The organism is Aminobacter sp. P4_D5 (assembly GCF_056401815.1).
Map to the genome: position 1 here is coordinate 1 of NZ_JBFUIP010000030.1, position 43,826 is coordinate 43,826.

The 43,826-nt window shown below is 61.9% G+C and carries 38 protein-coding genes and 1 tRNA gene; 13 read left to right on the plus strand and 26 right to left on the minus strand.

Annotated elements, in window-relative coordinates:
• The 5 genes from AC1DWF_RS09210 to AC1DWF_RS09230 form a co-directional block, all read right to left on the minus strand.
• Positions 1-460, minus strand: a 460-nt coding sequence (locus AC1DWF_RS09210; protein WP_476841618.1) for a Na+/H+ antiporter subunit E, incomplete at its 3' end; no start/stop codon positions are given.
• Positions 457-2,019 (minus strand): Na+/H+ antiporter subunit D, encoded by a 1,563-nt coding sequence (locus AC1DWF_RS09215; protein ID WP_476787494.1) that lies wholly within the window; start codon positions 2,017-2,019, stop codon positions 457-459. The genes AC1DWF_RS09210 and AC1DWF_RS09215, both read right to left, overlap by 4 nt.
• A 4-nt stretch (positions 2,020-2,023) precedes the next feature.
• Positions 2,024-2,401, minus strand: a complete 378-nt coding sequence (locus tag AC1DWF_RS09220) for a Na+/H+ antiporter subunit C (RefSeq protein WP_476782988.1) — start codon at positions 2,399-2,401, stop codon at positions 2,024-2,026.
• Positions 2,401-2,820: a Na+/H+ antiporter subunit B gene (locus AC1DWF_RS09225; RefSeq protein WP_476787495.1), complete on the minus strand. Its 420-nt coding sequence runs from the start codon at positions 2,818-2,820 to the stop codon at positions 2,401-2,403. Before AC1DWF_RS09225 ends, AC1DWF_RS09220 begins: the two co-directional genes overlap by 1 nt.
• A gap of 1 nt (position 2,821) precedes the next feature.
• Complete coding sequence (locus AC1DWF_RS09230; protein WP_476782993.1) at positions 2,822-5,143, minus strand: putative monovalent cation/H+ antiporter subunit A; 2,322 nt, start codon at positions 5,141-5,143, stop codon at positions 2,822-2,824.
• Between the two features lie 203 nt (positions 5,144-5,346).
• Between AC1DWF_RS09230 and AC1DWF_RS09235 the strand changes: the two genes are divergently transcribed.
• Entirely contained in the window at positions 5,347-7,446 is a 2,100-nt protein-coding gene (locus tag AC1DWF_RS09235; RefSeq protein ID WP_476841619.1) for a S9 family peptidase, read from the plus strand.
• 45 nt (positions 7,447-7,491) lie between these two features.
• On the opposite strand, the gene AC1DWF_RS09240 is transcribed toward AC1DWF_RS09235, so the two are convergent.
• The 4 genes from AC1DWF_RS09240 to AC1DWF_RS09255 all read right to left on the minus strand — a co-directional run bounded on the left by AC1DWF_RS09240 (position 7,492) and on the right by AC1DWF_RS09255 (position 10,647).
• Entirely contained in the window at positions 7,492-8,445 is a 954-nt protein-coding gene (locus AC1DWF_RS09240; protein WP_476782985.1) for a cytochrome c, read from the minus strand.
• A 10-nt stretch (positions 8,446-8,455) separates the two neighbouring features.
• Positions 8,456-8,893, minus strand: a complete 438-nt coding sequence (locus AC1DWF_RS09245) for a c-type cytochrome (RefSeq protein WP_476782984.1) — start codon at positions 8,891-8,893, stop codon at positions 8,456-8,458.
• A 169-nt stretch (positions 8,894-9,062) separates the two neighbouring features.
• A complete protein-coding gene (locus AC1DWF_RS09250) occupies positions 9,063-9,659 on the minus strand; it encodes a superoxide dismutase (protein ID WP_476841620.1) in 597 nt (198 codons plus the stop codon).
• A 109-nt stretch (positions 9,660-9,768) separates the two neighbouring features.
• Complete coding sequence (locus AC1DWF_RS09255; RefSeq protein WP_476782982.1) at positions 9,769-10,647, minus strand: branched-chain amino acid aminotransferase; 879 nt, start codon at positions 10,645-10,647, stop codon at positions 9,769-9,771.
• A gap of 141 nt (positions 10,648-10,788) precedes the next feature.
• Between AC1DWF_RS09255 and AC1DWF_RS09260 the strand changes: the two genes are divergently transcribed.
• Together AC1DWF_RS09260 and AC1DWF_RS09265 are read left to right on the plus strand one after the other, a co-directional pair.
• Positions 10,789-11,451 carry a haloacid dehalogenase type II gene (locus AC1DWF_RS09260; RefSeq protein ID WP_476841621.1) on the plus strand — a complete coding sequence of 221 codons (663 nt, stop codon included), beginning with the start codon at positions 10,789-10,791 and terminating at the stop codon, positions 11,449-11,451.
• 181 nt (positions 11,452-11,632) lie between these two features.
• A complete protein-coding gene (locus AC1DWF_RS09265; RefSeq protein ID WP_476782980.1) occupies positions 11,633-12,373 on the plus strand; it encodes a L,D-transpeptidase in 741 nt (246 codons plus the stop codon).
• Between the two features lie 45 nt (positions 12,374-12,418).
• Here the strand turns inward: AC1DWF_RS09265 and AC1DWF_RS09270 are convergent, their stop codons facing one another.
• Entirely contained in the window at positions 12,419-13,975 is a 1,557-nt protein-coding gene (locus tag AC1DWF_RS09270) for a helicase HerA-like C-terminal domain-containing protein (protein ID WP_476782979.1), read from the minus strand.
• 222 nt (positions 13,976-14,197) lie between these two features.
• Here AC1DWF_RS09270 and AC1DWF_RS09275 point away from each other — a divergent pair, with 222 nt between their 5' ends.
• Positions 14,198-14,419 carry an AbrB/MazE/SpoVT family DNA-binding domain-containing protein gene (locus AC1DWF_RS09275; RefSeq protein ID WP_476782978.1) on the plus strand — a complete coding sequence of 74 codons (222 nt, stop codon included), beginning with the start codon at positions 14,198-14,200 and terminating at the stop codon, positions 14,417-14,419.
• Positions 14,416-14,805, plus strand: a complete 390-nt coding sequence (locus AC1DWF_RS09280) for a type II toxin-antitoxin system death-on-curing family toxin (protein ID WP_476787497.1) — start codon at positions 14,416-14,418, stop codon at positions 14,803-14,805. Before AC1DWF_RS09275 ends, AC1DWF_RS09280 begins: the two co-directional genes overlap by 4 nt.
• On the opposite strand, the gene AC1DWF_RS09285 is transcribed toward AC1DWF_RS09280, so the two are convergent.
• The 4 genes from AC1DWF_RS09285 to AC1DWF_RS09300 form a co-directional block, all read right to left on the minus strand.
• On the minus strand, positions 14,802-15,272 hold the full coding sequence (locus tag AC1DWF_RS09285) for a GreA/GreB family elongation factor (protein ID WP_476784074.1): 471 nt from the start codon (positions 15,270-15,272) through the stop codon (positions 14,802-14,804). The genes AC1DWF_RS09280 and AC1DWF_RS09285 overlap by 4 nt on opposite strands.
• Before the next feature lie 57 nt (positions 15,273-15,329).
• Positions 15,330-16,343 (minus strand): asparaginase, encoded by a 1,014-nt coding sequence (locus AC1DWF_RS09290; protein ID WP_476784073.1) that lies wholly within the window; start codon positions 16,341-16,343, stop codon positions 15,330-15,332.
• Positions 16,344-16,414: 71 nt separating this feature from the next.
• Positions 16,415-17,143, minus strand: a complete 729-nt coding sequence (locus AC1DWF_RS09295) for an SDR family NAD(P)-dependent oxidoreductase (protein WP_476841622.1) — start codon at positions 17,141-17,143, stop codon at positions 16,415-16,417.
• Positions 17,140-18,303, minus strand: coding sequence for an acetyl-CoA acetyltransferase (locus AC1DWF_RS09300; protein WP_476841623.1), 1,164 nt, complete (start codon positions 18,301-18,303; stop codon positions 17,140-17,142). The genes AC1DWF_RS09295 and AC1DWF_RS09300 overlap by 4 nt, the downstream gene beginning before the upstream one ends.
• 180 nt (positions 18,304-18,483) lie before the next feature.
• On the opposite strand from AC1DWF_RS09300, the gene betI reads away from it, so the two are divergent.
• The 5 genes from betI to betB are packed head-to-tail and all read left to right on the plus strand — an operon-like array spanning position 18,484 to position 24,767.
• A complete protein-coding gene (gene betI, locus AC1DWF_RS09305; RefSeq protein ID WP_476784070.1) occupies positions 18,484-19,077 on the plus strand; it encodes a transcriptional regulator BetI in 594 nt (197 codons plus the stop codon).
• A complete protein-coding gene (gene betC / locus AC1DWF_RS09310) occupies positions 19,074-20,600 on the plus strand; it encodes a choline-sulfatase (RefSeq protein ID WP_476784069.1) in 1,527 nt (508 codons plus the stop codon). Before betI ends, betC begins: the two co-directional genes overlap by 4 nt.
• Complete coding sequence (locus AC1DWF_RS09315; protein WP_476784076.1) at positions 20,600-21,601, plus strand: threonine/serine dehydratase; 1,002 nt, start codon at positions 20,600-20,602, stop codon at positions 21,599-21,601. Before betC ends, AC1DWF_RS09315 begins: the two co-directional genes overlap by 1 nt.
• Positions 21,594-23,246: a choline dehydrogenase gene (gene betA, locus AC1DWF_RS09320; protein WP_476787498.1), complete on the plus strand. Its 1,653-nt coding sequence runs from the start codon at positions 21,594-21,596 to the stop codon at positions 23,244-23,246. The genes AC1DWF_RS09315 and betA overlap by 8 nt, the downstream gene beginning before the upstream one ends.
• Positions 23,247-23,303: 57 nt before the next feature.
• Entirely contained in the window at positions 23,304-24,767 is a 1,464-nt protein-coding gene (gene betB / locus AC1DWF_RS09325; RefSeq protein WP_476787499.1) for a betaine-aldehyde dehydrogenase, read from the plus strand.
• A 31-nt stretch (positions 24,768-24,798) separates the two neighbouring features.
• Here the strand turns inward: betB and AC1DWF_RS09330 are convergent, their stop codons facing one another.
• Positions 24,799-27,039 carry a mannose-1-phosphate guanylyltransferase/mannose-6-phosphate isomerase gene (locus tag AC1DWF_RS09330; RefSeq protein WP_476783962.1) on the minus strand — a complete coding sequence of 747 codons (2,241 nt, stop codon included), beginning with the start codon at positions 27,037-27,039 and terminating at the stop codon, positions 24,799-24,801.
• 9 nt (positions 27,040-27,048) lie between these two features.
• Positions 27,049-28,569 carry a phosphomannomutase/phosphoglucomutase gene (locus tag AC1DWF_RS09335; RefSeq protein WP_476787500.1) on the minus strand — a complete coding sequence of 507 codons (1,521 nt, stop codon included), beginning with the start codon at positions 28,567-28,569 and terminating at the stop codon, positions 27,049-27,051.
• 202 nt (positions 28,570-28,771) lie between these two features.
• Between AC1DWF_RS09335 and AC1DWF_RS09340 the strand changes: the two genes are divergently transcribed.
• Together AC1DWF_RS09340 and AC1DWF_RS09345 are read left to right on the plus strand one after the other, a co-directional pair.
• Positions 28,772-28,848: transfer RNA gene (locus AC1DWF_RS09340), tRNA-Pro, on the plus strand.
• Between the two features lie 205 nt (positions 28,849-29,053).
• Entirely contained in the window at positions 29,054-29,818 is a 765-nt protein-coding gene (locus AC1DWF_RS09345; RefSeq protein ID WP_476787501.1) for a metallophosphoesterase family protein, read from the plus strand.
• A gap of 3 nt (positions 29,819-29,821) precedes the next feature.
• Here AC1DWF_RS09345 and AC1DWF_RS09350 read toward each other — a convergent pair whose 3' ends face one another.
• The 6 genes from AC1DWF_RS09350 to AC1DWF_RS09375 form a co-directional block, all read right to left on the minus strand.
• On the minus strand, positions 29,822-32,218 hold the full coding sequence (locus AC1DWF_RS09350) for a polysaccharide biosynthesis tyrosine autokinase (RefSeq protein WP_476841624.1): 2,397 nt from the start codon (positions 32,216-32,218) through the stop codon (positions 29,822-29,824).
• Between the two features lie 169 nt (positions 32,219-32,387).
• A complete protein-coding gene (locus tag AC1DWF_RS09355) occupies positions 32,388-33,281 on the minus strand; it encodes a UTP--glucose-1-phosphate uridylyltransferase (RefSeq protein ID WP_476787536.1) in 894 nt (297 codons plus the stop codon).
• Positions 33,282-33,339: 58 nt separating this feature from the next.
• Entirely contained in the window at positions 33,340-34,290 is a 951-nt protein-coding gene (locus AC1DWF_RS09360) for a glycosyltransferase family 2 protein (RefSeq protein ID WP_476787502.1), read from the minus strand.
• The gene (locus AC1DWF_RS09365) at positions 34,280-35,206 is read right to left on the minus strand and encodes a glycosyltransferase family 2 protein (RefSeq protein ID WP_476784323.1); all 927 of its coding nucleotides are present in this window, start codon (positions 35,204-35,206) and stop codon (positions 34,280-34,282) included. Before AC1DWF_RS09365 ends, AC1DWF_RS09360 begins: the two co-directional genes overlap by 11 nt.
• Positions 35,203-36,189, minus strand: coding sequence for a glycosyltransferase family 2 protein (locus AC1DWF_RS09370; protein WP_476784322.1), 987 nt, complete (start codon positions 36,187-36,189; stop codon positions 35,203-35,205). The genes AC1DWF_RS09365 and AC1DWF_RS09370 overlap by 4 nt, the downstream gene beginning before the upstream one ends.
• 22 nt (positions 36,190-36,211) lie before the next feature.
• Complete coding sequence (locus AC1DWF_RS09375) at positions 36,212-37,369, minus strand: glycosyltransferase family protein (RefSeq protein WP_476784321.1); 1,158 nt, start codon at positions 37,367-37,369, stop codon at positions 36,212-36,214.
• Between the two features lie 170 nt (positions 37,370-37,539).
• Between AC1DWF_RS09375 and AC1DWF_RS09380 the strand changes: the two genes are divergently transcribed.
• Entirely contained in the window at positions 37,540-38,925 is a 1,386-nt protein-coding gene (locus AC1DWF_RS09380) for a polysaccharide pyruvyl transferase family protein (RefSeq protein WP_476784320.1), read from the plus strand.
• Here AC1DWF_RS09380 and AC1DWF_RS09385 read toward each other — a convergent pair.
• The 4 genes from AC1DWF_RS09385 to AC1DWF_RS09400 form a co-directional block, all read right to left on the minus strand.
• Entirely contained in the window at positions 38,827-40,287 is a 1,461-nt protein-coding gene (locus AC1DWF_RS09385) for a lipopolysaccharide biosynthesis protein (RefSeq protein WP_476787503.1), read from the minus strand. The genes AC1DWF_RS09380 and AC1DWF_RS09385 overlap by 99 nt on opposite strands.
• Positions 40,284-41,465, minus strand: coding sequence for a glycosyltransferase (locus AC1DWF_RS09390; protein ID WP_476784318.1), 1,182 nt, complete (start codon positions 41,463-41,465; stop codon positions 40,284-40,286). The genes AC1DWF_RS09385 and AC1DWF_RS09390 overlap by 4 nt, the downstream gene beginning before the upstream one ends.
• A gap of 16 nt (positions 41,466-41,481) precedes the next feature.
• Positions 41,482-42,561 carry a glycosyltransferase gene (locus tag AC1DWF_RS09395; protein ID WP_476787504.1) on the minus strand — a complete coding sequence of 360 codons (1,080 nt, stop codon included), beginning with the start codon at positions 42,559-42,561 and terminating at the stop codon, positions 41,482-41,484.
• Positions 42,558-43,826: UDP-glucose dehydrogenase family protein (locus AC1DWF_RS09400; RefSeq protein WP_476841625.1), on the minus strand; the 1,269-nt coding region annotated here is incomplete at its 5' end. The genes AC1DWF_RS09395 and AC1DWF_RS09400, both read right to left, overlap by 4 nt.

Genomic DNA, 43,826 nt, shown 5'->3' on the forward strand with positions numbered 1-43,826 from the left:
CCAGTATTCTGCTTTCGAAGCCCTCGCTGATGTCGCGCCGTGCCTGCTCGGGATCCGAGCAGTCCATGCCGTGCACGAAAAGCGTGCGCCGGTCGTCGGAGACATCGACCGACAGCGTGCCCGGCGTCAGCGTGATCAAATTGGCGAGCAAGGTGATTTCAAAATCCCGATCGACAATCAACGGATAGGCAAAGATGCCCGGCTTGATGTCCATGCGCGGCGACAGCACCAGCCTGGCCACCCGGAACGCCGACAGTAGCAGTTCCTTGATGAAGAGGCCGATAAGCAGAAGCAACGCCCAGGGCCGAATGACGGTCCTTGTCGTAAGTCGCTGCTCGCGCACCAAAAACAAGACAACCCAGCCGATCACGAAACCAAAGACCAGGTTCGGGATCGAGTAGCTGCCCGAAATGGCAACCCAGACCAGCGCCAGTATCAACTCGTTGCGGTAGGGGATCATGATCCGCCTCCCCCGGGGAAGACCGCGTGAACATAGGCCGAAGCATCGAGCAGCCCGCTCGCGGCAGTCACAGAGACACGGACGAACGGCTCGGGCACGATGCCCATCGCCAGCATCGCCAAGATAAGAACCACCACGGCACCGCAACCCAATGTCGGCATTGTTCCACCGGTTGCTGCTTGAACGCCGGGAATTTCGACGCGCCAGAACGCCAGGATGAACACACGCCCGAGCGCGACGGTGGCGAGGAAGCCACTCAACAAGATGGCCGCGGCGATCAGCCAGGCGCCGCTGTCGAGCGCGGCCCTGACCAGCATCACCTTGGGCCAAAGCCCCGACCCCGGCGGCAAGCCGGCCACCGCAAGCGAGATGATGAAGGCGAGCAAGGCGAGAAACGGGCTTGCGCCATAAAGACCGGACAGCCGGTGGAGCGAAAAGCTGCCACCGCGCTGGCGCATCAGGCCGCCAAGCAGATAGAGCGCCGACAGCGCCAGCATCGAATGCAAGGCATAGAATATCGCCCCTGAAAGCCCACCAGTCCCGCCCAGCGCGATACCCGCGAGCATGATGCCGACGCCCGAAATGACAAGGAACCCGGCGATCCTGCGAATATCGGACTGCGCCAGTGCACCGAGCGCGCCGATCAGCATCGTCGCCACCGCCACCCAGCCGATCACGCCAGCGAGCGCCACGTGCTCGACGGCAAAGATCATCACCAGCGTGCGCAGCAACGCATAGATACCGACCTTGGTCAAAAGCCCGCCGAACAGCGCGCCGGTGATGACAGGTGGGGTGTGGTAGGAGGCTGGCAGCCAAAAATTGACAGGAAAGGCCGCCGCTTTCATGCCGAAGGCGAGTAGAAAGAGCGTCGCTAGCGTCATCAGCGGGGCAGCATCGCCGATCTGCCCGGCCTTTATCGCCAGATCGGCCATGTTGAGCGTGCCGAAGGTGCCGTAGAGGTAACCTGTCGCGATCAAGAACAGCGTCGTACCAACGAGATTGAGGATCGCATATTTGGTGGCGCCGTCGATCTGCGACTTCTCGGATCCCAGGATCAGCAACCCGAAGGACGAGATCAAAAAGACCTCGAACCAGACATAGAGGTTGAACATGTCGCCAGTCAGGAAGGCGCCACTGACACCGGCCATCATCAACAACAGGAACGGATAAAAGCCGTAACGCCGGCCGGTCGCATCAACGTCGCGCACAGAGCAAGCGCAACAGAGGAGTGCAACGATCGACGCCGTCAGCGAAAACACGGCGCCTAGCGCATCGACGGTGAAGGAGATACCGAAAGGCGGCAGCCAGCTTCCCATCGTCATCGAGATGGGACCTTCGGCCAGCACACGCCGCAGCAAAAGACCATTCGTGCCGACCATGACCGCAAGCACGGCCAGCGCCAGGACCGCATGCCAGCGGATACTGTGCCGGATCATCAGCAGCACCGCTCCCGCAATGATCGGCAGCAGACCCGGCGCGATGATCAGCCAGTCGGACGCAGCCACGGGTGCCGCAATCATCGCTGCGGTCTTGTCGATGATCACACCTTGCACAGCCATAGGCTCAATACCCCATCGGCGGCAGGCCGTCGTCGACGGGCTCGGCAACACGCATGCCGTCGGTGTCGTCCATCCCGATCTCCTGGTAGGCGCGGTAGGCAAGCACCAGAAGGAAGGCAAAGAACGAAAATGAAATGACGATCGCCGTCAGGATCAGCGCTTGCGGTAAGGGATTGGCCACGGCACTTGCGGGCACGTCCAGCCCGTCGGCGATGATCGGCGGAACCTCGCGCATGACGCGGCCATTGGTGAAGATCAAAAGGTTCACCGCATTGCCGAACAGCACCACGCCAAGCAGGATGCGGATCATGTGCCGCGACAGCATGAGGTAGATGCCCGCCGTGAAGAACAGCCCGACAAGGATCGCGAATACGGCTTCCATCAGTCGGCCTCCCTGTCTTCGAGGGCGAGCGCAATCGATGTGAACGATCCCACCACGACAAGATAGACGCCAATGTCAAAGACCATGACGGTCGACAGGTCGGTGCTGATGCCGAAGAAGCTTGGCGCGCTCCACAGACCGGTCAGGAATGGCACGCCGAACAAAAGCGACGGCAGTCCGGCAGCCGCTGCGGCAAACAGCCCGAAGCCGGCAATTGCCATGGGATGGAAATAGAGCGCGCGGCGCACCGCCGGCACGCCGAAGGCAATACCATGAACACCAAAGGCCGATGCGGCGATCAGCCCCCCGGTGAACCCGCCGCCTGGGTCATTGTGGCCACGCAGCAGCACGAACACTGAAAACATCAACATGAGGCCGGTGAGATAGGGGGCTGCGGTCCTGAAGATCAGCGTCTGCATGCTACGCCTCCTCGGCCACTGTCGCGCGCGCTTCCGGCTTTTTCGAACGGATGCGCACCAAGGCCAGGATCGCGAGGCCAGTCACCATCACCACTGCGATCTCGCCCAGGGTGTCGAGGCCGCGGAAATCGACGATGATGACGTTCACAACGTTGCGGCCATGGGCGATCGTCTTGGAATAGGTGCTGAAGAACTGCGACAGCCGGTCGTCGAACGGCAATTGCGTCACCTTCAGGAGCAGTAGTGCGAAGCCCGTGCCGCACGCGGCGGCAATTGTCATGTCCAGCAGCTTCTGCCCGCGCGGCCGGTGGTCGGAGGGAGCAAGCCTGAGCCGCGTCATCACCAACGCCAGGATCACCACCGAAAGCGTCTCCACCATGAACTGGGTGAATGACAGATCCGGCGCGCCAAAGAGCATGTAGAGCAAGGCGACGGCAAAGCCCTGGATGCCGAGCGAGACGATCGCAGTCAGGCGGCTGCGCGCCTGAACAACCGCCGCCACGCCGATCACGGCAATGGCCAGAACGCCCCATTCGTAGAAACGGAATGCCGGCACGCTTGGCACATCAGGCAGTTCATCAAACAGCACCATCGGCAACAACAGCGCTGTTGCCACTGCAACGAATGTAACCGTCATGTAGATGTCGAGGCGGCCATTGTGGATGATGCGGGTCACACCCGTTGCGAGCCGCAACAGGCCGCGCAGCGCCTGGTCGAAACCTTGATCCGGTCCCCAGCCGATAGCCTTGAGTGTGGCTGCCATGGTGGCGCGCAGACTGTTCTGCGCCAGATAAGCTGCAATTCCCAACGCTATCGTTACGACGGACAGAAGCAGGGGCAGACCAAGATGCGGCACCACAGAAATCTGCACATCGATCGCCTTGCCGGCCACTGCACTCGCCGTCGGCGACGACAGCAGGCGGTGCGCCAGCGGGAACGCCAGCGACAGGCCAAGACCTGACAAGCCCAGAACCATCGGCCCCAGCCACAGCGCCAGCGGCCCCTCATGGGCCGGTTTCGGGGTCTTGATCGCAGCGCCCAGGAACGGCTTCAGTGCGACGACGAAAGCCACGGCGAACATCAGGGCGTTGCCGACAACGACCACAGGCAGAGCTATGCCATTCCAGGCATATGACGAGCCGAGTGCTGCGTAGATCTCTTCCTTGGCAAGGAACCCGAAGAACAAAGGTGCGCCGCCCATCGACAATGCAGCCATCAAGGCTGCCGCAAACGTGATGGGCATGGCGCGGCGCAGGCCGCCCAGCTTGGCTACATCGCGGGTACCCGCTTCATGGTCGATCAAGCCAGCGACCATGAAAAGCGCGCCTTTGAACATCGAATGTGCGATCAGATAGAGCGCCGCCGCCTCGACCGCCTTGTCCGACCCAAGGCCGGTCAACATGACCAGCAGGCCGAGCGAGGCTACGGTGGTGTAGGCAAGCATCAGCTTGAGATCGGTCTGYCTGACAGCGAGCAGCGTGCCTATGGCAAGCGTTGTTCCGCCAAACAGCGGCAGGATCGTTTCCCAGGCCGTGGTATCGCCCATGACCGGGTTGAGGCGCATCACCAGATAGACGCCTGCCTTCACCATCGTCGCCGAATGCAGATAGGCCGAAACCGGTGTCGGCGCCTCCATGGCGTTGGGCAGCCAGAAGTGGAATGGAAACTGCGCCGACTTGGTGAAAGCACCGCCGAGCACCAACACCAATGCGGCCAGATAAAGCGGGCTGTTGCGCAAGACGTCGCCGGAACCAAGCAGCAGCGCCGAAAGCTCATTCATGCCAGTCACTTGTCCGATCACCAGCAGGCCGGCGAGCAGCGAAAGCCCCCCCAAGCCGGTCACCAGCAGCGCCTGCAATGCCGCGCGCCGCGAGGCTTCTCGCGCGTGATCGAAACCGATCAAAAGGAACGAGGTGATCGACGTCAGTTCCCAATAGACGAACAGCATCAGGAACGAATCCGAGACCACCAGACCCAGCATCGCGCCCATGAACAACAAGATGAACGAGAAAAAACGCCCCTGCTGGGCATGCCCTTTGAGATAGCCGCCGGAATAGATGACGATCAGCGTGCCGATGCCCGAGATCAGCAGCGCAAAGGTCAAGGACAGACCGTCGAGATACCAGGAAAATCGCAGACCAAGGCTGGGCGCCCAGTCAAACCCGTTTGAAACAGCAACTCCGGAACTCACCGTTCCGAGCATCCCGGCGAAATGCACGAATACAAGCAATGGAACTGCGGCGAGCAGCCAGCCGGCATTGTGTTTCATCAAGCGGGTCAGAAGCGGAGCGAGCAGTGCACCGACAAATGGCAGCATGAGGATAAGGAAGGTCAGCGGACGGGCCCTCTTTGCGTCTCACGTTATTACCGCTAGGGGCATAAACGCCTAGCCAGGTGGGGGCAAGCCTGAACCGACCTTGTCAACGACTCGTGTCGTCGAGTTGATGAACAATGCAACTCAGCTCTTGAACCCGCCCTGATCGGCGTGTTCAGTCGCCATTCGAGATTCATCTTATGCGAGACGCAATGACCAGACCCGCCATTTTCGCCGATATCGCAGCTCCCTCGACGGAGCGACGGCCCGTTTCCGACACGCATCACGGCATCACGCGCGTCGACGAATATGCCTGGCTGCGTGCCGACAATTGGCAAGAAGTGTTCCGCGACCCGAGCCTGCTCGATCCGGCGATCCGCAGCCATCTCGAAGCGGAGAACGGCTACCAGTCCGAACTGATGGCGGACACCACTGAGCTCAGGAAGACGCTTTTCGAGGAAATGAAAGGCCGCATCAAGGAAGACGATTCCTCTGTGCCGATGAAGGATGGCCCCTTCGCCTATGGCTCGTCCTACAAGAAGGGCGGCGAGCAGCCGCGCTATTTCCGCATTCCAAGCGAAGGCGGCCCTGAGGACATCATTCTCGATGGCGACAAGGAAGCCGAAGGCCATGCCTATTTCCGCTTGGGCGGGCTCGACCACTCATCCGACCATGCCCGCCTGATCTGGGCGTTCGACGACAAAGGGTCGGAATTCTACACCCTGCGTGTTCGCGACCTGTCGGATGGCAACGACCTCGGCGACATCGTCGGTGATACCGGCGGCTCGGGTGTGTGGGATGCCGCCAATGCCGGTTTCTTTTATTCCCGTCTCGATCCTAACCATCGCCCGTCAAAGGTTTTCTACCATGCTCTAGGAACCGCACCTGGCTCGGATCGGCTGATCTATGAAGAAACCGATCCCGGCTTCTTCATGAATGTCGGCGGCACGCGCGCCAACGACTGGATCATGATTTCGATCAGCGATCATGAGACCTCGGAATACCGTCTCTTCCCGGCCACCGATCCCCTCGCCGCGCCGAAGCTGGTGGCGGCCCGCGAAATCGGACTGCAATACGATCTCGAAGAAGGCGGCGACATCTTCTTCGTGCTGACCAATGCCGAYGGCGCCAAGGATTTCAAGATCATGACCGCGCCGGTCAACGATCCGGTCCGCGCCAATTGGAAGGAACTGGTCGATCATGAGCCGGGCCGCCTCATCCTGTCGGTCATCGGCTTCAAGGATTTCATGATCCGCCTCGAGCGAAAGGAAGGCCTGCCGCGCATCGTCGTGCATGAGCGCGCCACCGGCGCCGAGCACCACATCTCTTTCCCCGAAGAGGCATTTTCGCTCGGGCTGTCGGGCTCTTATGAATACGACACCGACACGATKCGTTTTTCCTATTCGTCGATGACAACGCCAACGCAGTTGTTCGACTACAACATGCGGACGCGCGAACGGGTGCTTCTCAAGACCCAGGAAGTGCCTTCGGGCCACAATGCCGAGGACTATGTCACGCGGCGCCTGATGGCACCTGCTCCCGACGGCGAACTCGTGCCGATCTCGCTGATCCATCATCGCGACACGCCGCTCGACGGCACCGCGCCCTGCCTGCTCTATGGCTACGGCTCCTACGGCATGACGATTCCGGCATCGTTCAACACCAACTGCCTGTCGCTGGTCGACCGTGGCTTCGTTTATGCCATCGCTCATGTTCGCGGCGGCAAGGACAAGGGTTATGCCTGGTACGAAGACGGCAAGCGCGCGACCAAGGTCAACACCTTCACCGACTTCATCGCCACAGCCCATCACCTGGTCGCGGAGCGCTACACCTCGCATGACCGCATTGTCGCGCAAGGTGGCTCGGCCGGCGGCATGCTGATGGGGGCTATCGCCAACATGGCGCCGGAAGCCTTTGCCGGCATCATCGCCGAAGTGCCCTTCGTCGATGTGCTGACCACGATGCTCGACGACACCTTGCCGCTGACGCCGCCGGAATGGCCCGAATGGGGCAATCCGATCGTCTCCGAGGACGACTACAAGACCATTGCCGCCTACTCGCCCTACGACAATGTCGCTGCTCTCGACTATCCGCCGATCCTGGCGGTCGCGGGCCTGACCGATCCGCGGGTCACCTATTGGGAGCCGGCCAAATGGGCGGCGCGCCTTCGTGAGCGCAAGTCGGGCAACAGTCCGGTGCTATTCAAGATCAACATGGATTCCGGCCACGCTGGCGCCTCAGGCCGCTTCTCGCGGCTGGAGGAAGTCGCCTTCAACTACGCCTTCGCCTTGAAGGTGGCCGGGCGCGCCTGACGACTGCAAAGGGGACCGGCGGTTGCAATAACCGCCGGTCCGAGATCAACCGGCCGGCTTCGGCGGCTGCGCCGGGTAGCCGTTGGAATGTCCTGGAATTGCCTTGAGATAGACCGCGATCGCCGCGCGGTCCTCGGCGGTCAGCCTGGCCATGTTCTTTTGCACTTCGACCATCGTGCCGCCGACCGAATCGAACTCCGGCGTGAAGCCGGTTTCGAGATAGCTGGCGATATCGCTTTCCGACCAGCCGCTTATGCCGCGCCCTTCCGGCGTGATGTTGGGCACGACACCGTCACCTTCGGCGGCTTTTGCGCCCGCCAGCCATTGCGCTTTCTCAGTGCCGCCAGCAAAGCTGCGCGGCGTGTGGCATTCGCCGCAATGCCCCATCCCTTCCACCAGATCGCGCCCATGCAGGAGTTGCTCCGGTGCGCCGTCGGCAAGAGCGACCACAGGTTCGTTGCTGAGGTAGAGCATCTTCCACAGCCCTACCCCGCGACGAACATTGAACGGGAAAGCGAGGCTATGGTCAGGCGCCTGTCCGGCGACGGGTGGCAGCGTCTTCATGAAGGCATAGAGGTCGGCGACATCGGTCGGCTTCATGCGGGCGTAAGAAGTATACGGAAACGCCGGGTAAAGGTGCTGCCCCTCGCGTGCCACGCCCTTGAGCATCGCGTTGGCGAAGTCTTCTAGCGACCACGCGCCGATGCCGTCTTTGGGATCGGGAGAAATGTTCGGCGCAACAAAGGTGCCGAATTGTGTCTTGAGTTCGACGCCACCCACCAGTTGCAGGCGCGCATCGCCTTCCGATTTTGGCTTGGCATGACAGGACGCGCAGCCGCCTGCATCGAAAATGCGCTGGCCCCGGGTCGCGTCGCCGATCCCAATTGCCGCCAAGGTCTCCGGTCCCAATTTCTCGGGAACCGTCAGCCACCAAAAAACCGCGGCTCCGGCGCCGCCAAGCGCCAGAGCCGCAATTGCGAGTTTCTTGAAAACAGCCATCCGCTAGGGGTCAGCCCTTCTTCACGCGGAAAGCCTCGTGGCAGGTGCCGCAGGTCTGGCCAATCGCGCCGACCTGAGCTTTCAGCGCGTCAAGATCCTGAGCTGGATTTGCCACCGCTGCGGCAGTGACCGCCTTGAACTTGTCAACCTGAGCCTGGAAGCCAACCGGGTCCTCCCAGATTTTCGGGGAGGCTGTCGTGTCGCCCTTGTCGCTCCCGACGGGGAATGACGCGGCAACGTCGATCTTTTGAACATTGGTGTTGAGCGCCGTCAAAGCCGCCAGAACGGCGGCCGCATCGAATGGGGTTTCCCCCTTCACCATCTTCACGAGTATGCCGACATCCCTGGCATTTTCCTTCATGACCGCTTGGCGATCGGCAATCACGTCAGCGAATGCCGCAGTAGTAGCAAGCGCAAGCGCTGCAACGGCAAATACGAGCTTTCTCATTAGGTCCTCTCCGGGTTGCGATATGCTGCCTAGGGCCAACGGCGAAACTGGCCGAATTCGTCCCGATATTCTCCTCACGCTTCCGTGATCTCGGCAGTTAATTTCGCAACACCTCAACAAACGAAAAAGCCCCGGACTTGCCGGGGCTTTCCTCGTTCAATGATGGGGCTCAGGCCTTTTCGTACAGCTCGAGCACGTAGTCCCAGTTGATCAGGCTGTCGACGAACGCCTCGAGGTATTTCGGGCGAGCGTTGCGATAATCGATGTAATAGGAATGCTCCCAGACGTCGACGCCGAGGATCGGGGTCGCGCCGTGGACGAGCGGGTTCTCGCCGTTCGGGGTCTTGGAGATGGCAAGCTTGCCATCCTTGACCGACAGCCAGGCCCAGCCCGAACCGAACTGGGTCGTACCAGCGGCGATCAGATCCGCCTTGAACTTGTCGTAGCCACCGAGATCGGCATCGATCGCCTTCTGCAGCGCGCCGGGCAGTTTGGTGCCGCCGCCGCCCTTTTTCATCCACTTCCAGAAGTGGACGTGGTTGTAATGCTGGGCAGCATTGTTGAACAGGCYGGCGTTCTTGCCGAATGACTGCTTCACCACCTCTTCCAGCGACAGCTTGTCCATGCCTGCTTCCGCAGCCAGCTTGTTGCCGTTGTCGACATAAGCCTTGTGGTGCTTGTCGTGGTGATACTCGAGCGTCTCCTTCGACATGAAGGGCTGCAGCGCCTCGTAGTCGTAGGGCAATTCGGGCAATTCAAAAGCCATGGATCATACTCCCTTGCTGGCAATTTAGCGGCATGACTATGCCGTCTACAGATAGGTCGTCATCGTCTTGTGACAACAGATGAGAGGCGCTGTTTTTTCTTTGCTACACTCAGGCCTTAGCTGTCGCGTGCGCCCACTCCCAATATAGCTCGCGCGATTTTTTTGCTACCGGTCCCGGCTGCAGAATTCGATCTTCGATGCGCGTGACCGGAACAACCTTGGAATGGTTGCCGGTAGAGAAGATTTCATCGGCTTCAAGGAATTCGCGCACCGACAGCGTCTTTTCGACGACCGAAACGCCCTGCTCGGCAAGAAGCGACATGGTGCGGCTGCGCGTTATTCCGGAAAGAAAAGTTCCGTTGGGTGCTGGCGTGAACACCTGGCCGTTCTTGACCAGGAAAATGTTGGACGAACCTGTCTCGGCGACATTGCCCAGCATGTCGAGCACAAGCGCATTGTCGAAACCGCGCATCTTGGCCTCGAGGATCGCCCGGCCGTTGTTCGGATAAAGACAGCCCGCCTTGGCGTTTGTCGGCATGGTTTCCATGCTCGGGCGACGGAAGGGCGACAGGCCGATCGAAAATCCCGTGGGAGGGAGCATCGGTGATTCGTACAGGCACAGGCAGAACCGGGTCGAGGCAGGGTCAGCGGGCACGCCCATGTAGCCGCCATGCTCGGCCCAATACATCGGCCTGATATAGACCGCCGTCTTGCCGTCGAATTTCTTGAGCCCATCCCAGGTCAGCCCGACGATCTGCTCGGGGCTCATGGTCGGCTTCAAGCCGAGCGCAATGGCCGAGGAATTGACGCGGCGCGAATGCGCTTCAAGGTCCGGCGCCACACCCTCGAACCAGCGGCCGCCGTCGAACACGCTGGAACCGAGCCACATGGCATGGCTGCGTGGGCCAATGATGGCGACATTGCCCTCGTGCCAGTCACCGTCGACGAAGGTCCAGGTCGTTGATTGTGCAGCCGCCGCGAGCGTCATGGTCTGTTTCCCGTCGCATCTTGTTGATCGTCGGCATGGAAAAGCCTTTGGAACCCCTCGTCAACCAGCAAGAAGCTGAAATGTTGGAGCCAGCCGATAGTTGCGCTTGCGCTCGGCGCCAAGCCGTTGGAAAACCACGGCATGCGCCACGCTGCCTACATATTCGATGCCTACGGCACGCTGTTTGACGTGCATGCGGCCGTTCGTCGCCATGCCGCCGACATCGGTCCCGAAGGCCAGCTTCTGTCCGAGATCTGGCGGGCCAAGCAGCTCGAATATTCGTGGGTCCGTACGCTGATGGGCGTCTATCTCGACTTCTGGCAGCTCACCGAGCAGGCACTCGACTTCGCCTTCCGAAAAGTGCCCTCGGTCGACCCGGCGTTGCGCARCAAGCTGCTTGATGCCTACTGGCGCCTGGATTGCTATCCCGAGGTTCCCTCGGTTCTGCGCGGCCTGAAGGAAAATGGAGCACGGCTTGCCATCCTCTCCAACGGCTCGCCAGCCATGCTGGAAGCCGCGGTACGTTCGGCCGGGCTCGACCTGATCCTGGACGAGATATTCTCCGTCGACAGCGTGCGGCGCTTCAAGCCGGACCAGTCCGTCTACGATATCGTCGCCAGCAACTGGCGCCTCTACCCGCAAGCGATATCGTTTCAGTCGTCCAATCGCTGGGACATTGCAGGCGCCGCGAAGTTCGGTTGCCGCACCGTCTGGATCAATCGCACCGACCAGCCAGACGAGTATCGCGACTTCCCGCCCTCGCTGATCCTGCCGTCGCTGGAAGGTTTAGTTACAATTGGTTAGCTACCCATAGGTCAATATTGTTGCCATAACGCAACAGTGATTGGCCTGTCACAGCTTCGCCATGCTTTGTCCACCCTCAGGTCAGATTTTGACCCGCCTATCACCGCGAGCGTTAAGGGGGACGCAGTCAGTTTCCTTTAAATTCACCATTTCTTTCGAACTGGAATCCTAGATCGCAGCCATGCCCACATTCATTGATTCATCCCGCCCGCTCAGCCGGCGCGGCTTTCTAAACTTGGCAGCCGCAGGCGCTGCCACTGCAGCGCTTTCCGCCTGCTCGACCGTCACCGGAGGCAGCACAATCGTCGGCGCCCCGGTGATAGCACCCCCACCACCCGCTATTGACCCCGCCTTCGGCGACTATGTCAGCATGTATGGCCCAGTCAGTGACGAGGGCTATGAAGTTCCGGGCATCCCGCTCAAGAAAGTGAAGCCCCAGTTCCTTCGCCAGATCGTTCGCGACCCCACTGGCGAGCGCCCCGGCACCGTGGTCGTCGACACCTCGACGCACTTCCTCTACCTCGTTCGCGAAAACGGCGAAGCGATGCGCTATGGCGTCGGCCTCGGTCGTGCCGGCTTTGCCTGGTCTGGCCGCGCCGTCATCCAATGGAAGCGCAAGTGGCCCAAGTGGACGCCGCCGGACGAAATGATCGGCCGTCGGCCGGAGCTCGAGAAGTACAGCGTCCGCAACGGCGGCATGGCACCGGGCCTGGACAACCCGCTCGGCGCGCGCGCGCTCTACATCTTCCAGAACAACGAAGACACGCTCTACCGTGTCCACGGTTCGCCGGAATGGTGGACGATCGGCAAGTCGGTGTCGTCGGGCTGCGTGCGCCTGATGAACCAGGACATCATCGATCTCTACGATCGCGTGCCGTCCAAGACGCCGATCCTTGTCACCAGCGGCCTCGGCGTCGCCTGATCTGTGCGATGGCGGCGCGTCCATGACGCGCCGCCTCAGCCCTGATCAGAAGCCCTTTTTCAGACTTCCAAGAATGCCGCGAACCAGTGCGCGGCCAACCGACGAGCCGACCGAGCGCACGACCGACTTGAGGGCGGCTTCGGTCACAGTCTGGCGGTTTGAAGCCCGGGGTCGTGGCGCACTGCCGGTCGTACGACCTCCCGAACTGGTGCTGCCACTGTCATTGCCGAAGCCGGGAATGGTCCATCCGCCACCACCCGTATTCGCCTGCTGTGCTTGCTCCTGCGCCTTTTGCGCATCGAGTGCTTTCTTCTGCAACATTTCGAATGCCGACTCGCGGTCGACCGTCTGGTCGTATTGTCCGGCGACCGGACTTTCGTTGATCAGCTTCCGGCGCTCTTCGGGCGTGATCGGCCCAAGCCGCGACGCCGGCGGCCGGATGAGTGTCCGCTGCACCATAGACGGCACGCCCTTGGTCTCAAGCGTCGACACCAGCGCCTCGCCGGTGGCCAGTTGGGTGATTGCCTTGGCGCAATCGAAATCGGGGTTCGGACGGAAGGTGTCCGCCGCCGTCTTGACCGCCTTCTGCTCGCGCGGCGTGTAGGCGCGCAGCGCATGCTGCACGCGATTGCCCAGCTGCGCCAGCACGGTTTCGGGAACATCGAGCGGGTTCTGGGTGACGAAATAGACGCCGACGCCCTTCGAGCGGATGAGGCGCACGACCTGTTCGACCCGGTCTACGACGATCTTGGGCGCTTCGTCAAACAGCAGGTGCGCCTCGTCGAAGAAGAACACCAGCTTCGGCTTGTCGGGATCGCCGATTTCCGGCAGCACTTCAAACAGTTCGGAGAGCAGCCAGAGCAGGAAGGTCGCGTAAAGCCGCGGGTTCATCATCAGCTTGTCGGCGGCGAGCACGTTGATCGCGCCGCGCCCGTCGCGCGTCGTGCGCATGATGTCGGAAATCTTCAGCGCAGGCTCGCCAAAGAAATGGTCGCCGCCCTGCTGTTGCAGCACCAGCAGCGAACGCTGGATCGCGCCGACCGAGGGCCGCGTGACATTGCCGTAGCGCGCGCCGATTTCTTCGGCACGCTCGGCGACGTTAGCGAGCAACGACTGCAAATCCTTCATGTCGAGGAGCAGAAGCCCCTCTTCGTCAGCGATGCGGAAGGCGATGTTGAGCACGCCTTCTTGCGCATCGGTAAGGTTCATCAGCCGCGACAGCAGCAGCGGGCCCATCTCCGAGACCGTTGCGCGGATTGGATGGCCCTGCTCGCCGAAAAGATCCCAGAAGATCACAGGGAACTCCTGGAATTCGTAAGGATCAAGCTTGATCGCCTGGGCACGGGCGGTGAGGAAATCCTTGGCTTCGCCCATCATGGCGATGCCCGACAGGTCGCCCTTGATGTCGGAGCAGAACACCGGCACGCCAGCGTTGGAGAAGCCCTCGGCGAGGACCTGCAACGTCACCGTCTTGCCGGTACCCGTCGCCCCTGTCACGAGGCCGTGGCGATTGCCGTATTTCAACAGCAACTCTTCTGGCCGTTGATAGCTGTCGTCCGGCTTGCGGCTGGCCCCAATGAAAATGCTTTCGTCCTGCGCCATGGGCTGTCTCTCCGGCAACGGCAATGCTCTTTTCGACCGCATCGGCGATCACATGAAAGGTATAGTGGGGGCACTGCAGTGCGACAATGGCGCGCGGCCAAAATGAGCTGCGCGGGCTGGCACGCCAATCGATAGCGCCCGCACCCAACTTGCCATCGCAAGCTTGTCTTGGATCGCAGCGCCTCATATGTTATACGTAAGTTATAACACGGAGACGCCGCCATGAACGTGACCGTTCGCAAGATTGGCAATTCGGAGGGTGTGATCCTGCCCAAGGAAGTGCTCGAAAGGCATAACCTCAAGGCAGGCGACACGCTGGAAATAGTCGAATCCAAGGATGGCCTGACCCTCAAGCCGACTGACGACGTGTTCGAGCGGCAGATGGAAGCGGCAAGCAAGTTCATGGATAAATACAAGGTGGCGCTTCAGAAGCTCGCCGAATGAGCCCGCTGTTTCTGACACCGCTGGTGGTTGAGGCAATGCACGCGGAGCAGTTGCGGCGACACGGCGGTGCACATGGCCTCCGTGATGAAAATGCGCTGATGTCGGCACTTGCCCGCGCCGAAAACAAACTCGCCTATGGCGATCCTACGATCATCGAACTGGCGGCAGCCTATCTCTTTGGAATCGCCCGCAACCGTGCCTTCGTTGACGGCAACAAACGCACGGCAATCGTGGCAGCGGGCACATTCCTGGCAGTGAATGGTTATGAGATGACAGCCGACGACGGCTCGCTCTATTTGTTTGTCATGGGAGTCGCAGCTGGCGAGATCGATGAGGCAGGCGCGGTCGCTTTCTTCCGCGACCACACGGTCCCCATCGAGGTCTAGTTGCCCAGTTCGACGATTTCCCACTCGTGTCCGTTGACGGACGCGACCTCACCGACAGTCTTGCCGAACAGCGCAATCGCCATTGGTGAGGCATGGGAGATGCGGCCACTGGCTGCGTCAGCCTCGTCTTCGCCGACGATCTTCCAGACATTGCGCTTGCCGTTGTCATCCTCGATCACGACCTTCATGCCGAACCGGACGACGGTGCTGTCGGGTTCGGGAACAGAAACTTCGGCCGTTTCCCGGCGGGACTGCCAGTAACGCAGGTCGCGTGAGACAGTGGCGATGCGCTCGCGGTCGGCATCGTTCTCGGCCTTGGCCAGATCCTCGCGCAAGCTCGCAAGCTGGGCCTCGATATGGGCCAAACCCTGCTCGGTCACGAGGTTTCGCGATGCGCTGACCGGCCGTTCGCCGATGTCGGCAATCACATTTTCACTGTCGTCTTCACGGGTGAAAGCTCTGCTCATGACCTGAACCTAGGCGTTCGTTGCTCCGATAACAAGCCAGCTCATCTGACCGACTACTTACACTTTTAGAGTGAATGCGGGGGTAGGCCGAAGCGACGCAACTTCGATGCCGTTCCAGTTCTTCAGCACCGGCCTGGCCGCCTTGTTCAAGTTGTCCGCCAACGCGTGGTCATCCGCCAAAAGCATGGCCAGAACCGCCGCGATCATGGTCTCGGCAGCCCTACCCGCGCCGTCATCGCATTTCAGCGCGATACCGAGCCCAAGCTCAGGCACAGCCGCGCAAAAAACGCCCTCGGCGCCGACCTTGACGAAGATCCGTCCGGGTGCAGCCTGCATCAACTCCGTATCCGCCCTGTCGGTTCCAGCGACGAGAAAAGGTTCGGCCATGCAGGCCGACATCAACCGCCGCGCCGCCTTGGCCCGCTCGGCACCAACCCCGTTGCCAGTGACCATCCGTGCAAAACCCAGCGCGAGATTGTGCAGCGGCACGGCAAAGACCGGAATCGAACAGCCGTCTGTGCCCCGGTTGTCTTCGTTGTGGGGAGCGCCTGTTACAGCTTCCATAGTCTCGCGGATCATCTGCTGGAAACGATGCTCTGGCCTGACATAGCCTTGATGGGCGATACCAAGATGGCGGCAGGTGCAGACGAAAGCGGAATGCTTGCCCGAGCAATTGTTATGCAGCGCGCTTGGCGAGGCTCCGCTGCGCGCGAGTGCTATCATGGCATTCTGGTTCGAGGGCCAGTGCGCGCCGCATTCCAGCGCATCAGCTTCAAGACCTGCCTTGGCGAGCATCGCCTTGGCCAGTTCGGCATGAGCGACTTCGCCGGAGTGCGAGGAACAGGCAAGCGCCAGCTCGCGATCGCCGAAGCCATACGCGTCAGCCGCGCCGCTTTCGACGAAGGGTAGCGCCTGGATCGCCTTGACGGCCGAGCGCGGAAACACCGCCTGCTGCGTATCGCCCACCGCGAAAACCTGCTTGCCGCCGCCGTCGACGACGACGATCGCGCCACGGTGCACGCTTTCGACGAGTGTGCCACGCAGCACCTCGACCAGAACCGGATTTGTCATTGCTTGCGAGCCTTCATGCAGGTGCGGTCAATATTCGGGCGGTGTCCGCGACCATTGGATCCGGTCCGGCATCATGCCCCATCCCCCGATAGCCCGGCTGCGATAAATCCGCCATCCACGGCGAGCGTGTGGCCGTTGACAAAGCTTGCTTCAGGAGAAAGCAGGAAGGCGATTGCGGCGGCAATTTCCTCGGGCTCGGCCAGCCGCCCCGGCGGCATGTGACGCCGGTCGATCCCGCCATTGCCAGCGGCGTCTGCAGCAGTTGGGCCGGCAGCGATTGCGTTGACGCGAACGCCGCGATTGCCAAACTCCAGCRCCAACACTTCGGCCATAAGCTTGAGGCCCGCTTGCGATGCCGCGACGGCGAGTTGGCCGCGATGGGCACGCAACCCGGCAACCGTCCCGACATTGACGATGGACAGCGAAGCGCCCATCCGCTCAAGTGCCGCCTTGGCCGCGATGAAGGGTCCGACGAGGTTCACGTCGAGCGCTTCGCGCAGCATTTCGGCACTGGTGTCTTCGGCGCTGGCCAGTCGTCCAAATCCCGCGACCGCGACCAACCCACCTATGAGACCGAGACTATCCACCACCTGGTCGAAAGCCTCGGCGACATTGTCTTCGTCGGTCGGATCGGCCTCGATGAAAACAACATCGTCATTGCCAATGGCGTCCTCTGCAGCGGCAAGTGCTGCCCCATCGCCATCGATCATCGCCACCGGCCATCCATCCGCGATCAGGCGCTCGGCCACTGCAAGGCCGACGCCCGAAGCGCCACCGATGACCACGGCGGATTGCCTCATCTGATACGATCCAGGATAGAGACGTAATTGGCGACCGCAGCCCCCCCCATGTTGAAGATACCGCCAAGCTTGGGGTCCTTGACCTGGATGCCACCGGCCTCGCCAGTAAGCTGCATCGAGGTCAGCACATGCATCGACACGCCTGTCGCGCCGATGGGGTGACCCTTTGCCTTCAGTCCGCCCGAGGGGTTGACCGGCAGGCGACCGTCCTTGGCCGTGACCCCTTCCATCGCGATCCGGGCGCCTTCGCCACGCGGTGCGAGCCCCATTGCCTCGTATTCGATCAGTTCGGCAATGGTGAAACAGTCGTGCGTTTCGACGAAGGACAGATCGTCCAGCGTCACGCCAGCCGATTTCAGTGCCTTTGCCCAAGCCACTTCGCAGCCCTCGAACAAAAGGATGTCGCGCTTCGACATCGGCAGGAAATCCTGGACATGCTCGTTCGCGCGGAAGGCAACGGCGCGGCGCATGCGCAATGCCGTCGTGCTGTCGGTCAAGACGAGCGCTGCCGCGCCATCCGACACAAGCGAGCAGTCGGTGCGCTTCAGCGGGCCGGCAACAAAGGGGTTCTTCTCGCTTTCCTKSCGGCARAACTCRTAGCCGARRTCCTTGCGCATCTGGGCRTAGGGATTGTCSACGCCGTTCTTGTGGTTCTTGGCGGCGATCATCGCCAACGCGTCCGACTGGTCGCCGTAGCGCTGGAAATAGGCCTGAGCGATGTTTCCGAACACGCCTGCGAAACCGGCGGGCGTTTCACCATCCTCGGGCAGATAGGATGCCTTGAGCAGGTTCTTGCCGATCTCGGGGCCCGGCGTCGTCGTCATCTGCTCGGCGCCAACCACCAGCACGATGCGGGAGCCCGCGTTCACCGCGCGAATGCCCTGGCGTACGGCAGCCGAACCTGTTGCGCAGGCGTTTTCGACCCGCGTTGCCGGCTTGAAGCGCAGCCGGTCGTCGGCCTGCAGCACAAGGCTCGCGGTGAAATCCTGGGCAGAAAAACCGGCATTGAAATGGCCAAGCACGATCTCATCGACATCGTCCGGCCCGATGCCGGCATGCTCGAGCGCCTCGCTGGCGACCTTGGTTATAAGGCTTTCGAGCGTCTCGCCCTCAAGCTTGCCGAAACGCGAATGCGCCCAGCCAACGATGCACGCGGTCATTTCTGCCTCCAATCACAGAGCGCATGTTGCGCCAATTCAGGGGTAAATCCAACGCCCCTATTAAGTTCAATATTGAACAGATTTGATCCACTTTCAACGTCGGAAATAGGGCATTGGGCGGCGGAGTTTTTATTGATTGATGGCTCAATTAAAAATAGGCTTGGCGATGGAGGAGTTTGAATGCCCAAGGTCGGAATGGAGCCATTGCGCCGCAAGGCGCTGATCGACGCCACGATCTCGGCGATCGGCGAACGCGGCACGCTTGACGTGACCATGTCCGAGATTGCCGGACGTGCTGGCGTATCCGCCGCACTGGCGCATCACTATTTCGGCGCCAAGGAAGACCTGCTGCAGGCGACAATGCGCTATCTGCTGTCCGAATTGAACGCCGATTGCCGCGCAGCACTCAAGGCAAGCGTGACACCACGCGCCCGGGTTTCAGCGGTCATTTCGGTCAATTTCTCCGAGAAACAGTTCCAGCCCGAGACGATCGCCGCATGGCTGGCCTTCTATGTCGAGGCGCAAAAGTCGCCCGCTTTGCGCCGCCTGCTCCGGGTCTACGCGCGACGCCTGCATTCCAATCTGATGAGCGGGCTTTCAGCCGTTCTGCCGCGTTCGGAGGCCGAGCGGGTCGCGGAAACCACAGCCGCGCTGATCGATGGCCTCTACATTCGCCGGGCACTCAAGGACGGCGTGCCGGATGCCACGACCGCCGCCGCTCTGATCGAGGACTATCTCGAAACGAAACTCGCGGACGCAAAGGCCAGCGGATGACGAAACGGCCCAACATCCTGATCGTCATGGTCGACCAGTTGGCTGGGACTTTCTTTCCCGACGGCCCCGCCGATTTCCTGCATGCCCCGCACCTCAAGGCGCTGGCCGCGCGCTCGGCGCGCTTTCAGAACAACTACACCGCCTCGCCGCTTTGCGCGCCCGGCCGTGCAAGCTTCATGACGGGCCAGTTACCGTCCCGCACTCAAGTCTATGACAACGCCGCCGAATTCGCCTCGTCCATCCCTACCTACGCCCATCATCTGCGCGCCGCCGGCTATCACACCTGCCTGTCGGGCAAGATGCACTTCGTCGGTCCCGACCAATTGCACGGTTTCGAGGAACGGCTGACGACAGACATCTACCCGGCCGATTTCGGCTGGACGCCCGACTATCGCAAGCCCGGCGAACGCATCGACTGGTGGTATCACAATCTCGGTTCGGTCACCGGTGCGGGCGTTGCCGAGACCACCAACCAGATGGAATATGACGACGAGGTCGCCTTCCACGCAACGCAGAAGCTTTACGACTTCGCCCGCGTCTCGGATCAGGCCGAGCGGCAGCCATGGTGCCTGACCGTCTCCTTCACCCATCCGCACGACCCTTATGTCGCGCGGCGGCAATATTGGGACCTCTACGAGGATTGCCCTGCGCTTGATCCCGAGGTCGGCTTCATCGCAGCCGAGCAGCAGGACCCGCATTCGCAGCGGCTCTACCACGCCAGCGACTATGCCAGCTTCGACATAACGCCGGAGCAAGTGCGCCGCTCCAGGCGCGGCTACTTCGCCAACATCTCCTATCTCGACGACAAGGTCGGTGAACTCATTTCTGTGCTGGAACGCACGAGGATGGTCGACGACACGATTATCCTGTTCTGCTCCGACCATGGCGACATGCTCGGCGAGCGCGGCCTGTGGTTCAAGATGTGCTTCTTCGAGGGTGCTACGCGGGTACCTCTGATGATATCAGGCAAGGGCATACCGGCAGAATTGATCGAAGCGCCAACCTCCAATCTCGACGTGCTGCCGACACTCTGTGAACTCGCCGGTATAGACCTTAGCGCTATCATGTCCTGGACCGAGGGCCAGTCGCTCGTCCCTCTGATGCAGGGCGAGCAACGTACCGATCCAGTGTTGATGGAATATGCCGCCGAGGGCTCTTATGCCCCGCTGGTGGCGATCCGCGAAGGCCGCTTCAAGTTCGTCCACTGCGAGATCGATCCGCCGCAACTGTTTGATCTGGAATCGGATCCGCGCGAACTCACCAACCTAGCCACCGACCCGGCCCATGCCGACATGGTCACCACCTTCATGGCCAAGGTGCGGGCGCGCTGGGACATGGCGGCCTTCGACGCGGCAGTTCGCGAGAGCCAGGCACGGCGCTGGGTCATCTACCCCGCACTCCGCAACGGCGCCTACTCCCCTTGGGAATTCCAGCCGCTGCAGAAGGCTTCCGAGCGCTACATGCGCAACCACATGGATCTCAACGTGCTCGAAGAGAGCAAGCGGTTTCCGCGAGGCGAATGATGACCAAGACGACCGTTCCCACACTCGACCAACTCAGGCAGGCATACGCCGAAACCTCCCAGGCGACGCAGCTGACGCCACTGCTGGAGTCAACTGCGCTTGCCCGAGAAGTCGGAGCCGCGCGTGTCTTCGTCAAGGCAGAGTCGCTGCAATGGGCCGGCTCGTTCAAGGCGCGCGGCGCCTATTGGCGACTGAAGAAGCTCTCTGCACCCGAAGCTCGTCGCGGTGTGGTCGCCTACTCCTCCGGCAACTTCGCCCAAGGGCTCGCCGCAGCCGGCCAGGCGCTTGGCATCCCGGTGACCATCGTCATGCCGATCGACGCGCCAGCCGCCAAGCGTGAGGCAACGAAAGGTTATGGCGCGCGCGTCATGCTCACCGACCATGGCGACCGCGCCCGCGAGGAAGTCGCTTCCGCCAAGGCGCGCGAAATCTCGGAGACCGAGGGCTTGGTGTTGCTCCACCCCTTCGACAATCCCGAGATCGTCGCCGGCCAGGCAGGAGCAGGCCTTGAAGCACTCGATCAATTGGCGGCCAAGGGCGTCAGCGCCGACATCGTGCTTTGCCCGGTCGGCGGCGGTGGCCTGATCGGCGGCGTGTCGCTCGCCTTCCACTATCTGTCGCCCAAAACCCAGGTGTTTGCCGTCGAGCCGGAAGGTTTCAATGGCATGGGCACTTCGCTAGCCCATGGTGCCCAGGAGACCATGCCACTCGGGCCGAAATCCATCTGCGACGGGTTGATGGCGCGCCGGCCCGGCGATGCTCCCTACGACGCGGTGACAACAGCTGGCGTGCGTGGCGTGACCGTCGACGATGCCTCCGTCCGGCGTGCCATGAAGGTCGCCTTCGAGCGCCTCAAGCTGGTGCTCGAACCTTCCGGCGCCTCCTCTCTCGCCGCCCTTATGGAGAAGAAGGTCGATGTATCAGGCAAGACCGTCCTCCTCGTAGCAACCGGCGGCAACGTTTCGCTCGCCGACTTCATGGTCCATGTGAACAATGCTTGAAGCAGATTTCGTCATCATCGGCTCCGGTTCCGCCGGAGCGGCCATGGCCTATCGCCTTTCCGAGGACGGAAAGCACTCGGTGATCGTCATCGAATATGGCGGCACCGATTTTGGACCGCTGATCCAGATGCCGTCGGCACTGTCGTACCCGCTCAACATGAGCCGCTACGACTGGGGCTATTCCAGCGAGCCGGAGCCGCATCTTGGCGGACGGGTACTTGCTACTCCGCGTGGAAAAGTACTCGGCGGTTCGTCCTCGATCAACGGCATGGTTTATGTCCGCGGCCACGCCCACGACTTCGACCATTGGGCCGAGCAGGGTGCTGCCGGCTGGGGCTATGCCGATGTACTGCCCTACTTCAAGCGCATGGAGCACGCCAAGGGTGGCGAGGACGGCTGGCGCGGCACCAAGGGGCCGCTGCACATCCAGCGCGGCCCACGCAAGAACCCGCTCTATCAGGCCTTCGTCGAGGCGGGACAACAGGCCGGTTTCGAGATGACCGAGGACTACAATGGCTCGAAGCAGGAAGGCTTCGGCGCCATGGAGCAGACAATCCACCATGGCCGGCGCTGGTCGGTGGCCAATGCCTATCTCCGGCCGGCGCTGAAGCGGGGAAATGTCCGTATTGTCAATGGCTTCGCCCGGCGTGTGGTGATCGAGAATCAACGTGCGGTCGGCGTCGAGATCGAAGTTCGCAAAAAGATTCAGGTCGTTAAGGCACGACGTGAAGTGATCGTCGCTGCCTCCTCGATCAACTCGCCCAAGCTGCTCATGCTCTCGGGTATCGGCCCTGCGGCGCATCTTAGGGCGCATGGCATCGACGTCGTCGCCGACCGGCGCGGCGTCGGCCAGAACCTCCAGGACCATATGGAGCTCTACATCCAGCAGGAAGCGACGCAGGCCATCACCTTGCACTCGGTCTTCAACCCGTTCTCCAAGGCGCTGATCGGCGCTGAATGGCTGCTGTTCAAGACCGGCCTTGGCGCCACCAATCATTTCGAGGCGGCGGCCTTCGTGCGTTCGAAAGCCGGCGTCGACTATCCCGACATCCAGTTCCACTTCCTGCCGGCGGCCGTGCGCTATGACGGCAAGGCGGCGGCCAAGTCGCACGGCTTCCAGGCGCATGTCGGGCCGATGCGTTCCAAGTCGCGCGGCGCGATCACGCTGCGGTCGAACGATCCATGGGCCAAGCCGGAGATCCGCTTCAACTACATGTCTCACCCCGACGACTGGGCTGATTTCCGCCACTGTATCCGGCTCACCCGCGAAATCTTCGGCCAGTCGGCCTTCGAACCATTCCGTGGCCAAGAGATCTCGCCGGGCAAGCACGTTGACACCGACGAGCAGCTCGACACTTTCATCCGCGAGCATTCGGAAAGCGCTTACCACCCTTGCGGCACTTGCCGCATGGGCCGCGCTGATGACCCGACAAGCGTTGTCGATCCCGAATGCCGGGTCATCGGCGTCGATGGCCTCAGGGTCGCTGATTCCTCGATCTTCCCGAGGGTAACCAATGGCAACCTCAATGGCCCCTCGATCATGACCGGCGAAAAGGCAGCCGACCATATCCTCGGCCGCACGCCACTCGCCCCGTCCAACCAAGAACCCTGGATCAATCCGCGCTGGCAGGTCTCAGACAGATAGAGCATCATCCGGCCCGACCGGATATGACCGCCACGACATACAAAACTGGAGCACACGATGCGCGCCCAACCAAAAGCCTCGCACTATATAAACGGCCGCTTCGTCGACGATGAGCGCGGCACGGCGATCCCTGTCATCTACCCAGCGACCGGCGAAATCATTGCCTCACTGCACTCGGCCACCGCCAACATCGTTGAGCTCGCCGTCGAGGCGGCACGCGCTGCACAGCCGGCCTGGGCGCGGCTGAAGCCGGTGGAGCGCGGCCGCATCCTGCGCCGGGCCGCCGATATCCTGCGGTCGCGCAATGCCAAGCTGTCGAGGCTGGAAACGCTCGATACCGGCAAGCCGATACAGGAAACGCTGGTAGCTGACGCCGCGTCCGCCGCCGACTGCCTCGAATATTTCGCCGGCGCGATCGCGGCCTTCAATGGCGAGTATGTCGATCTTGGCGGGCCTTTCGCCTACACCAAGCGCCAGGCGCTTGGTGTTTGCGTCGGCATCGGCGCATGGAACTATCCGATCCAGGTTGCCGGCTGGAAGTCGGCGCCCGCGCTCGCCATGGGCAACGCCATGGTGTTCAAGCCGTCTGAAAACACTCCGCTCTCGGCATTGGCTCTCGCCGAGGTCTATTCGGAAGCAGGCCTGCCCGACGGACTGTTCAATGTCGTCCAGGGCTATGGCGATGTCGGCGCGGCACTCGCCTCGCACCAAGCCGTCGACAAGATTTCGCTCACCGGTTCGGTGCCGACAGGCAAGAAGGTCCTGGCGCTGGCCGGCTCGCATATGAAGCACGCGACGATGGAACTGGGCGGCAAGTCGCCGATCATCGTCTTCGACGACGCCGACCTCGAAAACGCCATTGGCGGTGCCATGCTCGGCAATTTCTATTCAAGCGGTCAGGTCTGCTCCAACGGCACCCGCGTTTTCGTCCAGAAGGACCTTCACGACCGCTTCGTCGAGCGGCTCGTCGAGCGCACCAAGACCATTCGCATCGGCGACCCGCTCGACCCTGACACCCAGATGGGTCCGCTCGTCAACAAGTCGCAGCACGACAAGGTCACCGACTACATCGCTATCGGCAAGGCAGAGGGTGCGGCGCTGCAGGCCGGTGGCGGCGTGCCTTCGCTGCAGGGTTTTGAGGGCGGGTTCTTCGTCGAGCCTACTGTCTTCACCGGCGTCACGGACAATATGCGCATCGCCCGCGAAGAGATTTTCGGGCCGGTGATGAGCGTGCTGTCGTTCGACAGCGAGGACGAGGTCATTCAGCGCGCCAACGACACCGAATTCGGGCTTGCCGCCGGTGTCTTCACCAGGGACTTGCCCCGCGCCCATCGCGTGATCGCCGAACTCCAGGCCGGCACCTGCTGGATCAACACCTACAATCTGACGCCGGTGGAAATCCCGTTCGGCGGCTTCAAGCAATCCGGCATCGGCCGTGAAAACTCGCTCGCCGCCCTCCAGCATTACTCCCAGCTCAAGTCGGTCTATGTCGAGACCGGCGATGTGGCGAGCCCGTACTAGGGGCCCACAGCTAAGCCAGTCGCCGACTGGCTTAGCTGGCAAACTCTTCGGTCTTGTCGAGATACTGCGTCAGCGCTGTCACCAAATGGTAGAAGATGCTGGCAGGAACTTCCTTGGCGAGCGAGCGGCCGCGCTCGTCGATCTGGTCGATCCACAGCCCCTGAGGTGCCGGGTCGATGTGCCAGCGGAACAGGCGGCCAACACGCGCCTCGATCTCAGGCTTGAGGTCGGGACCTCCGGTGCCGTCGAGCGCGACTGCTGCCTTGATCGCCTCGGTCTGTGGCCAACTGCGCGAGATGTTGTCGAGCGGCAGCCCCTGCCGCGACACCGCCCCATAAGCCAGCCCCGTCGCGCGGTTGAGACCATTGGCGATGGCCGAGGCATAAAGCTTACGTCCGTACGCGACCAGATCCTTCTGGCCGCTCTTGTCGGCGAAATCGACCAGCAGCGACGCCCATTCGAAATGATGCCCTGGCTCGGTCCATTGCCCCTTCTCGCTGGGTGCTGGATGCCAGTCGCGGTCGAAGAACTCGCCCAATGTCCAGCTGTCGACCTCGAAGAAATGACTACGGAACAGATCGATGATACGAGCCGCGCGGCGCAGATAGGCACGGTCGCCTGTTACCGCGTGCCAAGCCAGGAACGCTTCGAGCAGATGCATATGCGGGTTGGATCGCCGCACACCTTCTCCGTCAGGGCTTTCGAGGAAGCCGGTTAGTCTCTCGTCTTCGAGATGCTGGTCGAGGAAGGCGAATGTCTCGGTCGCGAGGCCCAGCGCCTCCTTGTTGCCGGAGCGATGGGCATGGGCAAGCGCCAGCAGAACACAGGCATGATCGTAGGCATCTTCGAGCGGATCGGCGACACTGCCGTCGGGGTTCAGCGTACGCACCCAGCCACCGCGCTCGGTGCGCCCCTTGTCCGCCATGAAGCGGATGCCGTGATCGATCAACGCATCGGCCCCGCCGCCCCAGCCACGCTGCTTGGCGACTGAAAAGGCGTAGACTTGGCGCGCCATGGTGCGCATGCGCTTGGGCTTGGCAAGCGGCCGCCCATCGAAACCGAGCGCCTCGTGGAAACCACCGAAATGATCGTCGACGCCTGCGGTCGACCACAGCGGCAGCGTTTCTTCCAGCAGCCAGTGCTGTACCCGCCGACGCCAAGCGCCATTCGCCAAGACGCGGCCATGCGCTGGCGTGAACTTGGTCTCCAGCCGGCCGCTCTTTTCGAGCTGCTCGACGATCTTCTTGACGTTTTGGCTATGGCTGACCGGTGCGACGAATGTCGCGTCCGAAGTCGAGACAATGGCTACGCCTTTCAGCCCGATCGCCGACAACAACCTGCCTTCGCCGCGGAGATACGAGTTCTCGCAGTCGATCGCGACGACGTCGCCGACAATCACGTTACCGTCCTTGTCGGAGGGACTGACATCAAGCAGCGACTGCCACGAACCGAGATCGTTCCAGCGGAAGCTCGCCGGCACCATGGCGATACCGCTGGTGCGTTCCATGATCGCATAGTCGATCGAAATCGAGGGGATCCCGGAATAGAGCTCCAGCGGCATGTAAATGCCGGACAGGTCGCTGGTCGCCGCCTTGAACGCCGCTTCGGCACCTTGCCAGATTTCCGGCTGATGCTTGAGGAAGGCGTCGCGCATCGCGCTCGCCTTGAACAGGAAAATACCGGCGTTCCAGAAGAAATTGCCTGCCGCTAGATATCCCTCGGCTGTGGCCAAATCCGGCTTTTCGACGAAGCGGGTGACATCTGCAACGCCGTCGCTTTCGCCGCCGACCTCGATATAGCCGTAACCGGTCTCGGGCGTCGCCGGCTTGATGCCGAACACGACAAGGCGCCCCGCATTGGCAGCTGATACGCCGCGCTCGACCGTGTCCCAGAACTGGCGCTGGGTGGAAATCTCATGGTCAGATGGCACCACCAAAACGATGCCGTCGCCATAAGCCTTGAGCGTCTGCAATGCCGCGATTGCTACTGCTGCTGCCGTGTTTCGCCCCGTCGGCTCGAAGATCGCGCCGCCGCCGGAAAGATCAATTGCCGCCAGATCGGCACGGACGCGCGCCGCGTGACGTTCCGAGGCAATCAGATAGATCGGCGTCTCGCCCTCGTCGCGCGCAGCCAGGCGCTTCAGCGTCTTGACCAGCATCGAGCCGTCGCCGGAGAGGTCGTGGAACTGCTTGGGATTGTCTTCGCGCGACAGCGGCCACAGGCGCGAGCCAACGCCGCCGCTCATGACAAAACTGACGATCCGTTCAGCCATATCAGCCCCTCAAAATGTCTGGTTGTAGGCGCCGACCGACGTGTTGCGCCTCAACACCGCATCGACGCCCTCGAACATCTCGCGCCGCCGCTCCGATGAAACGGGGCTTTCCACCACAACCACCAGTTCCGGCTTGTTCGAAGACGCCCGCACCAGCCCCCAGGTACCATCTTCCGCCACCACGCGCACACCATTGACGGTGATCAGATCGACGATCTTCTGGCCGGCAAAGGTTTCGTCATTTCGCTTCATGGCCTCGAAGTCGGCGACCACCTTGTCGACGACACCATATTTCAGCTCATCGTCGCAATGCGGCGACATGGTCGGTGTGCCAAAGGTCAACGGCAGCGCGCGATAGAGATCGGCCATCGACTTGCCAGGGTTGCGGTCGAGCATCTGGCAAACGGCAATCGCCGTGACAATACCGTCGTCATAACCGCGCCCGATCGGCGGATTGAAGAAGAAATGGCCTGATTTCTCGAAGCCGGCGATCGCGCCCAGTTCGGCGACCCGGCGCTTGAGATAGGAGTGGCCGGTCTTCCAGTAGTCCGTCTTCGCGCCGTTCGCAGCAAGCACCGTGTCGGTGTTGAACAGGCCGGTCGACTTCACATCGACAACGAAGGTGGAGTTCGGATAGAGCGCCGAAATATCGCGCGCCAGCATCACGCCGACCTTGTCGGCGAAGATCTCGTTGCCCTCATTGTCGACGACGCCGCAACGGTCGCCGTCGCCGTCGAAGCCCAAGCCGACGTCAGCGCCGGTTTCCAGAACCTTGTCGCGGATGGCATGCAGCATCTGCATGTCCTCGGGGTTCGGATTGTAGCGCGGGAAGGTGTGGTCGAGCTCGACATCGAGCGGAATGACCTCGCAACCGATGCGCTCAAGTGCTTCGGGCGCGAACGCGCCAGCCGTGCCGTTACCGCAGGCGGCAACCACCTTCAACTTGCGGCCGATGCGTTTGCCCGCCACCAGATCGTCGAGATAGGTCTTGCGGAAATCCGGCACGAATTCATAGGAACCGCTGCCGATCAATTCAAAGTCGCCATTGAGCACAATGTCCCGCAGTGCCGACATCTCGTCGGGCCCAAAGGTCAGCGGACGCGCCGCGCCCATCTTCACGCCGGTCCAGCCATTTTCGTTGTGCGAGGCCGTGACCATCGCCACCGAAGCCGTATCGAGCTCAAACTGCGCAAAATAGGCCATCGGCGACAACGCCAACCCGACATCCTTGACGCGTGCGCCGGCGGCCATCAGGCCCGACACCAGCGCCAGCTTGATCGACATCGAATAGGAGCGGAAGTCATGGCCGACGACGATGTCAGGCCCCGCACCGAGACGTCGAATCAAGGTCCCAATGCCCATGCCGAGCGCCTGCACGCCGATCAGGTTGAGTTCCGGCTCCTTGGTCGAGTTCGGATGACCGAACCACCAGCGCGCATCGTATTCGCGAAAACCGGTCGGCTTGACCAGCGCAAGAGTCTCGAACTCGAAGGTGTTGGGGGTTGCTTGAGCAACGGGCTTGATGTTCACGACTGCACTCCAGCACGCAAATCTGCGCATAGATTCTCTTTGGGACCGAATACCGCAAGATTGAGACGCTGTCCCCTACCCCAGCGGCAGCACAAAGGCTTAAAAGCTCAACAAGATAACTCACTTGCGAAAAATCGCACCAGCTAAACCTTTGCCGCTTGCAGGAAGCAAAAGCGGCAGCTATAAGCCCGCCCACTGGTCACGGAGTGTAGCGCAGCCTGGTAGCGCACATCGTTCGGGACGATGGGGTCGCAGGTTCAAATCCTGCCACTCCGACCAGTAAAAACAACGACTTGTTTTCCCGAAAGTCTTCCTCCTAGATTAACGTGCACGCCAAGAGTTGGCGCGTTGAGGCTCCTGACGGCTCGACATCGAGCGCGCAGCAGCCGTGCCAAAAGAGGTACGGCCATTCCTTGCAGCCATCAAAGAAATAGTTGGGCCGAGGCCAGGACGACACTCAATTGGCACTTGAAGGAATAGTCTGGTGAGCTTTCTGAATTTTCGCTCGCAGGATCGGAAGGCAAGGCGCCAGCGCGTTGAGATCGACCTCACCGATACGGTCGTTTACGCGATTGGCGACGTCCATGGCTGCTTCAGTCAACTACGCGCGCTCGAAGACAAGATCGTCGCCGATGCCACTGAGTTGCCCGGACGGAAACTGATCGTGATGCTGGGCGACTACGTCGACCGCGGCCCGGATTCTGCCAGGGTGCTCGACCATCTTCTGGGCGCACCCCCGGCCGGCTTCGAGCGTATCTGCCTTGCCGGCAATCACGAGACGCAGATGCTTGATTATCTCGACGGCGGGCTGTCGCTCGAACGCTGGCTGGTAACGGGCGCGCGATCCACCTTGTTTTCCTATGACATCGATGCCGAACATCTGGCCGATCTCTACGGCAGCGGCGACAGACTCGACGACTACATCCGCGCCAGCATCCCGCCCGAGCATATCCAGTTCCTGCGTGGTCTGCCGATCATGGCCTATTCGGAACGGTTCGTGTTCGTGCATGCCGGCATCCGGCCTGGCGTGCCACTGCTCGAACAGGAAGATCACGACCTGCTCTACATTCGCGACGAGTTCTTCGAGTCCTCGCGGCGGCTCGACCGCTGGGTGGTACATGGCCATACGCCGGTCGACCACCCACGCATCGACGGTCGCAGGCTTGGCATCGACACAGGCGCTTTCAAAAGCGGGCGCCTGACGGCAGTGCGGATTGCGGGCAACCAGGGACGGCTGCTGTTTTCCTGAGCCTCAGGAAGCGACCTTCACCTTCGCCTCGCTCTTGTCGACATAGTAGGTCGAATATCTGTCTAGGAACTGCTCCGAGCTGCCATAAGCGCCGTAACGCGGCAGCTTCTTCAGGTCGACCTTGTTGAGCACCAGCCCAAGGATCTTGTTGGCGATCTGGGGTTCGGCATTGAGTGCCGAACGGACCAGCGGGCGCGGCGTCGCACCCCACTCAGCGACCAGCACGAAACCGTCGGCGAGCGGCGCGAACGCCTTGGCATCGACAACCGGGCCGAGTGGCGGCAGATCGACGATAATGTATTCGAACGTCGCCTTGGCATCTTCGATGAAACGCCGCATGCCGGCGGACGAAAGCAGTTCGCTGGTGTGCGAGAAGCGGCCACGCACCACAGCCGGCACGATCGCCATCTTGGTCTGGCGGTCAACCTTGACCACCGATTGCCAGCCCTTGTCGTTGACCACGGCTTCGACCAGCCCCTGATCGGCATCGATGCCCAAGCTGCGGCTGAGGCCGGGATTGCGCAGGTCGGCGTCGATCAAAAGCGTCTTGGCGCCGTTGCTGGCGAGCAAACCGGCGAGATTGGCGGCAACCGTCGACTTGCCCYCGCCCGGCAGCATCGAGATCACGCCAATCACCTTGCAGCCGAGATCCTGAAGCACGACGTCACTGGCGATCTTGGTGCTGCGCAGCGTCTCGGCGAACATCGAGGCCGGAGCATCTACGGCAATACGCATTTTCGCCCGGCGCCTAGCAGCCTCCGAGGCGCGTGCCAGCGGCGGCGGAGGCGTCGCGCCCTTCTGGGCTGTCTTGTCCTTGGCCTCCTCCTTCTTGTCGTCGTTCGAGCCGAGCAGCGGCAGATAACCGAGGAATTTGACACCCAGCCGCTCGCGCACGTCTTCGGCGGTGCGGAAGAAGCGCTCATTGAATTCGTTGAGCGCGCCGAAGGCTGCACCCATGACGATACCAAGCACGAGCGCCAAGCCGAACACCATCGACGTTCGCGGGCTCGATGGGCTGCGCGGCGTCGTCGCTTCCGAAATCACCCGCACCTTGGCGATGGGGAACGAACTCTGCTGCGAGGCTTCCTCATAGCGCGACAGGAATGTCTGGTAGAGCGTGCTGAGCGCGGTTGCCTGCTGCTGCAATTCGCGCAGGCGCACCTGCGCCTGATTGGCGCTGGAATTCTGGCCGGTGGCTTCCGAGACACTATTGCGCAGTGCTGTCTCGCGCGACTGCGCCACCTCATATGCGTTGCGATAGGTCTCCGATAGCTGGCTAAGTTCACGCAGGATCTGGTTGGACAGGTCGCCCTGTTCCTTGCGCAGGGCTACAGCCTGTGGGTGATTGGGACCAAAGCCTGTCGAGATCTCCTGCTCGCGCTTGGAGACGCTGGAATAGCGCTTCTTGAGTTCCGAAATCAGCGGATTGCCGGCCTCGTCGGCCGACAGGGTCGAATTGCTGACGGCAGCCTCGGGGCCGCTTTCAACGATGGTGCGATATTGTTCATAGCGCGCCCGCGCCTTCGCCGTATCGGCCTGGGCGAGGATCAGTTGGGCGTTGAGATCGGAAAGTTGCTGTTCGGCAATGGTTTCGCCACGTGCCGCGGCGAGACCATTTTCGGCGCGGAACTTTTCGACCTCGAGTGCTGCCTTCTGCGAGCTCGTGCGCAGTTCCCCGAGCCTGCCCTGGAGCCAGACGGCGGCCCTTTCGGTGGCGTCGAAACTGGCATCCAGCTGATCGGCGACAAAGGCATCGGCGTAAGCCCTGGTGATATCAGCCGCCAGCTGCGGGTCGTGCGAACGGTAGCCCATGGAGATGACGTAACTGCGGCCGGAGCGCTCGGCCATGATGTTGGCCTGCAGCATCGCCACCGCCTGCTGCTTGCGAGCCGCATCGGCCATCGCCTGGCGCTGCGCCTCTGTCAGGTCGCCACTGCCGGCGGCAATCTCGGGGCTGGAGCGGAATATCTGCAGGAAACCCCTGGCGTAACCGACCAATGTCGACAAAAGCGATTTCGGCGGCTGCATGAAATCGGGATTCTGTTCGAGCTTCTGCTTGTCGACAACAACCGATGCCAGACGCGCCGATTTGATGATCTCGATCTGGGAGAGGATCGCCGCATCGGTCTGCATGTTAACAGGCGTCGCCGAAACCTCGTCGACCATCTTGTTCATGCCCTCGTCGATCAGCACGCTGGTGCTGGCGGTGAAGGTCGGCGGCGTCGTCTGAAGATAGATCAACCCGAGCAGCAGGCCGACAACAGCGCCGATGCCCACCACCTTGGCCTGGCGCTTTGCCATGGCCAGCAGGCGTTCAAGGTCGATGAAGTCGCTTCCTTCCCGTGCGTCCTCCCGAGGCGCAGGATTGCGGTTGTTGAAAGGGTAGCTGGCGTAGTTCATCTGCGTTCCAGTTCTTGCCTGAGCGGCGGTCGCCGCCGCTCGAAAGGCTCTGGCGCGAAGCTGAATTCAGCTACGCAAGTGCTGTGCCCACAAGGCACGCTTCATGACAGGCACTGTCGAAACGCCGTCGGAGACAAGTGGTTTCACTCGTCCCGACAGCGTTTTGTCGTCAGGCTGCCGCGACGTGATCGTGCTCGGCGACCATCTCGCGGATGGCATCAAGCACGGAGCCACGGATATCTGCCCGCTTCAGCGCAAACGCGACATTGGCCTGGATGAAGCCCTCCTTCGAACCGCAATCGAACATACGGCCACTGAAAGGCCGGGCGAAGAAGGCCTGGCTTGCGGCAAGGCGAACCATCGCGTCGGTCAGCTGGATTTCGCCACCGGCACCGCGCTTCTGGGTGCCGAGGAGGTTGAAAATCTCAGGCTGCAGGATGTAGCGGCCGTTGATGTAAAAGTTGGACGGCGCGGCCGCCGGGGCCGGCTTCTCCACCATCGCGGTCACCTCGAAACCGGTGCCGATTTCAGCCCCCTTGCCGACGATGCCATATTTGTTGGTTTCGTTGGGATCGCACTGCTCGACGGCAATGACGTTGCCGCTGGTCTCCTCGTGCAGTTCCATGATTTCGGCGAGGCAGCCGCGACGGCCGAACGACACCATGTCGGGAAGCAGGAGTGCGAATGGCTCGTCGCCGATGATGTCACGGGCACACCAGACGGCGTGGCCGAGGCCGTGCGGTGCCTGCTGGCGGGTAAAGCTGGTGGCACCAGGAACCGGAAGTAGGCTCTCCAGCGACCTGAGTTGATCCACCTTGCCGGCCTGCTCGAGCGTGCCGACCAACTCCGGGTGAAGGTCGAAATAATCCTCGATGACCGCCTTGTTGCGGCCAGTGACGAAGACGATGTGCTCGATGCCGGCCTCCAATGCCTCGTCGACGGCGTACTGCACCACGGGCCTGTCGACCACCGGCAGCATTTCCTTCGGCATGGATTTGGTCGCGGGCAAGAACCGCGTGCCGAGACCCGCCACAGGTATCACCGCTTTCCTGACTTTCTTCATCGTGCCAATCCTCTCACTCATTTCAGTTTCCTCGTATTGGCCGGGCAAGGCAGAAGCCTTACTTGCCTGCCCGGTATGCGAACTGCCGGGCAACCCGGCGCAGCCGGACCGCTATCGGCATCCGCAAATGGCGAACCGCCGCCGGGTCCCCCAAAGCGGTTCTCATCGCCTTGAGCGGCGATCGCTGCTTGATGTGCTCCACCAATGACAGGAATGTGGCAGCCTGCCTGAGGCTGCGGGCACGTCGCGTGAACGCTTTTCTCGCCTGGGGATCGAGCCGATTGGACGCCTCAAAGGCCGCATCGGCGCGCTGCATCGCTTCGACGTGATGCAGCTCCAGAACCCTTGAGATTGAACCGCTGCGGACATGATAGGCATAGCCTACAGCGGGTTCGACGGCGCAACGCCCGCCCTTGGCAAGCGCGCTGGCAAGCAGGATATAGTCCTCGCCAATGCGCAGGTCTTCGTCGTAGCGAAGGCCATGTTCGCGGAGATACTCAGCCATGAATATCGGCTTCATGTAACCAAAATTGAACGTCGTTTCGAAGACCACATTGCCGCCGATGAAGTCAGCCAACGACAATTCCGCGAAGTTTTCGAGATATTCCTGCGGGAACATCACCTCCGGTTGCGTTCCGTCTTCTCGAATCACTTCGATGTTGTCGACGGCCATCCGCGCGCCACTTCGCTCGGCGCGGGATATCATTGCCGCGAGACGATCGGGCCGCACTGCATCGTCGGAATCGAGGATCGAAACCCAACGGCCCCGTGCAGCATTCAGGCCGGCATTGCGCGCGCCGCCGGGGCCGCAATTTGCCTCCAATGCCAGTACCCGCACCCGCTGATCGGCATAGGATCGGGCAAGTGCCAGTGTGGCGTCCGACGAGCAATCGTCAACGACGATCACCTCGACCGTGACGCCGCGTTGCGCCAACGCGCTGTCAATGGCGCGGCCGAGCGTCGCTTCGGCGTTGTAGGCGGCGATGACGAAGCTGACGTCAGGCTGCATCCTGCCCCCCTCCGCTGCCATAGAGGCGCAGTTCTCGAACGCCGACCAGCCCGCTCAGAACGCCCAAATGCATGACGCCCCTGAGCAGGCTTCGGTTGCGGCTGACCGGCCGGAACACGGCGATTCCGGCGGCAGCGAAGCAATAGGAGGCCTTGGCCGACGCCCGGGCCAGTTCGCCGGCCAACCGCATTCCTGGGCGCTTCGAACCGAGCAGCCGGCCATGGGTCTGGCCGACGCGGAAACGCCGCTTGGTGAGCCAGCCGAACGAGGCGCGCCCCTGAGGTACCGGCTCTTCCACCCAGGCCTCGGCAGCGTAGGCTATGCGGCCGCCGGCTCCGAAAGCTTGGTCGAAGAACTCGGTATCCTCGCCACCCGACTGGCCGCGCGCCAGGGAGAACCGGCGGCCGGCGATGCTTGGGGATTTCATCCTGAGCAAGGCATTGCAGGTGTAGCCGGTGCGGATTTCGCCCTGGACGAAGACCGGAAAGGTCGAATGAAAATCGCCGACCTGCATCCAGCCTGGCGCCCCTGCCCCGTAACGCGCCTTGACCGGGCCAAGCACCACGTCGGCGCTTGTCGCTTGCGCTGTTTCGACAAGCCTTTTCAGCCACGAACCTGTGGCCGTCTCGTCATCGTCGATGAAGGCGACAAAATCGGCGACACTGGCGTCGAGGCAGGCGTTGCGGGCAATCGAGATGTTGCGTGCCGGGCTGTGAACGTAGCGGATCGGCAGCGGCAGTTCCCGCGCAAGATCGGCCACGAGTTGCGATGCGCTAGGCACCTCGTCATTGTCGGCGACGATGATGCCGATCCGGTAACCCTCCGGCAATTCCATGGCTGCCAGCGAGCGTAGCGTTTCAGCGAGTTCCCTGCGCCTGAAGGTGCAGACACAGATGTCGATGCTGCCGGCATTCATGCGGTCCGCCCCTTTGTTCCGGCATCGATCAGTTGCAGCCAGAAACCGAGCGACCAGGCGAAATGCATGACCATGGCTGACACGCCGGCGAGCGCGCGTTTGGGCGCGCCCGAGCGAAGCCCCAGAAACAACCCATAGCCGAGGCAGACAGCCGCCCACTGGACAAATGGCACCGCAAAAACCCAGTGCCATGGCGTGAACACCGTGAGCAGAGCTGCAGGCACCACCATCAGCGGCACCATCTGCCTGATCTTGGGAATGACGCGATGCTTGAGCACGTTCTTCGCCCTGCCCCGGCCATAACCGAGATACTGACGATAGAGGGCGGACAACGAATTGCGCGGATAGTAGTTCATGCGCGTGCGGCCGCTCATCCAGATGCGGTAGCCGGCCTCCCGCAGGCGGTGATCCAGTTCGGCGTCCTCGTTGTGGCTGAAACTCTCGTCGTAGCCACCGAGCCTGCGGAACACGCTCACCCGCATCAGCGCGTGATGGCCATGATCGACCCACGCGCCGCTGGAGCTGTGCCTGTGTTTCGAACCTCCGGTGCCGAGCCTCGAATTCTGCGCGGCGGCCACCGCCTGCTGCACCAGACCCGCGCCCTTGGTCAGCATCGACACGACAACCGAGTCAGCACCGGTTTCTCGCGCCTCCTCCAACAGCCGGTCGCAGAAATCGTCGGGATAGCCGCCATGCGCGTCGATGCGGATCAGATAGTGCACGCCGTTGCCGAAGCGCTCGACCGCGAGGTTGATCGCGGCACTTTGGATACGCTTCGGATTGTCGATCAGCACGACATTGGCGTCGTCCGCCGCAGCCTTGGCAGCAATCGCGCGGGTGGCGTCGCTGCTGCCGCCGTCGGCAACGATGATCCGCGCGGAAAGCCGCCTCGCAGCTGGCCGAAGCTTGGCGAGCAAGGCACCAATGTGGCGCTCTTCGTTGAGGCACGGAATGATAATGATGCAGGAAGGGTTTTCAGGCATTGCTYTGCTTGTTTGTATGATGTCAGGCGGCGATGGTGCCGATTTCGGCGCGGCCAGCGATGCGCTGGAGCTTTGCCACCAGCGCGCGACAATCGGAGCTATCGCAGCTCCAGGTCCCTTGATCGCGGGCGAGTACGCCCCGATGCAGGGCCTCGTAGCGCTCGGCCGTCATTGGCGAGAGCGTGTCCATCATTGCTCTCACCGACGGCTCGGATAGTACCAGCCCGACCCGCTCCCGTTGCAGGAACCCGGCGGTTTCGGTGTCGGCCATGGCGATCGGCACGGCGCCGAAGCGGCAGCCTTCATAGAGCCGGTTGGGCAGCAGCCACTTCGAGTTCTGGCCTTCCTCGAAGAAGTCGATCGCCCAGGAAAAATGGACCTCCCGGTAGATGTCGGCCATGTCCTCGGGGTTTCGATAGGCACCCTTGAAGCTCAAATAGGGCTCTGATTCGACAAAACCATGGAAATCCGGGAACTCGGAAAGTGCCGGCCGACCGCGCATGACGACCTCGAACTGCCCCTTCATCCTGCGGGTGAAGTCGGCCAGCAGTTCGAGCGACTTGCGGCAGCGCAGTGCGCCGAACCAGCCAATGCGCCAAGGCGGCCCATCGGGCGCCTTCGGAACCAATGGCAGGCCGCGCGTCAATTCGAGCAGCTTGTTTTCCACCAGCTCAATTGGCGCGTCGATCTGGCCGTATCTGTCGAAATAGTGCCTGACGAAAGCCGGCGAGCTTGTCAGCAACAGCTTGACGTTGCGCCCAAGCAGCCGTTCAGCCCCGCGCATGCCTTTGCCCAGAAGGTCCTCGCGCAGCACCAGCCGATGGATATCGAGGCACTCATAGACAATCGGCACCGAACCGGCGAACGTGCTTCGCGCACGCTGCGCCAGCGCCAGCATTTCGAGGTTGCGGGCGATGATCAGATCTGGAGCCGGCATGGCGCCCAGCGAGCCCGACATGCCCGCCGAAGCCTTCGCCACCGCCGCGATTCGCTGCGCAAACCGACCGTCTCGTGTGTACCCGAGGTCGATTGGCTCAAGGCCCTCAATGTCTTTTACCGGCTCATCAGTTCGCCGGAATCCGGCCAACGCAAGACGCGCACCACCGGCCTTGAGCATGATGACCCGCCGGCGAACTGCTGGATCGGATACGTCATGCACAAGGTACAGCACATGCAGCATGAGATTACTCTCGCTGTTTTGGCCCACCGCTCCGCGATGCTAGGGAAGCATTTGCTGCGCCGCAACAATTACTGGCCAATTCGGCCTCAACTTTTGTTGCGTCGCAAAATAGCCCGTTTGATCTGTATTGATGCGCGTGGGCGGGCCTATGCGCACGGAGACGCGGTTCCATGAAGAATGTCATTGTCGAAAACACCGTCTGCCTGAACACCGGCGACGCTGCGATCCTCCTGGCGATCCGGCATATCCTGAAATCGGCCTATGCCGGCGATATCCAGTTTCAGGTGTTCGACAGCCAGCCCGAGGTCGCGTCGCGGCTCTATCCCAGGCAGGCCTATCCAGACATCGAGATCCGCAAGCTTTTGGCCGAGTCGATCTTCAAATACCCCTATGACGACAACCGGCTGAAGAACCTCGCCAAGCCGATCTATAACAGGCTCGCGCTGAGCGCACTGCGCCACTACGGCAAGAGCACAGCACTGGACGAGACGATGTTCGGTACTGAGGACCGCCGCAGCCTCGACATGTACCGGCAGGCCGATCTCGTCATCACGACCGGCGGCACCTACCTCGTTGAAAACTACAATCTCGAGCGCCGCCTCAACCAGTTCCGCATCGATGCCATCTTCGGCAAGGACCCGGTCTTTTTCACCCAGTCGCTCGGACCGTTCGACAAGGACTACAATCGCCGCGAGTTGAAGCCGGTCTTCGACCGCAGCACGCTGATCCTGCTGCGCGACGAACGTTCGCGCGGCCATCTCGCCGGCCTCGTCGACAATCCCGGCAAGTGCCATGTCGTGGCCGATTCGGTGTTCGCACTTGCCGACAAGGCGCGAATCGAAGGGCTCCTGTCCGCCGGTCAACCGCCCCAGCCTACTGGCCGCGTCGGCATCTCGGTGCGGCACTGGAACTATGTCAGCGAGGGCGCCGACGGCATGCGTCGCTACATGGATTCGATCCGCGACATCGCGACCTCGCTCGTGCGCGACCACGGCAAGCAGGTGACGTTCGTGTCGACCTGCCAGGGCGTGCCGGAATATGCCCATGACGATTCCAAGACCGCGCGGGCCATCGTTGCCGAACTGGCGCCTGACATAGCCGCACAAGTCAGCGTCGATGCTGATTTCCACACGCCCGAACAACTGATGGAATTGGTCAAGGGCTTCGATTTCGTTGTCGCTACGCGCATGCACATGATGATCATGTCGCTGTGTGTCGGCACGCCGGTGCTGCCCATCGCCTATGAGTTCAAGACCAGGGAGCTTGCCAAGCGGGTCGGGCTCGCCGACCTCCTGCTCGACATCGACACAATGACGCCGGAGGAGGCCAACCGGAAGCTGGCGAGTTTCGCGGGCAATCTCGACCGCCTGAGAGAAACGACCCTTGCCGCAGTGCTCGAAGAACACGCCTCGGCGATGTCAGCGGCCGAACTGATCAGACCGCTGCTCCAAGACGCTTCAGCGAACGTTGCGGGCGATGGTCTTCCAGGCTTCGACAAGGGCAAGGCGCGACTGCGGCACAGCGACCATGAAGGCGAGCGCAACCGCGTAGCTTAGTGCTGCTGCGGTCACCGCGGCAACGAGATTGGACTGTTCGGTCAGCGATGCAGGGAGGTAGCCGTAGCCCAGCCAGGCGACGGCTGCAGCAACGACCAGCAGCCCCTGAACCATTATGAAGTCGAGCGCCGAGACAGGCCCGGTCCGCCCCAGCATCACCGCGAGCACCGGCAGCCGCAGCACATAGCCGCTGACGGCATAGGCTGCGGCGACGCCGACAGCGCCCCATTTCAGCCCGACGACGAAAGACAACACCGTCGTCAGTGCCGAATAGACACCCCAGCGGAACATCGTTCCTGTCTTGCCCTGGCAGATGAAGATCCAGCCTGTCGTGCTCGACACCGGCTGCATCAGCCCGGCAATGCCGAGCCAGGCGAAAATCGGCGCCACCGCCAGCCAGCGCTCGCCAAACAGGATCGTAACGACTGGCTCGGCAGCGATGGTCAATGCCGCGATGCCGGGTACAGTGATGAAGGCAAGCAGCCAGTTGGTCCGAAGATAAAGCTCGCGGAAGCGCGGCTTGTCGTCCTGGATGCGGCTGAGCAGCGGCACCATCAGGCGCGACAGCGGCTGGTTGATGTTCTGCAGCGGAAACAACAGCAGCTTGTAGGCGCGATCGTAGTAGCCGAGCTCAATCGGCCCCGAAAACTTGCCGATCAGAATGTTGTCGAGGTTGCGCGAGAAGAAATTGACGAGGTTGAAGCCGGTAAGATTGGCGCCGAAGGACAGGATCTCGCGCTCGACCCTGAGGCTCGGTTTATCAGGTTTCCAGCGCGTGGCGAGCCATGCGCCCAGCAGCGTCACGATCGCGCCAGCGGCCGGCCCGATCACCAGCGCCCAATAGCCGAGACCGGCATAGGCAGCGGCGATCGCCGCAACCAGACCGGCCAACGCTGTCACCACGTCGTTGATCGCGAGTTGACCGAATTGCAGATTGCGGTTCATCAGCGCCAGCGGCAGCGCGGCAAGGCTTCCCAACAACAGCGGCGTTGCTGCGGCAAGGGTGATCCCGGTCATGCGGGCATCACCGTAAAAGGCTGAAACAGCAGGCGAAAGTGCTGCAATCACGATGGTGCAGATCAGGCCGGCAAGTGTGCTAATCCAGAACACCTGGTTGAGTTGCGACTGGTCGATCTCCTGCCGCTGGATCACCGCCTGCTGGAGGCCAAGATTCTGGAACAGCCCGACAAAGGCGATGATCGGCCCGACCGAGGCGACAAGGCCAAAGTCCTCAGGTGCCAGCATCCGTGCCAGGACCACCACCGACACAAACTGGATGGCAATCTTGATCGCCTGCGCTGCAGCGGTCAGCGCCCCGCCCCTGAGCGCGATGCGTCCCAATTGCTGGGCTTGAGCCGTCATGCGGCTGCCCTTGTCGCGGCAAGGCGGAACAGCGTGTCGGCGAAAGCGTCGTTGAGCCTGGTCGAATCGAAATCGTCCTCGACCTTGCGCCGCGCGGCGATGGCGAGCGCCTCGCAGGGGCCGGGGTTTTCGGCGATCCAGATCAGTTTTTGTGCCAGCGCCGCCGCATCCCTCTCGGGTGCGAGGAGACCGGTTCTGCCGTCCTCGATCAGTTCGGGAATTCCCGAATGATATGTGCTGACCACCGTCAGCCCGGCCGCCATCGCCTCCATCAACGCGACAGGAATGCCCTCAAGGTCGCCGTCGCTGGCCTTGACGCTGGGCAGTACGAAGACATCCGCCTGGCTCAAGCGCTGCTTGACCTCGCTATGCGCGCGCGGCCCAAGGAAGGCGACACGTTCGGATATGCCCAGCCTTGCAGCGAATTGTTTCATCTCATCGAGCAGTTCGCCGCCACCGATGATGGTGTAGGACCAGTCGATGTCAGGCCGCACGGCCTGCACTTCGGCGAGTGCACGCAAGGCAAACTCAATGCCCTTCTTCTCGGTCAGCCGGCAGACCGAGATCAGCGCCAGCGCGGTGTTGCCCTGCCGGCCGGCGTGAAAGTCGATCTCGTCAGTGTTGACGCCCATATGGTGTACGGCAACGGTGCCGGGGGCGGCACCTGCCCCTATCAACGCGTCGCGGAAGAAGCCGTTGACCGGCAGTTGCAAGGCGCCTTGTTGGAAGACAACTTCGTAACGCGACAACGTGCCGTCATGCATTGGCGCGCCGACATCATGGCCGTGGAAGATGGTCACCAAAGGTGCCGTGATTTGCCGCTGCTTCATCGCTCTTGCGACGCGCAGGCCATTGTTGCCGAAATGGGCAACGATGACGTCGTATTTCTCGAGCTTGCCGGCAAAGGCGATGTCGAGCGCAGTCGACGACTTGTCCCAGAGCCGGCCTGCCCATTTGCGAAGCGATGGGCGCAGTGCACCGAGCGCGCCCCACCATTGTTCGACACCGCCGGGTAGGTTGCGCCAGCGCGGATCGTCAATGTTGTGTTCCTTGCCAAAAGTCGTCTGATTACAGACGACCCCGACCTCGATGCCGCGCTCGAGGCATCCCGCGATCTGGTCGAGAACGAAGGTCTCGGAAAGCGAGGGGAACTTGTCGACGACAAAACAGACTTTCATCGATCCGCGCTCCAACTCAGGCCGCCTGATGGAGGCTGCCTGTCGCCGCTCGTTCGAGCACCCCCATGAAGGTGGCGAACTGGGCATCAGGATCGAGCTGGGGACGGTGCGAAAATTCGCGCGCGGCCTCCGACAAGCGCTCATATTCGGCCCGGTCATCCCACAGGCAGCGTACCGCGCCAACCCAGACATCGAGCGGTGCATCGTAGTCGAGGACGACGCCACCCTTGCCGATCGCTTCAGGCAGTCCGCCACGGCGAGAGCCGACGACGGGGATACCGCTACAATGGGCCTCTGAAGCGACGCGGCCCCAGGCTTCCTCCCATTTGCTTGGCGCGAGCAGGATCTTGGTCCGGCCATAGACCGTCTTCATGTCGTTGGTTCGGCTTTCGAGCCTGACGTTGCCTAGCGGTGCGATGATTTCTTCGACGCGCGCGCGGTGATCGTCTGCAAGCTTCCAGCTTTCGACAAACAGGAAGGGAATGTCGGGACAGCGCCCGGCGATACGAACGGCGAGCTCGAAGCCCTTTTCCTCGTAGGGGTTTATCAGCGTGACGAATTCGCCTGTCGTGGGCGTGTTGTAGTGCGCCGGATTGATCGTTGGTGGGATGACCGTCGAATCAATGCCGAACCGTTGCCCGTAGGTGCGCGCGGTGAACTCCGAATTGGCGATGTACTGCGCCGACCGCAGTTCGCTGAGATCACCGCCCAGTTCGTGGAACTCGACGTTCCTGAGATAGACGACGAGGGGGATACCCTGGGCTTCAAGCGCCTTGCCGATCGGAACCGACTTGTGACACTGAACCACCGCGACATCGGGTTTCAGCTTTTGCACGGCGAAGTCAGCGGCCTCCCACGGGAACCAGGCACGAACCACGGGATAGCCGGGAAACGTGTCGATGACGGCACGCTGCCCGAGCAGCTTCATCTTGGCCCTGGCCTTGAAGCCGAACATGCCGTCGCCAAACAGGGCGGCAAGCACCGAGGCCTCGTGGCCATGCGCGCGCAGCTGTTCGACCAGATGATGCGTGCTCGACTGCACGCCACCGCTGAATTCGGGCGTATAGCCGTTGCCTCCGGCAAAAAGAACCCTCATGCGGCCAGCTCCTTTGCCACTCGCCCATCCCTCTCGCCAGCCTTGCGCCCGATGGAGATGTAGTCGATGCCGTGGCGGACGAGCACGCGCGGGTCGTAGAGATTGCGGCCGTCGAAGATCACGGGCGTCGAAAGCGCCTGCTTGATCACTTCGAAGGACGGCGCGCGGAAATTCTTCCACTCGGTGGCGATCAGCAGCGCATCGGCGCCACGCAGCGCCGCCTCCTTGGTGCCGCAGAGCAAAAGGTCGTCGCGCTGGCCGTAGATGGTCTGCGCCTCCTGCATCGCCTCGGGATCATAAGCCTGGACCTTGGCCCCGGCCGCCCACAGCGCCTCCATCAGTACGCGGCTCGGCGCCTCGCGCATGTCGTCGGTGTTGGGCTTGAAGGCGAGCCCCCACAAGGCAAAGGTTTTTCCCGCGAGATCGCCGTTGAAATAGGCCGCGAGCTTGTCGAACAGTACGGCTTTTTGCGTGTTGTTGCGCTCTTCGACCGACTTCAACAGCGTCGCMTCGAAGCCGATGGTGTCGGCGGTGCGGATCAGCGCRCGCACGTCCTTGGGAAAACACGAGCCGCCATAACCCAGGCCGGGATAGATGAAGTGRTAGCCGATGCGCGGGTCCGAGCCGATGCCCTTGCGCACCTCCTCGATGTCGGCGCCGAGCAGTTCGGCGAGGTTGGCCATCTCGTTCATGAAGCTGATCTTGGTCGCCAGCATGCAGTTGGCGGCGTATTTGGTGAACTCGGCCGAGCGCACATCCATCACGATCATCTTTTCGTGGTTGCGGTTGAACGGCGCGTAGAGCTCGCGCATCACCATTTCGGAGTTCTCGTCGCCGGTGCCGATGATGATGCGGTCAGGCTTCATGCAGTCGGCGACCGCCGAGCCTTCCTTCAAAAACTCCGGGTTGGAGACCACATCGAAGGTGAGATCCGCGCGGCCGCGTTGCTTGAGCACCTCGGCGATCTTTGCCCGGACCTTGTCGGCGGTGCCGACCGGCACTGTCGACTTGGTCACGACGATCTTGGGGCCGGCCATCTCGCGGCCGATCGCTTCGGCGACCGACAGCACATATTTGAGATCGGCCGAGCCGTCCTCGCCCTGCGGCGTGCCGACGGCGATCATCTGGATCTCGCCATGCCTGACGGCGAGTGCCGCGTCGGTGGTGAAGACGATGCGGCCCGCCGCGTGGTTGTCGCGCACCAAAGCTTCGAGACCCGGCTCGAAGATCGGGATGAAACCCTGGTTCAGCCGCTCGACCTTGGC

Excerpts from the sequence above, each read along its gene's own strand:
- AC1DWF_RS09215 (WP_476787494.1), bottom strand. The coding sequence starts at position 2,019 with ATGGCTGTGCAAGGTGTGATCATCGACAAGACCGCAGCGATGATTGCG.
- AC1DWF_RS09220 (WP_476782988.1), bottom strand. The coding sequence starts at position 2,401 with ATGGAAGCCGTATTCGCGATCCTTGTCGGGCTGTTCTTCACGGCGGGC.
- AC1DWF_RS09225 (WP_476787495.1), bottom strand. The coding sequence starts at position 2,820 with ATGCAGACGCTGATCTTCAGGACCGCAGCCCCCTATCTCACCGGCCTC.
- AC1DWF_RS09240 (WP_476782985.1), bottom strand. The coding sequence starts at position 8,445 with ATGGCTGTTTTCAAGAAACTCGCAATTGCGGCTCTGGCGCTTGGCGGC.
- AC1DWF_RS09245 (WP_476782984.1), bottom strand. The coding sequence starts at position 8,893 with ATGAGAAAGCTCGTATTTGCCGTTGCAGCGCTTGCGCTTGCTACTACT.
- AC1DWF_RS09255 (WP_476782982.1), bottom strand. The coding sequence starts at position 10,647 with ATGACGCTCGCGGCGGCTGCACAATCAACGACCTGGACCTTCGTCGAC.
- AC1DWF_RS09265 (WP_476782980.1), top strand. The coding sequence starts at position 11,633 with ATGCCCACATTCATTGATTCATCCCGCCCGCTCAGCCGGCGCGGCTTT.
- AC1DWF_RS09270 (WP_476782979.1), bottom strand. The coding sequence starts at position 13,975 with ATGGCGCAGGACGAAAGCATTTTCATTGGGGCCAGCCGCAAGCCGGAC.
- AC1DWF_RS09275 (WP_476782978.1), top strand. The coding sequence starts at position 14,198 with ATGAACGTGACCGTTCGCAAGATTGGCAATTCGGAGGGTGTGATCCTG.
- AC1DWF_RS09280 (WP_476787497.1), top strand. The coding sequence starts at position 14,416 with ATGAGCCCGCTGTTTCTGACACCGCTGGTGGTTGAGGCAATGCACGCG.
- AC1DWF_RS09285 (WP_476784074.1), bottom strand. The coding sequence starts at position 15,272 with ATGAGCAGAGCTTTCACCCGTGAAGACGACAGTGAAAATGTGATTGCC.
- AC1DWF_RS09290 (WP_476784073.1), bottom strand. The coding sequence starts at position 16,343 with ATGACAAATCCGGTTCTGGTCGAGGTGCTGCGTGGCACACTCGTCGAA.
- betI (WP_476784070.1), top strand. The coding sequence starts at position 18,484 with ATGCCCAAGGTCGGAATGGAGCCATTGCGCCGCAAGGCGCTGATCGAC.
- betC (WP_476784069.1), top strand. The coding sequence starts at position 19,074 with ATGACGAAACGGCCCAACATCCTGATCGTCATGGTCGACCAGTTGGCT.
- AC1DWF_RS09315 (WP_476784076.1), top strand. The coding sequence starts at position 20,600 with ATGACCAAGACGACCGTTCCCACACTCGACCAACTCAGGCAGGCATAC.
- betA (WP_476787498.1), top strand. The coding sequence starts at position 21,594 with ATGCTTGAAGCAGATTTCGTCATCATCGGCTCCGGTTCCGCCGGAGCG.
- betB (WP_476787499.1), top strand. The coding sequence starts at position 23,304 with ATGCGCGCCCAACCAAAAGCCTCGCACTATATAAACGGCCGCTTCGTC.
- AC1DWF_RS09330 (WP_476783962.1), bottom strand. The coding sequence starts at position 27,039 with ATGGCTGAACGGATCGTCAGTTTTGTCATGAGCGGCGGCGTTGGCTCG.
- AC1DWF_RS09355 (WP_476787536.1), bottom strand. The coding sequence starts at position 33,281 with ATGAAGAAAGTCAGGAAAGCGGTGATACCTGTGGCGGGTCTCGGCACG.
- AC1DWF_RS09360 (WP_476787502.1), bottom strand. The coding sequence starts at position 34,290 with ATGCAGCCTGACGTCAGCTTCGTCATCGCCGCCTACAACGCCGAAGCG.
- AC1DWF_RS09365 (WP_476784323.1), bottom strand. The coding sequence starts at position 35,206 with ATGAATGCCGGCAGCATCGACATCTGTGTCTGCACCTTCAGGCGCAGG.
- AC1DWF_RS09370 (WP_476784322.1), bottom strand. The coding sequence starts at position 36,189 with ATGCCTGAAAACCCTTCCTGCATCATTATCATTCCGTGCCTCAACGAA.
- AC1DWF_RS09375 (WP_476784321.1), bottom strand. The coding sequence starts at position 37,369 with ATGCTGCATGTGCTGTACCTTGTGCATGACGTATCCGATCCAGCAGTT.
- AC1DWF_RS09380 (WP_476784320.1), top strand. The coding sequence starts at position 37,540 with ATGAAGAATGTCATTGTCGAAAACACCGTCTGCCTGAACACCGGCGAC.
- AC1DWF_RS09385 (WP_476787503.1), bottom strand. The coding sequence starts at position 40,287 with ATGACGGCTCAAGCCCAGCAATTGGGACGCATCGCGCTCAGGGGCGGG.
- AC1DWF_RS09390 (WP_476784318.1), bottom strand. The coding sequence starts at position 41,465 with ATGAAAGTCTGTTTTGTCGTCGACAAGTTCCCCTCGCTTTCCGAGACC.
- AC1DWF_RS09395 (WP_476787504.1), bottom strand. The coding sequence starts at position 42,561 with ATGAGGGTTCTTTTTGCCGGAGGCAACGGCTATACGCCCGAATTCAGC.